Genomic DNA, 55,580 nt, shown 5'->3' on the forward strand with positions numbered 1-55,580 from the left:
CGCTGCGTGCAATAGCGGCCGGCCTTCAGCGTAAAGACGAAACCCCGCGGCGTCGCCTTGCGCCATTTGGCGAAGGTGGCCGGGGACTGTCTGCTGTAGAAAGTTCCGTTAACCTCGATCGCGGTCAACCGGGATGCAGCGTATTCGAGTTCGCGTGTCTTCGGCAGCCCGTCGGGATAGAACGTTCCGCGCCAGCGATCGTAGGTCCAGCCTCCGATCCCAACGCGAATATGGCCCGATCTCACTCGGAACCTCTCCACGGCTTTGCTTGCGTCCAGCCGCAGCCATTACGCAGGTCACCACCCAGTCGCAAGGTGACGACAAAGGGATACGAACGGTCCGACATCCCGTCGGAACACGTGCCCGGCGTCACGGCGAGTGTCAGAGGTTGTCCGCCGAGTTCCCCGGAGAAAGACAAGCCGCCGCGACCCGCGAAGCGAGATACCGGCACGACCGTGCCCTCGGCGTTCTCGGGTGTCGTGTAGGTCATCTTGCCGTCAGCAACTTCCCCGCCCCAGAAGGGCTCCGTTCCGGTAAACTTGATCGCTTCATCCGCTGCTATTGCATCGAAGGGCGTGTGATCGTCGCCATCCCCCGGCACGTCACCCCCGGCGCTGGGCTGGCAGGCACTCAACCCGAGCGCCAGGAGCCAAAGAATGGAAGAAAACGGCCAGCGGATCATGGCCTCGGGATACCGCCGGGATCGGCTACCGGCAAGACGGATCAGGCGCCAGCTGGAAGCGGGACGCACATGCAGCAAGGAGAACGAGAACGTCTGCAGAAATTAATTTTGCGCAGAAAAGTCACGATTACTCTATCAACCATCTGAACATAAATGATAAAAACATAATTGCAAATTACGCAACCGTACTTTTAAGTTTTGTAATTGCACTGCACCGCAGCAATCATACATGCTGCATTGCAACAACAACGAAGAGATGCCCTGGGGCAATCTTCCTGAATCCAGACAAAGGGACATTGCCATGTTCAAGACCATTCTCGCCGCCGGTGCCGCCACCCTCGTCGCAGTTCCTGCGGTTGCTCAGGCCAACGATGCCCGCGAGTTCTCGCACGAAGGTGTCAACTACACCTACACCACCGCGCAGAAGGGCGACGTCACCGTCATCGACGGCCGCACGTCTGCAGGCATCCCGTTCCGCCTGTACGTCAAGGGCGAGCGCGTGACCGGCACCTACAACAACCGCTCGGTGAAGTTCACCAAGGCCGACGTCGCGCACGATCTGGGTCACTGATCCGCTGCGAGAGCCGCGACCCGGGCACCTTCTCTCTCCCAACGCCCGGCCGCGCCTTACAGCGCTCGAGGGGCGTCATCCTTCCCGGATGACGCCCCTTTTCGCTTGAGCATTTTCGCCGTTCAGCGAACTCGCAACCTCGCACCGCACGAGCGCATATGGGCGCACGGGAAGCCTTGATGGCCGAAGACACGTTCGGCCCGGCCCATTCGCGAACAGACGGGTGCCGCGCCTCAGTGAACGCTCTGCAGCGCGGCCCTGCCTTCGACGAGACGGATCTGCAGGACATCGTCATCTTCCTCGATGCCGTGCTTTTCGCGAATTTCCGCCATGCGCTCGGCGATGGTATCATCGTCCGCGCCACTTTGAACGGGATAGCGGGCGAGCACCATGTCATCGAGCGTATCGACGACGCAGAAGTGGCTCTGGCGGCCGGCGCCGCCCAGCGCTTCGACATCGAAGCCTTCGGCAAGATCCCATCTACCGCCGTCGCGTGACCGGATTGGGCGCTGGCAATAGCGGCAGGTGCAATGAACGACCCCGTTCTCTTCGCGCCGGCGCCGCCCCTCGGGCACGTGACGGCGCAGATACCAGCACTGTGCCACGACTGCCGAAGGATTCATTTTGCTGAGCATGGCTCCACCTGTTTGCGCGAGTTCCCCTGGCGGTGCGATCATCGCCTTATCCGCCGCCTTCAGTCCTTAATACGGACATACCGCCCGGGACTTAAGCCAGCTGCTTCAGGAATTACGCGACAGCTTCACGCCAGCGTCGCGTAGATCTCCGCGACGATGACCCACTCGCCCAGCACCTCGCGCCACTTGGCCGCGTAATCGCCCGCGGCCAGCGCCTTGCCGGATCCGGCCTCCACCCCCTGCCAATGCCCCTGCTCGAGCGCCACCGGCTCGATCCGCGAAACGGCGATGCTGACAGGCGTGCGGGTGTAGATGGCGCGGGCCGGGCTGGAGAACTCGCGCCGCCAGGCCTTGATCTGCGCATTGCGGCCGGAAACGACCGCGCTGTCGCTGCCCGTCACCATCATCACGTCGCGCGCCAGGACCTGCGAGATGGCGGCGATGTCGCCTTCTGCAATGGCGCGGTTGAACGTGGCGCGGCGCCGGCGGATGGCGAGTTCCGCGCCGGAATCGGTGGTCTGGCTCATGCCCTCCCCCCCGAGGCGCCGACTGCGCGGCGCCAATGCCGACGACGGCGTTCCGGTTGGTCCGGGGCGAGACGGTAGGTAAGCAGATAGTGGTTCACGACCTCTCCTTGCCCTCTGCGGGGATAGGGACAGGCGGCTTATATCAATCGCCGGGCGTTTGTCCTCCCTTTCAGGCGCAGCCTTCCACGTATCCGAGCACCGGCATCGTGCCGACATGGATCAGGCTGACCCGCCCGTCGCGCCCGATCTCGAAGCGCAGCGCCGGTTCGCCGCTATCCGCACCGGGCGCGGTCAGGTACTTTGCAGGCGCTTCCTCGTAGGCATGCGGATCGGCGCGAAAGCCCGGAAAGGCGCGCTTCACCTCGGCCTCGCTGGTGCCGACGCCGATGCCCTCGGCAAGGACGACGTTCGAGCGCTCGCCCACCGTGATGCGGCGCACCTTGCCGGTCTCGACGATGGCATAGACGCCCGGGTAGTCGGGCGAGCTGACGATGCGGCAGAGGTCCGAAACCTGCGCGCCCCGCTCCGCCCAGGAGCCGCCCTTCGGCACCGGCTCGCCGATGCGCAGGTCGTCCAACCCGTCCAGCCCCAGCACCGGTGCCACAGCGACGGGCAGGACCATCGGCGGGGGCGCCGCCGCCACACCATCGTCGGGCGCGGCGGCGGAGACGGCGGCGGGCTGCGCCGATGGCGTCGCGGCATTCGCCGTCGGAGACGGTTCGGCCTTTGCCGTGGCCGCATTGGCCGACGGCGAAGGCTCGGACGAACAGCCGGCCAGGCATAGGGCCAGCGCGGTGGCTGTGATCACGTGCTGCATGGTCGGCCTGAAACGGCGAACACGGCCTGCAGGTTCCCGTCCGACCCGCCGATAGCCCTCAGGCCCCTTCGGCGGAGGCATGGTCCAGCAGGTCGTCGGTCACTTCCAGCAGCAGCAACGGCTCGTCCGCCCATTCGCAGATGGCATCGACGAAGGCCGCGCGCGTTTCCGGGTCGTCGTAGACCATCCTCGCATCGTAGGCCCGCTGCCACGTCTCGCGGTCGGGCCACTCGGCGACGCCGATGAAGCGTCGTTCGCGCGCGTCCCAGTGCAGGCGCGAGCCCAGTGAGCCGTATTTCTCGCGGATCAGCGCCGTTCCCCGGCGCCAGGCGGCGCGAAACTGGTCTTCCTTTCCCGGGTGGACCTTCCACCAATAGGCTGCGACGAACATGACTTCGTACCCCTCCCTCGGTTTGCGTCTCCTGCCTCCAACGCACCGGCAGCCGCCCCGGCTCCCGCCTCGTCGACAGCGGCGCGCCTGTGACACGCCGGTTGACACGGACGCGCGAAAAAGTGCGTGTCACCTTGCCCCTCCCCACTGGCCCCCGCGCGGATCGGGCGAGGCGCGGTCCATCTGCGCCAGCAGCCGCAGAAGCGCGGAATCGCTGGGCCGCAGCGAGCATCCGACATAGCGTCCGCCGCGCATCCGCACCCGGACCAGCCCCTCATGCGCCGCGGCCACCAGCGCCCAGCCTGTCAACTTCGGAAAGGCCGGAATGTCATCCCTGTCCGGCGCCATGACCGCAAAGTCCCACGCCGCGGCAAACCACGCCGCCCCTGCCCGCCACCGCAGCCGATAGACACTCTCGCGCGAAGCCCCGACCCGCGCCGCCGCTTCGGACACCGAGCCCGTCTGCGCCAGCCACCCGATGAACTCCCCCTGCCGCACGGCCGACCACCCGTCCCGCCGATGCCGCAAAGGCACCGGCACGAACGGCGGAATGCGCAAGTAAGCGGGCCAGCGGGCAGTAGGTCTCGGCATGGGCCAAGGCTATCGCGGCGGCGGGGTTGTAGGAAAACGGTTTGTCGGGAAGGGAGGGAAGAAGGGTGCGAGGGTTATTACCCTCGCGCTCCCCTTACTGTCGACGTTTCGCCTTGCAGCCACGTTGCGCACCCGACCGTCCCCTCCCGCAAGCGGGAGGGGAGTCTTTCGCAAGGAGGACTACCGTGGAATTGTCGATCTTGGCCTTCTTGAGGAAGGCGAACACAGGGGTGTTATAAGAATATAAAACCAGAGGTGAGAGGAGAATTGAGCCAGCGCGAATCATTTCTCCATCCCAACCCTTTCATTTTAATATTGTTTGTGAACATTATTGCCACTCACAGTCACTTCCGCAGAAAGTGTCGTTATGCCGCCTGAAATCATCGCCTTGATAGACAAGCCCCACCTGCTTGTAATGGTACTCGCGGTAGGAGCATTTTGTGGGATCGCTGTGGAGCGCAGTGTAAATTGGTGGGAAAGAAGGCAGCGCAAAACTAAATGGAAGAACCGTCGCCCGCAGCGTTTTGCCACGAGATCTTGGCGTGAGAAGGCGGTTACGCCATCCAAACGCACACCCGACCGCGCATTGAACGATGCCGCAGAACAGCTCCGATGCGTGATGGAAGCTAAATTCCTGTCACGCCCACTGCTTAATCACAGCGAACGCCGCCTGCTCGGTGTAATCGACGCAGCACTTGCAGACCATAGCCCCGGCTGGCGGGCGATGGGACAAGTAAGTCTCGGCGAAATCCTTTCCAGTCCCGACGAGCAAGCGTTCTTTGCAATCAACTCGAAGCGCGTTGACCTTCTTATCGTTGATGCCAACTGCAAGCCGCTTCACGCAATTGAGTTTCAGGGCAAAGGACATCACGCCAGCAACAACACTGCAGCCCGCGACGCGGTTAAGAAAGAAGCTCTGCGCAGGGCCGGCGTTGGTTATGTTGAAGTGGTAAGCGGGGACACACCTGCAGAAGTTCGCGACATGATCAGAAAATTGGCATCCCGAATTAAGACTGCATAGCTGGAAGCCTTCTTTCCGCATCAGGTCAACGGTCTGGCCCGAGGCGGGTCCTAGCCGGTCCTCTCATCAGCCAGATGCGTCCCGGCAGTGCCGCCAACAAAGCTAGCTCTGCCGGGATACGCGCAGTTAGTCCTCGGCCGGCAGGTAGAGTTCGTTGCCCTTGTCCTTGTAGACCTTGGACATCTCTTCCATGCCCTTCTCCGCCTCTGCGGCGGCTAGGAAGCCGGTGCTCGGCTGGTTCTGCTTGGCGGCGAAGTCGCGCACTTCCTGGCTGATCCGCATCGAGCAGAACTTGGGACCGCACATCGAGCAGAAGTGCGCGGTCTTGGCGCCTTCGGCGGGCAGCGTCTGGTCGTGGAATTCCTCTGCCGTGTCCGGATCGAGCGACAGGTTGAACTGGTCGCGCCAGCGGAACTCGAAGCGGGCCTTCGACAGGGCATCGTCGCGCACCTGCGCGGCGGGGTGGCCCTTGGCAAGGTCCGCCGCGTGGGCGGCCAGCTTGTACGTCACCACGCCGACCTTCACGTCGTCGCGGTCGGGCAGGCCGAGGTGTTCCTTGGGCGTGACGTAGCAGAGCATCGCCGTGCCGTACCAGCCGATCTGCGCGGCGCCGATGCCGCTGGTGATGTGGTCGTAGCCCGGCGCGATGTCGGTGGTGAGCGGCCCGAGGGTGTAGAACGGGGCTTCGCCGCAGCTTTCCAGTTGCTTTTCCATGTTCTCCTTGATCTTGTGCATCGGCACGTGGCCGGGGCCCTCGATCATCACCTGCACGTCCTGTTCCCAGGCCTTCTTGGTCAGCTCGCCCAGCGTGTAGAGCTCGGCGAACTGCGCCTCGTCGTTGGCGTCGTAAATCGAGCCGGGACGCAGGCCGTCACCCAGCGAGTAGGCGATGTCGTAGGCCTTCATGATCTCGGTGATGTCGTCGAAGTGCTCGTAGAGGAAGCTCTCCTTGTGGTGCGCGAGGCACCACTTGGCCATGATCGAGCCGCCGCGGCTGACGATGCCGGTCATGCGCTTGGCGGCGAGCGGCACGTAGGGCAGGCGCACGCCGGCGTGGATGGTGAAGTAGTCCACGCCCTGTTCGGCCTGCTCGATCAGGGTGTCGCGGAAGATGTCCCAGGTCAGGTCCTCGGCAATGCCGCCGACCTTTTCCAGCGCCTGATAGATCGGCACGGTACCGATCGGCACGGGGCTGTTGCGGATGATCCATTCGCGCGTGTCGTGGATGTTGCGCCCGGTGGAGAGGTCCATCACCGTGTCCGCGCCCCAGCGGATCGACCAGACCATCTTGTCGACTTCGCTGGCAACGTCCGAGGCAACGGCGGAGTTGCCGATGTTGGCGTTGACCTTCACGAGGAAGTTGCGGCCGATCGCCATCGGCTCGCTTTCCGGGTGGTTGACGTTGCTGGGGATGATCGCCCGGCCGCGGGCGACTTCATCGCGCACGAATTCGGGCGTCACGTAGTCGGGGATCGACGCGCCGAAGCTCTCGCCCGAGCGGTTGTACTCGGCAAGGCGCGCACGGCCCAGGTTCTCGCGCTCGGCGACGTATTCCATCTCCGGCGTGATGATGCCCTGCTTCGCATAGTGCATCTGCGAGAGGTTCTTGCCGGGCTTGGCGCGCAGCGGCCTGCGCAGCGCGGTCGGGAACGGGGGCACGCCGCCCGAACGGTCCGGGCCGAGCTGGCCGTTGTCTTCCGGCTTCACTTCGCGCGGATCGTATTCCTCCACATCGCCGCGGGCGAGCTGCCATTCGCGGCGCAGCGCGGGCAGGCCGGCCTGGATGTCGATCACCGCGTCTGGATCGGTGTAGGGGCCGGAAGTGTCGTAGACGCGCACCGGCGGCTCGCCGCTCGACGGCTCGAGATGGATCTCGCGCATCGCCACCTTGACCGCAGGGTTCGCCTGCGCCGGGACGTAGATCTTCTTCGATCCGCGGATGGGTCCGGTTGTAACGCCGATCTCGAGCTTGCTGTTGATGTCGGCCATATGCGCTTCTCTCCTGGGGGCGGATGGGGCGCGGATAGGCCGGGAGGCGGCGTCCACTCCCTCCGCCCGTGCTAACGGGTTCAGGTTCGACGGGTCTTGTGGAGCATACCCACAACTCTCAGCCGATGGCCGATTAACGACCTGCTGGCTCCCCGGGGAAGGCGCAATGATAGACGGCTGCGGGCATGGCGTCTAGGGGCCGGAGCCGATGCCGATGCTCTATCGCCTGGATGCTGCCGCTGCTGCGGTGGGCCGTGCCTTCGGCGCGCGCGTGGGGGACGATCCCTGGGCGGGCGGGCACGTGGCACCGGGGCAGTTCGCTCCGGTGATCACCGCCGGGCGCGAGTTCATCGCCGGGCCGCGACCGGCCGGACGCACGCTGGAAACGCGGATGATCCCGCGCCTGTGGGGCGTGCCGCCCCCGCCCTCGGTGCCCGATGCGCGGCCGGTGCTGACCGTGCGCAACCTCTCCAGCCCGTTCTGGATCGGCAACTTGCGCAACAGCGAATTCCGCTGCCTGATCCCTGCAACCGCCTTCATGGAATGGGGCAAGCCCTCACCCAAGGACGGCAAGCGCCGGCAGTGCTGGTACGCGTGCTCCGACCAGCCGGTCTTCGCGATGGCGGCGGTGTGGAAGGACAGCGAAGTCCCCGCCTTCGCGCTGCTAGCCTGCGAGGCCAATGCCGCGCTGCGGGCCGAGGGGCGCGACACGATGCCGGTGATCCTGCCCCCCGATGCGGCCATGCGCGACGTGTGGCTCTATGGCGGCTGGGACCGCGCGCAGGCGCTGGTGCAGCCCTATTCGAGTTCGCTGATGGCGGTGCGGCGAGTGCCGGAGGACTGATCCCCACCGTTCGTGTCGAGCGAAGTCGAGACACGCAAAACCAGGGCCAACGTGTCTCGACTTCGCTCGACACGAACGGAACCTTGGCGGGGCTTACAGATGCAAAATATGCATCAAAGCTGGTCAAACGGCCTTCGCCCTGCCAAAGCGCCCGCGAACAGGAGAGCGCATGATGGCTGACGACGAAGACTACGTGTACGACGAGGAAAGCGGCGAGTGGATGCCCGCTTCGGAACTGGCTGCCAAGCAAGCGGCCGCGAACACCGTCGAAGTGCGCGATTCGGTGGGCAATGTCCTTGCCGACGGCGACTCCGTCACGCTGATCAAGGACCTCACCGTCAAGGGCGCGGGCCAGACGCTCAAGCGCGGCACTGTCATCCCCGCGATCCGGCTGACCGGCGACGAGCAGGAAATCGACTGCAAATACCCCGGCATCAAGGGCCTGGTCCTGCGCGCGGAGTTCGTGCGCAAGCGTTGAGCACGGCTTTCGTCGCCCCCCGGCCTGTGGTGCTGGGCTCAGAAGTGCAGCAGGCCCACCGCGATCAGCGCCAGGCCGATGACGACCGAACACCAGCTCCACAGCTTGGACAGCGGCCCGAAGCGGCGCACCCAGAACGCCATGTAGACGTCCGAGAAGGCAATCACCATCAGCGCCTCGATGCACATCAGGCCGCCGACGACGCTCAGCGCACTCGAAAGCCAGTCGGGCGAAGCCCAAGGATTGGCGATATAGATCACCGCGCCCAGGAACAGTTCGAGCAGCCCGGTGGCGAGCTGCAGCGCGGGCGACGCCACGATTTCCTGGATCAGCGTGTGCCAATGTCCCGGCTTACGCAGTTCCCCGATCCCGGCGAAGAACGCAAAGAGCCCCAGAAAAAGCGCGGTCCACGCCGGTGCCAGCGACAGGTCGGGCATGTATTTTTCTCCATTCCCCCAAACAGGCCGGCAGGATGGACGCAGAGGCCGGCCGCGTAAAGGTGGATTGGTCAAATTGGGTTGCGTCCACAGCATCGCACCGCCATCTCCATCGCATGCCTCCCCCGCTCGATACCCTGCTCGGCGAAATCCGCGCCTGCCGCGTCTGCGCGCAGGACTTTGGCGAACTGGGCCACGAACCGCGCCCCTTCGTCGCCGCTTCGCGCGAGGCGCCTGTCCTGATCATCGGACAGGCGCCGGGCAGCAAGGTGCACGCCAGCGGCATCGGGTGGGACGACGACAGCGGCGACCGGCTGCGCGACTGGCTGGGGATCGACCGCGAGACATTCTACGATACCGCCAAGATCGCGCAGATGCCTTCCGGTTTCTGCTATCCGGGAAAGGGCAATGGTGGCGACCTGCCGCCCCGCCGCGAATGCGCGCCGCTGTGGCATGAGCGCCTGCTGGCCGAACTGCCCAGCATCGAACTGACGCTTCTGGTCGGCCAGTACGCGCAGAAGCGGTATCTTCCACGCGGCTTCGCGCCCAACCTCACCGAGGCCGTGCGCCGGTGGCGCGAGGCGCCGGACGGCCTGTTCCCCCTGCCCCACCCGGCATGGCGCAGCCGGCTGTGGATGGCGAAGCATCCCTGGTTCGAAGCGGAAGTCCTGCCGGCGCTGCGTGGATACGTGCAACAAGCCCTGCGATAACTTACTTTCCATTTTGGAAAATGATGACTTGCAAAACTGGAAAGTTAGGTCCATTGACTTTCCACATTGGAAAGACATGGAAGGTTACATGATGATCGATCGTAATGATGCTGCCGGAGCGCTGGGTGCCGTGCAAGATGCACGCGGCCGCCTCGCGTCAATTCAGGATTCGGCATGTCCCGCTTGGCGCCACATCGCCTTCGGTCTCGTGGAAGCCATTCTGGTGCTCGGATTTTCCGCGCATGGGCTGCTGACCTACATTCTCTATGCTTTGGCGCTCGCCATGGCCTTCGCGCTGATGCGGCGTGACAAACGCAGGACCGGCTTGCGCGTCAATGGTTGGCGGCGCGGGCGTACGTTGGTTCTTTCGATAGCCCTATGCGTAAGCATCATAGGTCTTGGCATCTGGGCGCGCATGGACTTCCAGCAGCCCTTTCCAACAACTTCCGGCCTTGTCGCTGCAGCAATAGCGCTGGCAATGGGCACCCTTGGTAGCGTCTGGTGGCAACGCATCTACCTAGCTGAATTGCGGGAGCAGGCCGGAGCATGAGCAGTACGGGAGCCGCTGGCCAGAAAGGGCTGGACATGATCCTGCACCCTCCAGCCCGATTGCAGATTGCTGCTGTGCTTGCAGCCGTTTCAGAAGCCGAATTTGCCAAACTGCGTGAAGTGACGGGCGTATCGGACTCGGTCCTCTCCAAGCACCTCGCAGCCTTGAGCGAACCCGGCTACATCAAGCTCCGCAAGGCACCGGCGAATGGCAGGCAACGCACCTGGGCCAGCCTCACCCGCAAGGGCCGCAAGGCCTTCACCGAACATGTGGCGGCTCTCAACCGGATCATGAGCACCGCCGGCCTGGCCGATACGGCCGATCAGAAGGTGTAGGCGGCGCCCACGCCGAGGGTCCACTGATCGGCATCGCCGCGCAGCGCGGTATAGGGCGTGTCCCGCCCGTCACCCAGCATGCGCGAGTAGTTGCCGATGGCGAAAAGCGCCACGCCGCCGTCGCGCAGGTCCCCGGAAAGGTCCCAGCCGACCAGCATGCCGGCGCTCACCCTGTCCCAGCCGCTCTCGGCCCGGTATTCGGGCAACCCGCTGGCCGCGCTCTGCGCCGGGGTCACCGAATAGTAATACCGCGCGTACTTGCCGTCGGCATGGTGGGCGCTGGCCGAAAGCGTCACCAGAATGGCCTTGCTGAGCGGCGTGACGTAGGACACCGAGGGCGACCACGTCATGCCCTTGTAGGCGCCGTTGATATCCCATTTCACGTCTGCCGATACGGTCAGGGAATCGTAGGGATTGAGCAGTTTGTAGGCCGTAACGCCGCCGTTCACGCCCAGTTCGATCGCGGGATCGAGCTTGCCCGCCGCCTTGACGACTTCGTCCTTGATCTGCCGATTGCGATTGAAGGATAGCCGCGCCACCGGACCGAAGGAAAAGCCGACCCGGGCGTCCTCGTCATCGGGGATCATGTCCAGCGCCACGCCCCCGGGGCGCGGCGTGATGACGATGCCGCGTACCTGCCCCTGAATCACCGGGAACGGGGAAAGCACATAGTCGTCCGAACCGTCGTAGCTCGGGTTATAGATGGCGCCCGCTCCCACCGTGATGCGATCGCGTGGCAGTTCTTCCTCATCGGGCCCGTCCTGCGCCGCCGCGGGCAGCGCCGCGAAAAGGGCGGAAGCCGAAATGGCGATGGGAAGCGATAAGCGATATCTGCGCATGGAATTTCCTTGTTGCCCGCCCCTCGCAACGCCCCGAATTGCATGGAGGTTGCAAGAATCGGGCGTCATCGGGCGCGGCGGCGGTCAGATCCCGCCGGTCTGGGCCTCGTCGGGAAGCGTCTCGTTGCCCTCTCCAAGCTGGCGCTGCATCAGGAAAACGTCGATCCATTGGCCGTGCTTCCACCCGGCACCGGACAGTGTGCCGACCGGGCGATATCCGGCTCGGGCGTGGAGGATCACCGAGGCCGGCTCGGAAGCGGCGATCACGGCAAAGGCCTGACGGTAGCCGCGTCGCTCGCAGGCATCGACCAGTTCGGTGAGCAACTTTCCGCCGATTCCCCGCTTCACGCAGTCGGATCGCACGTAGATCGTCGTCTCGACGCTGTAGCGGTAGCCGTTGCGCGGGCCGTAGCGATGCGCGAACCCGAAGGCGACCACCCGGCCGCTGCCGTCGCGGGTGACGAGAAACGGATATCCGGCCTCGGTCAGGTCGAGCATGCGCCGCCGGGTTTCAGCCTCATCCGGGGGTTCAGTTTCGAACGTAGCGGTGCTTTCCAGCACGTAATGTGCATAGATTTCCGCAATGGCCACGGCATCGCCGGGCGATGCATCGCACACGGTCAGATCTTCTGTCATCCGTGTGACAATGCCGCAAAGCAACTTTGAAGCCAAGTTGCAGCATTCGGCAGGTGTCCCTAAACGGAGCAACGATGCACGCGAATACCTGTGATCTCGCAATACTCGGTGGGGGCCTTAGCGGCGGGATCGTTGCGCTGGCACTGGCGGCCAGACGCCAGAACTTGCGCATCATGGTAATCGAGCGCGAAGACAGGCTTGGCGGCGATCATGTCTGGTCGTTCTTCGAAAGCGATATTCCAGCAGCGGGCCTGCCACTGCTCGAACCCGTGATCGCGGCGCGCTGGAACGGCTACTCGGTGCACTTTCCCGGTCACTCACGCAGCCTGGCGACGCCCTATTGCAGCGTGACCAGCGACCGGCTCGACGCGGCGGTGCGTGCCGCGCTGCCGCCTGACTGCGTGTTGAACGGTACGCAGGTCATCGAAGCAACCCCCACGTCGGTAACGCTTGGCGACGGGCGCACCATCGCAGCCGGGGGCGTGATCGACGCGCGCGGAATCACGGGCATGCCGCACATGGCCGGCGGCTGGCAGAAATTCATGGGACAAAGCCTGCGCCTGTCCGCGCCGCATGGACTGGAACGGCCCGTCGTCATGGATGCGCGGGTGGAACAGCTGGACGGGTACCGATTCGTCTATTGCCTGCCCTTCACGGAGACCGACATCTTCGTCGAAGACACCTATTATGCGGACAGCCCCGACCTCGACCGTCCAGTCCTGCGCCGCCGCATCGCCGATTACGCGGCGCAGCAGAGCTGGCAGGTCGAGGCTGTCTCCTACGAGGAAACCGGCGTGCTCCCGGTGATCGCGGCGGGCGATTTCAACGCATATTGGCAACAGGGCGCCGGTGGCCCGGCACGCGCCGGCGCGCGCGCCGCACTGGTGCATCCGCTCACGTCCTATTCGCTTCCCGATGCGGTAAGATTCGCACTGCATCTTACAAGTCTCGACAACCTCTCCGGCGCGGGCCTAGAAGGGGCCAGTCATGCATGGGCCGCAGATCACTGGCGCCGGGGGCGCTTCTACCGGATGTTGAGCCGCATGCTGTTCGGCGCGGCTGCGCCCGAGGCGCGCTGGCGCGTGCTGGAGCGATTCTACCGCCTCCCCGCCCCGCTGATAGAGCGATTCTACGCCGGGCGTTCGACCATTCCAGACCGGGTACGCATCCTTGCCGGCAAACCGCCGGTTCCGATCGGCTCGGCCATCGCGACATTGGCCGGAGGCGGACGGCCGCTTGCCGACCTCGGACTTGAGAAGGGCCACGAAGAATGAAGAAGGCCTGCGTCATTGGCGCCGGGTTCGGCGGCCTTTCCCTCGCCATCCGCCTGCAGAGCGCGGGTATCGCGACAACGCTGGTGGAGGCGCGCGACAAGGTCGGCGGACGCGCCTACGTGTGGGAGCGCGAAGGCTTCACCTTCGATGCGGGCCCCACGGTCGTCACCGATCCCGACTGCCTGCGCGAGCTTTGGGCGCTGACCGGCCAGGAGATGGCAAACGACGTCGAGCTGATGCCGGTCTCCCCGTTCTACAGGCTCAACTGGACCGATGGTACGGTGTTCGACTACTCGAACGACGAGCCCGCGCTGCGCCGGGAAATTGCGCGCGTCTCGCCCAACGATCTGGGCGGGTACGACGAGTTCCTGCGCTATTCCGCCGGGGTCTGGCAGGAGGGCTACGTCAAGCTTGGCCACGAGGCCTTCCTCGACTTCACCAGCATGATAAAGGCCGCCCCGGCCCTTGCCCGCTACCAGGCGTGGCGCTCGGTCTATTCGATGGTCTCGAGCTATGTGAAGGACGAACACCTGCGCGAAGCGCTCTCGTTCCACACGCTGCTGGTCGGCGGCAATCCAATGACCACCAGTGCGATCTACGCCCTGATCCACAAGCTCGAAAAGGACGGCGGCGTGTGGTGGACCAAGGGCGGCACCAACAAGCTGGCGCAGGGCATGACCAGGCTGTTCGAGCGGATCGGCGGCGAAGTGCGGCTCGGCGACAAGGTCGTGCGCATCGATACCCTGGGCGATCACGTCACCGAAGTCGAAACCGCGAGCGGCTGGAAGCATCGCTTCGACGCCATCGCCAGCAACGGCGACATCATGCACACTTACGCCGACCTGCTCGGCGATACCGCGCGCGGGCAGAAAATGGCGCACAAGCTGGCGCGCAAGCGCTATTCGCCCAGCCTGTTCGTGGTCCACTTCGGCCTGGAAGGTACCTGGCCCGGCATTCCGCACCACACCATCCTGTTCGGGCCGCGCTACAAGGGCCTGCTCGACGACATCTTCGAGCATGGGGTTCTGCCGCGCGACTTCTCGATCTACCTGCACCATCCCACCGTCACCGATCCCTCGATGGCGCCGCCGGGCAAGAGCACGTTCTATGCGCTGGTGCCGGTCGCCAACATGGGCAAACTGCCGATCGACTGGGATGAAGTCGGCCCCGAACTGGAACGCCGGGTGCTCGACGAAGTCAGCCGCCGGCTGATCCCCGACATCTACGACCGGATCGTCACCCGCTTCCACTATGCCCCGCCCGATTTCGAATCCGATCTCGGCGCCTATAAGGGCAATGCCTTCAGCCTCGAGCCGTTGCTGACGCAAAGCGCGTTCTTCCGCGGCCACAACCGCGACGACAATCTGAAGAACTTCTACCTGGTCGGCGCCGGCACCCATCCGGGCGCGGGCATTCCCGGCGTCGTCGGCAGCGCCAAGGCCACCGCCAGGCTGATGCTGGAGGACCTGCGGTGAGCAGGGTCATGCAGGCGCTGCGCCGCGACTGGGGCTGGACCGGGGTGGACTTCGCCGAGATCATCGCGGTGAGCCGGATGGGCCATTTGCTGCTGAGCGATACCGACGATGCGATCCACTACCTCGATCCCGAAACCCGCGAACTGATCCGGCTGGGCGGCGAGGAGCAGGCCGCACAGTACATGGCCGATCCCGAAGTCGCGCTGGTCTGGCGCGCCGAGGCGCTGGTGCAGGCCGCGCGCGACCGGCTCGGCGAGCCGGCCGAAGAGGAGGTCTACACCTTGACGCCCGACGCCCTGCTCGCGGGCGATTACGCGCACGAGAACCTCGTTCGCCAATCGCTGGCGGACCTCATTTCCTTTGCCGGGCAAGTCGCCTACCAGACCCGCGACCTCCCCGACGGCACCCCGATCAAACTGAAGGCCACGGACTGACCATGAAACGCCTCGCCGTCTACTGTGGCTCCGCCACGCCTGCCGATCCGCGCTACGTGGATCTCGCCCGCGAAGTCGGTACCACGCTGGCCCGGCAGGGCATCGGCATCGTCTATGGCGGCGGCAAGCTGGGGCTGATGGGCGCGGTGGCCGGATCGGCGATGCTGGCCGGCGGCGAAGTGATCGGTGTCATCCCGCAGGCGCTCGTCAATCGCGAGGTCGCCAACTACGACTGCGAACTCAGCATCGTTTCCGACATGCACGAGCGCAAGGCCGCCTTCACCCGGCTTTCCGACGGATTTCTTGTCCTTCCCGGCGGCGTCGGCACCATGGACGAGCTGTGGGAAGCGGTGAGCTGGGCGCAGCTCGGCTACCACAACAAGCCGGTCGGCATCCTCAATGCCTTCGGGTTCTACGACGGCCTGCTCGCCTTCAACCGGCACATGGCAGAAGTCGGCTTCGTCCGACCCGCACACCAAAGCATCATCATGGCCGAGGCGGAACTGGACCTGCTGCTGACCCGCATGGAAGCGCACGAACCGATCACGCCGATCACCAGCATGAATCCGGACACCCTGTAACCCCACGATGGCCGGCAGTCGCGCCCAGCTTGTGGAAGCCGCCCGCCGGTCGATCCGCCGCGGTTCGAAGAGCTTTGCCGCCGCCAGCCGCCTGTTCGACCGGACGACGCGCGAGCGCGTGTGGCTGCTCTATGCATGGTGCCGCGCCTGCGACGACATTGCCGACGAACAGGATCACGGCCACGCGGTCGCGCCGGGCCCTGTCGGCACCAGCATGGCGCCCGAGAACCGCCTCGCCACGATCCGCACGCTGACGGAACTGGCCATAGCCGGCGAGGATACCGGCTCTCCGGCCTTCGACGCACTGGCCCTGCTCATGCGCGAAGTGCCGGTGACGCGCGCTATGGTGGAAGACGTGATGGCCGGCTTCGCGCTCGATGCCGACGATTGGCGCCCGCGCGGCGAGGCCGACATGCTGCGCTACTGCTATCACGTTGCCGGCGCTGTCGGGGTCATGATGGCGGTGGTCATGGGCGTTTCCCCCGAGGACGAGGACACGCTGGACAGAGCCTGCGATCTCGGCATCGCCTTCCAGCTCGGCAATATCGTGCGCGACGTGTGGGAGGACGATGCCCGCGGTCGCTGTTACCTGCCGATCGAATGGCTGGTGGAAGCCGACATTCCGCCCGGCGAGATCACCAAGCCGCATTACCGCCATGCGCTGGTGCCGATGGTCGCCCGCGCCTGCGAACTGGCGCGCGAATATGAAGCCTCTGCCCGTGTCGGCGCCGCGCGTCTGGCCTTTCGCCAGCGCTGGGCCGTGCTTTCGGCGGCGAACATCTACGGCGGCATCGCCCGTGAAGTGGAACGGCTGGGCGCCCATGCCTGGGACCACCGGGTTCATACCGGCAAGATCGACAAGCTGCGGATGGTCGCGGCGGCTCTCGCCGAGGCCCGGCGCGAACCGGCGCCGGCGCCGCGTCCGACACTGTCCCGGCGCGAATTGAACGCGGCGGCCAGGATGGCCGGCACCCCGAAGGGAGCCTCAGCCGATCCGGCGCGTTGAGCAGCCGTATCCTCGCGGAGAACCACCCATGCTTTTCACCATCGCTGCCATCCTGCTCATTCTCTGGCTGCTCGGCTTCGTCGTCTTCAAGGTTACCGGCGCGCTGATCCATCTGCTGTTGATCATCGCTATCGTCGTCGGCCTCGTCCAGCTGTTCCGCGGCCGCCGAATGTAGCCTCTTCCCGCCCGCTCAATGCGCGGCGGGCGGCACGACGTTCTTGTAGAATCCGGGCGGATTGATGCGGCGGAACAACCGCCCCCGCTCTGAATAGAGAACGAGGACGAGCGCCGTCGCCCCGCATGCAAGCATGGCGCCCATGATCGGTCGGGCCGTACCGTCATAGGCCTGTCCAATCAGGGTGCCGAGCACCGCTCCGATCACGGTGCGCAGGAACGACATCACAGAGGACGCCGCCCCCGCCGTGCGTCCGAACGGCTGCAGCGAGATCGCCTGGAAATTGGCCCCGATGAAGCTCATCATGCACATGCTCGCGGTCATCAGCGGCACGAAGACCCAGAGACTTTCGCCGTGCAGCGCAACGCCCAGGTGCACGGCAGCAAGTACGATGTAGGTGATCAGCGCGGTGTGCGAGACACGCCGCGCCCCAAAGCGCTCCACGATCCGCGAATTGATGAAATTGGTGCTCGCCATCACCAGCGCCATGCCGCCGAAGACGGCCGGGAACAGCACACCAGCGCCGAAATGCTCGGCCACGAGCTGCTGGGCGCTGTTGATATATCCGAACAGCGCAGCCTGCACGAAAGCAGCTCCGAAGAAATAACCGAGTGAGGCGCGTTCGCGCAGCGCCATGCCCATGTTGCCCGCGATCACCCGGATCTCGATCGCCTGGCGGTACTCGGGCCGCAGGGTTTCGGGGAGCCGGGTCCAGACCCACACGAACACCAGCGCCCCCATCAGCGCCATGATCCCGAAGATCCAGCGCCAGCCGGCTACCAGCAGCACCGCCTGCCCCACCATCGGCGCAAGCATCGGCACGACCATGAAGGTCATCGCGATCATCGACTGCGTGCGCGCCATGCGGTCACCGTCGAACCGGTCGCGCAGGATCGCCATCGGCATGACCAGCATTGCCGAGGTGAACACGCCCACGACGCCGCGCACGATCAGCAGCAGTTCGAAACTGCCAGCGATGGCGCATACGAACGACAACACGACATAGGCCGAAACCGCCGTCAGCAATACCGGGCGCCGCCCGAAGCGGTCGGCGATGGCTCCGGGAAACAGCGAGGCCAGCCCCGAGCAGATCAGGAACACGCCTACAATCAGTTGCCGTTCATTGGGATCGGACACCCCGAGATCGCCCGAAATGCGGCCGAGGGCCGGCAGCATGACATCGATCGAAAGCGCCATGAGCGCCTGGATCGAGGCCATCATCGCCACGAACTCGACCTCCCGCATCGGAAAGTTCTCGGGCTGCTCGGCAGGGGATGTCGCATCGGGGGAATGCATGGTCGCGCGAATGCCGCAAGTGCGAAGCAAGCGCCAGTCATTTCGACGCCGGGCCGGGTGCCGTTTCTGCAATCGCCGTCTATATTGGCGCCATGCCGCCATCCGAAAGACAGGACGAGGAACAGGAAGCCGACGGCCTGCGAAAGGTCATCCATGTCGACATGGACGCCTTCTACGCCAGCGTCGAACAGCGCGACGATCCCGCTCTGCGCGGCAAGCCACTGGCGGTCGGTGGCTCGTCGGGGCGCGGCGTGGTGGCGGCGGCAAGCTACGAGGCGCGCGAATTCGGTGTGCGGTCGGCCATGCCCTCGTCGCGCGCCTTGCGGCTGTGCCCCGACCTGGTCTTTCGCAAGCCGCGTTTCGACGTCTACCGGGGCGTGAGCCAGCAGATCCGTGCGATCTTCCTCGACTACACGCCGCACGTCGAACCGCTCTCGCTCGACGAGGCCTACCTGGACGTTACCGCCGATCTCAAGGGGATCGGGTCGGCCACCCGCATCGCCGAGGAGATCCGCCGCCGCATCAAGGCGGAAACCGGCCTCACTGCCAGTGCCGGGGTCTCCTACAACAAGTTTCTCGCCAAGCTCGCCAGCGACCAGAACAAGCCCGACGGCCTTTGCGTGATCCGCCCGGGCGAAGGCGCCGCATTCGTCGCTTCGCTGCCGGTGCGCCGCTTCCATGGCGTCGGCCCGCGCGGAGCCGAGAAGATGGCACGCCTGGGCATCGAGACGGGCGCCGACCTCGCAGCGAAGGATCTCGCCTTTCTGCGCGCGCACTTCGGCAGCTTCGCCGAATACCTCTTTCGTGCCGCACGCGGCGTCGACCTGCGCCAGGTGCGAGCCGACCGGCCTCGCAAGTCCGTGGGTGGCGAACGCACCTTCTTCGATGACATCAAGGATCCCGACGCCCTGCGCGAGACCATGGATTCGATCATCGATATCGTCTGGGAACGCATCGAACGCGCCGAAGCGCGCGGGCGGACCGTAACGATGAAGCTGCGCTATGCCGACTTCAAGACGCTGACTCGCGCCCGCTCGCTTTCCCATTTCGTCGCCGACAAGGCGGAGTTCGCGCGCATCGGCCATGCCCTGCTCGAAGACCTGATGCCCCTGCCCCAGCCGATCCGGCTCATGGGCCTGACCCTATCGGCGCTGGAAAGGACGGGAGGCGAGGCTGCCGAGATCAAGGACGGGCAGCTTTCCTTGCTGTGAGCGCCCGGAGCTTAGTTCCCACGCGTACAGGAAAATCGCCAAAAACCTGAATACCGTCTTGCCTGCCGAAAATGCCGTGCTACCTCTCCGCAAAAATAATGGAGAGGGTCATGGCACGCTTAATCAAGCGGGCGTTACGCGCGATCGGTCGCCGACGCCAAATTCGATATCGCCTGGAACAGATCCGGATCACCGATTACGCCTCGAGCAGCGAGGCTTTCACCATAGCGCCCTACGACCGGTAGAGCGCCACCCATTCTCGCACGCCTGCGGCAATCGCCCCGGTCATCCGCTCCGGCAGCGCGTCGAGCGCGAAGAACCCGGCGTCCACGATTTCGCGCGCATCCGGCCGCGGCGGCCCGCTCGTGCGGCCAACGATCACGTGCACCTCATTGCGGGCGCCGTACAGGTTTTCGACAAGCATCGTCACTTCCTGCGCAGTCTCGAGCACGCAACCGGTTTCCTCGCGCAGTTCGCGCGCGGCTGCCGGCAGCGGCGCCTCGCCGGAACGCAGACCGCCGCCGGGCGGCATCCACTTCCCCGGCCCGTAGGAATGACGCACCAGCAAGACGTGGCCTTGCGGATCGATCGCCAGGACGCGAACGCCGCAAACGGTCGGGCGCCGCAGCTTCCAGAAGCATCGCCGGGCAAAGTGGGCGAGCCGGTACAGCGCCCGATGCAGCGGCGCGGGCAGCAGTTTCAGCAGAAACACGTCACCTTGTGCCGCGCCGCCTTGAGCAGGCGAGCGACCGGTAGATCGCTTTCGCCGCGCGCCGCCTGATCGAACACCGCGCGCTTTTCGGCACCGCGGATCACGAACATGATCTCGTCGCTGTCGGTCAGGGTGGGAATGGTGAGGCTGAGACGGTCGAAAGGCGCTTCGGGCGGCAGTGGATCGGGCGTGAGGCGGCGTACCGCGCGCGGGTCGTCAGGCTTGGGATCGGTGTTGGGAAAAAGCGAGGCGACGTGCCCGTCCCCGCCCATGCCGAGCCACGCGATGGCGAAATGCGGCGGCCTGGCATCCTCGCTCAGGGGCATGATGCGGGCCCCCGCGGGTTCCAGGCGCGTCCGGATCTTGCCGACGTTGCTGGCCGGGTGATCCTCCTCGACAATGCGGTCGTCCCCCGGCCAGACCGAGACCCGCTGCCACGGCAGATCTTCCTTCGCCAGCAGGTCGAAGATCGGGAACGGCGTCGAGCCGCCCGGCACGGTCACCGCAATTTCCGGGGCCTGTGCCAGCGCGGCGCGCAGACGCCCGGCAAACCACGCGGCGATCGCGTCGTCCCGGGCGTCTTCGATAATTTCGAGCCTGCCCATGGGGGAGGGTTTACCACTCCCCCGCCCCTCACGAAATGGCTCAGGCAAGAATTTCGCGCAGGAACCACGCGCGTTCCTCGGCCTGGTCGGTCCAGTCGTCGATGATGCCGTCGGTCGCGTTGTCGCCGGCCTCTCCCGCCAGTTCCTTCGTCGCCTTGAGCGTGGCGACATAGGCGGTATTGTCCTCGAACAGTTCCCTGACCATCGCCATGGCGTCGAGACCGGTGTCGTCCTGGTTCTTGATCGTCGTCCTGGCCGCAATCGAGCCGATCGAGGTCAAGGTCTTTCCGCCCAGCTTGCGCACCCGCTCGGCAATAACGTCGGTAAGCGCGAAGATTTCGGTGGCCTGCGCGTCGAACAGCAGGTGAAGGTCATGAAACTGCGGACCGCGCACGTGCCAGTGGAAGTTCTTGGTCTTCACGTAAAGCGCCAGGGTATCGGCCAGAAGACCGTTGAGGCTGTCTATCAGCGCGGCCTTGGAATTGTCCTTGGAAGTCATGGTGCGTTTTCCTCCGTGTGTGGTTGTGATCTATCTACACATAGGAAACGACGATTATAAGAACTGGTTCGATCGCTTATACCGATTACAGAATTCCGATTTCCGATAGGAAGATCGTCAGTGCCACCAGCGACAGCACGCCCCCCACGCCCCGCCGGGTCCACCGCGCAGCGGCCGTATCGAGCAGATGGGGCCAGCCCCACGCGAACGCCACGAGGACGCCGCCGCCCAGAATACCCGCCGCGCCCGACGCGAGCGGCGCGCCGAAACCCACCCCCATGCCGAACACGAGGAACCGTGCCGCGTCGGTAACCTGGTGCGCCAGCAGGACCAGCAGCAGCGCTCCCAGAGAATGCGTGGGTTCGCGCGGATTCCGGCGCGGGCGGAGGATCAGCGATTCCAGCCCGGCCAGGGCGAGCGCTATCGCGACAAAGATGGTGCGGGCCGGCGGCGGCAACTGCGCCAGCAGGGCAGTGGCCGCCCAGGTTGCAAAGACAGCCGTCGCACCGGCAGACGCCAGCGCCACGACGAGAATGCCCGGCCGCGGTCCCTGCCGCAGCGCCAGTCCGGCGACGGTCACCTGATCGCGCGCGCCGATCCCCGCCAGCAGGACGGCGATCAGCGTGAGGTAGAAGGCGGGCATCGCTCCGGCTCCCGGTCAGGCGCCCGCCGGCATCCTCAGCCGACCTTCTGGCAGGCGACGATGGCGGTGATCACATTGGCGGTATCGCCCGGATCGCGCACGCAGACGGTATCGAGCCCCATGGCCTTGGCGGGATAGTCGTTGCCGCCGGGGAAGATGGCGTCGCCGATGAACAGCATGTCGGCTTCGGCCACGCCGCTGTGTTCGGCCAGGCGCTTGAGGCCCCAGGCCTTGTCGACACCGGGCTGGGTCACGTCGACAGAAGTCGCTCCGCCCAGGTTGATCGAGACGCCGGGCAGGCGCTTGACGAGATCGGCCTGGATGACCTTGCGCTTGGCAAAGTCGGGATCCCACACCTCCTTGGCATGCAGGGGCGCCTGCTGTCCCAGCGCGGAGAACGTGATCTGGCTGCCGCGGTCCTCGATCCGCTCGCCCCAGGTCTCCTCGGGCGTAAATCCGGTCGCCTCCAGCGCGGCATCGAAGGCTTCGAGAATTTCGCGCTTCTGCTCGTCGGTGAACAATTCGGCATAGACGGGCGTCCACGCCCCTTCGCGGTGGACATAGAGCTTGGCCCCGCTGGTAGGCATCATCCACAGGCGCGAAAGGTCGGCATGCCCCGGCAGGCGGCTGGCGACCTGCTTGTCGAACTGCGGCCAGTCGCCGCCGGAAATCACCGCGACCTGCGCGACGGTGAGAAGCTGGGCCATGAGATCGGCCATCTCGTCGGTCAACGGCTGCTTGCTCAGCGCCAGGGTCCCGTCGAGATCGAACGCCACGATTTTCTTCATCAAAAGCCTTTCGCCATTCCTGCAGCGCCGCCGATAGCGCCCACCGATTGCGTCTTCAATTGCCCGGATGTCCCAAGGCCACACTGTTCGTTTTTGCCACCTAATTCGCAAATGCAAAATTTTTCACAAGATGCTGCGGATTTGGAGGCAAATCGGGAGAACGGTTTTACGGCGTCCCCTTGCGCCTTGCCGTTCCTTCGCCGCCCGCCCCCTTCGCAACTGCGGCAAAATCGGTTTTCAGGGGTGGCGTTTCGGCATTGAAGGTGCAAGATTGAACGCAATGACCGATACTACCGACAGCCTTCCCCGGGTGGAGGACAGTGCGCAGATGCCCGATCTTCCCCCACCGCCACCGCTGCGAATTTCACCGCAGACCGCCCTCTTCCTTGATTTCGACGGTACGCTCGTCGACATTGCCGATCACCCCGACGAGGTCGTGGTCGCCCGCTCGCTGCCCGGCCTGATCGAAGCGCTCTCGCGCCGCCTGGAAGGCAAGCTGGCTCTCGTCAGCGGGCGCTCGCTCGAGGCACTGGAGGCGATGCTGGGGCCGATAGACGTCGCCATGGCCGGATCCCATGGCGGCGAATTCCGGCCTGCGGGCGGCGGCGAGGTCCATCCGCTCGCCGATCCGCTGCCCGGCGCCGTGGTAGAGACGCTTTCCCGCTTTGCCGAAGCGAACGGCGGGCTGCTGGTGGAGCCCAAGCCCTTCAGTGTTGCAGTGCATTATCGACGGCACCCCGACGCCAAGGCCGGGCTCCTCGCATGCGCCGGACAGGTCGCCGAGGAGCGCGGTCTCAAGATGAAACACGGCAAGCAGGTCGTCGAACTCGTCATGCCCGGCTCCGACAAGGGCAGTGCGGTGTCGCGTTTCATGGACCTTGCGGAGTTTGCCGGCACCTCCCCGCTTTTCGTCGGCGACGACGTGACCGACGAGGACGCCTTCCGTGCCGTCTCCGATTTCGGCGGCACCGGCGTGCTGGTTGGCCCCATGCGCAAGACCGCCGCGAGCTGGCGGTTGCCCGACGTGGTGGCCGTCCACGACTGGCTGTCTCGCGCCCTCGCAGAAGATGTGCCGGAATGAGTTCGGCAGCCGACAAGCCAGCGCATCACAGCTCGCTGGAGCTGTGGCCGATCGGCAATTGCCAGGTCAGCGGCCTGATCGACGAGCGCGGTGCAATCGTGTGGGGCTGCGTACCGCGCGTCGATGGCGATCCCACCTTCTGCGCGCTGATGCGCGGGGACAAGGGGCAGGACGCGGGCACCTGGCGCTTCGAACTGGAAAACCAGGTCTCCACCCGCCAGCATTACCTGCGCAACACGCCGATCCTCGTCACCCGGCTGGAAGACGACAGCGGCGGCGCGGTGGACGTCTATGACTTCTGCCCGCGCTTCGAACGCATCGGCCGAACCTATCGCCCGGTCGCCTTTGCCCGCATCGTTCGCCCAGTCTCGGGCTCGCCGCGCATCCGCACCGTCCTCACGCCGATGAGCGGCTACGGATCGCAACTGGCCCACATCACCCACGGCTCCAATCACATCCGTTACCTCGTCGAACGCAATACCTTGCGCCTGACGACGGACGCACCGGTCGGCTACGTCCTCGACGAGCGCTATTTCCGCGTCGAGCGTGCCCTGCACTTCTTCCTCGGCCCCGACGAGCCCTTCAATGGCAATGTCGAGCACGAGCTGGAGACGATGCTTCAGCTCACCGGCAATTACTGGCGGCTGTGGGTGCGCGGGCTTGCCACTCCGCTCGACTGGCAGGAAGCGGTGATCCGGGCGGCGATCACCCTGAAGCTGTGCCAGCACGAGGAAACCGGCGCCATCGTCGCCGCGCTGACCACCTCCATCCCCGAAGCGCCTCATTCGCAGCGCAACTGGGACTACCGCTACTGCTGGATCCGCGACGCCTATTACACGGTGCAGGCGCTCAACCACCTCGGTGCGCTCGACGTACTGGAAAAGTACCTCGCATACCTGCGCAACATCGTCGACGATGCCGAGGGCGGCGCCATCCAGCCACTCTATGCGGTGAGCGGCGCCAAGGAAATCATCGAGTGGGAGGCCGGCGACCTAGCCGGCTATCGCGGCATGGGCCCGGTGCGCGTGGGCAATGCCGCCTACTACCAGGTGCAGAACGACTGCTACGGCCAGATCGTCCTGCCCTCGATCCAGGCCTTCTCCGACCTGCGCCTGTTGCGCGTGGCCAACATGGACGACTTTGCCAGTCTGGAGGAAGTGGGCGAGATGGCGTGGAAGACGCACGACCAGCCCGATGCCGGCCTGTGGGAACTCCGCACGCGCACGGCCGTCCATACCTATTCGAGCGTGATGAGTTGGGCAGCGTGCGACCGCCTCGCCAATGCCGCCGATCATCTGGGCCTCACCGACCGCGCCAGACTGTGGCGGGAGCGCGCCGATACGGTGCGCCGGAACATCGATGCCGGCGCCTGGCACGACGTCGAAGGCCCCAACCTCGACGATGGCGGCGCAGGCGGACACTACGTGGCCAGCTTCGGCGGCTCGCAGCTCGATGCCAGCCTGCTGCAGATGGTCGAGCTGCGCTATCTCCAGGCCGACGATCCCAAGTTCCAGGCTACCCTGAAGGCCGTGCAGAAGGCGCTGCGCCGCGGCGAGCACATGCTGCGCTATGCCAACGAGGACGATTTCGGCCTTCCCGAGACCGCCTTCAACATCTGTACCTTCTGGCTGATAGAAGCCCTGCACCGCAGCGGCGAGGACGAGGAAGCGCGGCGTCTGTTCGACGCCATGCTGGGCCACCGCACGAAATCGGGCCTCCTGTCTGAAGACATGGATTTCGAAACCGGCGAGCTCTGGGGGAACTTTCCCCAGACCTACTCGCTTGTCGGTATTATTAATTGTGCCGGGCAACTATCCCGGTCTTGGCGGGACTGGCGCTAGACTGCAGAACTGCAAGGGTCATCCCAAGGGGCAAGTCGATGAGCAGGCTGATTGTTATTTCCAACCGGGTTTCGGTGCCCAAGGCGGCCGGGGCCGCGGGTGCGCAGGGCGGCCTTGCCGTCGCGCTCAATTCGGCGCTGCGCGAACACCGCGGCATCTGGTTCGGCTGGTCCGGGCAGGAGACCGAGGAATTTACCGGCCACCTCGACATGCAGCGCAACAACGGAGTGACCACCGCGACGATCGACCTCGAACCGCAGGACATCGACGAATACTACAACGGCTATGCCAACCGCACCCTCTGGCCGCTGTTCCACTACCGCATCGACCTGACCGAATACGACCGCAATTTCGGCGAGGGGTACGAGCGGGTCAACGCGCGCTTCGCCGATTCCGTCCTGCCCCTGATCGAGCCCGACGATCTCGTCTGGGTGCACGACTATCACCTGCTGCCGCTCGGCTCGATGCTGCGACAGAAGGGCGTGAAGAACCGCATAGGCCTGTTTCTGCACACGCCCTGGCCGCCGGCACGGCTGCTGGTCTCGCTGCCCTTTCACGAACGCCTGGTCAGCTCGATGCTCGAATACGACGTCATCGGCTTCCAGACCGCGGAGTGGCTGGGAAGCTTCCTGCACTACGTCGACAAGGAGATGGGGCTCGACGTCAACGAGGACGGCTCGATCGATTACAACGGACGCAGGATCGTCGCCCGGGCCTTTCCGATCGGCGTCGACTACAAGGAGTTCGTCGAAGGCGGCCAGAGCGAAGAGGCCAAGGATGCCTACGATCACCTCAAGGCCAGCGTGCGCGGTCGCAAGGTGCTGATCGGTGTGGACCGGCTCGACTATTCCAAGGGTCTGGGAGAACGCTTCGAGAGCTTCAACCGCTTCCTCGCCGACAACCCCGACCAGGCCGCCAACGTCGTTCTGCTGCAGATCGCCCCGCCCTCTCGCGGCGACGTGGCCAGCTACCAGCAGATCCGCGAGGACCTGGAGCGCAAGACCGGCCACATCAACGGCGCCCATGCCGACGTCGCCTTCGTGCCGATCCGCTACGTCAACCGCGGCTATCCGCGCCGCCAGCTCGCCGGTTTCTACCGCGCCGCCGACATCGGGCTCGTCACTCCGCTGCGCGACGGCATGAATCTCGTCGCCAAGGAATATGTCGCCGCGCAGGATGCGGAAGATCCCGGCGTGCTCATCCTCTCGCAATTCGCGGGCGCGGCTTTGCAGCTGACCGACGCGTTGCAGGTCAATCCGCACTCGATCGAGCACGTCAGCGAAACCATCAAGCGCGCGCTGGAAATGCCGGTGGCCGAACGGCGCCGGCGCCACGAAAAACTGCTCGCCTCGGTCCGCGACGAGGACGTCGTGCACTGGCGCGACGAATTCGTGAAAACCCTTTTCGGCAAACAGGATGTCGAAGCCGGCGAAACCGCCGCCTGAATCGCGCAGCGCCGGACAAGGCGCGCCGGACAAGGCCCGCGCCCACGGCTTCGCCTCGCCGCGAAAGGGGCTCCGTTCACGCGACTAACGGCAAGAGTCATCGAAATGGCACTCGCCTGAAACCTTTCTGACCTCTACGCCCTTTACAGGAGTGGATGCCCGGCCAACGCCCGGCCCGTCGAACGCCCCAGGCGCCGACGGTGGACTGACAGGACAAAGGACCCGGAAAACCGGGGCGCGTGAAGTGCTTATGACGACGATTCTCTACGGCGAATGCATTGGCCCGCGCGAATCCACCATGGTAAGAATCTCAGGGCTGGCCGACCAGGGATGCGACCTCGAAACGGACCGCGTCGCAGCCGTGGCCGAAGGCGAGGTGTCCCTCTGGATCGGCGCAATCGGCCCGTTCACAGCCACAGCCAGACGCAAGGACGCCAGTCACCTGGCGCTGCGATTCAAGGAACCGCTGGATGAGCGGATTTTGGAGCATTTTGGTCAGTGACGGAGCCATTTGATATGCTCGCTTCGAGGCAGATCACTAATCCTCGCCACGAGCATGGCAACAATCGGCGACAAGGTTATGTTGGGACGGCAATTACTAACCGAGAGTCTTTTGTCTTGTATCCTCTTACAAAGCTCGGCTCCGCTTAATAGCTGTCTTATAAATATCCTCGATCATGCGCAGGTTCTGCTCTTTCGAGTATTGTTCCTCGAAAACACGCCGAACCGAACGACGCATTGCCGCAAGTGCATCCGGTCTCTCAAACATCTGACGAACTGTCTCGGCGAGTGAACCGGCATTACCAGGTAGACAATGCGCGCCGGTAACGCCGTGTTCCACGATCTCAGTCAACGAGCCAATACGTGAGGCCACCACCGGCAGGCCATTTGAAAATGCCTCCACTAGCGTCATCGGAAAACCTTCATACCAAATCGACGGGATGACGAGGATCGCCGCATTTCGCATTTCCTTAGCGACATGGTCTGCATCGATGCGTCCCAAAAAGTTGACATTCGCCGGAGCCCTCGCCTCGAGTTCCCTGCGCAAAGGGCCGTCTCCGGCAATAGTTAGGGGGATGTCTGGAAGAGACTTCCAGGCCTCAATTAAAACACCCACACCTTTTTCTTCAGAAATACGCCCAACATAAAGGGCACCCTTTCCTATTTCCGGAAGCGTTACACTCGGAGAATCGACAAAATTTGGTTTTAAAGCTATCTTTTCCAGAGGGATTCCACCTTCATAATATTTTTTTTGTGCAAATTTAGTCAGGGCAATAAACAGGTCCACATTACCAATTAGTAACCCACGGTCGATAGCACGACGTTGCATAGCCACAAGCGCCAAGCTGCCAATTCTTGAATTCCGATAACAGCCAAATCGCACGGCATTCACCCGGCTACCATGTAAACATAGTTCACAGATCCGCCCATCCCGTTCGAAAGTCGCCTTCGCGCAAAAAAGCCGGAAGTTGTGCAGCGTTTGGACAACCGGCACGCCCATTTCGTGTGCAGCTTGATGCACCGCGGGGGTCAGTAAAGGGAAGAAATTGTGAACGTGGACAATATCGGGGCGAAACCTGCTGAGCAGAGCTTTCATCCAAGCGTATCGTGCGGAACTGTGAGCGACGCAAAATGCTGTGCGCAACTTATCGCCGATTCCGTTGATATCACCGTTACTTACGGTCACCATCTCCACGTCGTGGCCGGCATTTCGTAACATCATCGCCTCATTCCCGACGACTGCGTCTTCTCCGCCTGCTTGTTGGTAGTAGTTATGAAGAATAATGATCCGCAAAGGTGGCCATCCATCATTTTGAAACTCGATTACAAACGGTTGCAACCGTCATTTGGCAAAAACGCGCCCTTCAAGCTCCGCAAGGCATCGGGAAAAATGACAAGCTGAGGACCTATGCCCCCACAATACTCTCTAGCACCTGCCAGCTTGGTCAAATAATCAGCTGACGATCAACGAGTAATCCCATCAAGGCTTCGGGCCCCTTCGCCAAAACGGAGAGGCACGTTTGACCGCCCCGCAAACCGTGTAGACACGGACCGCGATCCGGAAAATGTGAGCCAAAACTTAGGCCTCAAACCGCGCCGTGCAACAATATCACCACAAAGAATAGTCACTGCAGCAAAGATCAAGCCGACCGAATTGAAGCGCGTGGACATGACGGGCTCGACGAGCGCGCTCAGCAGAATGATGATCGTAGCAATGCCAAGGAAACGACGAGATCCTTTGAACTCCATTGAAAGACCGACGATCAAATCCAAAAGAAAGATCAGCAAGATCAATATCATGGCAGGCACACCAGCGGCCACTCCAAAATTGAGAAAATCGTTCTGTGCGTTGCGTGCGTACCACCAGGATTGGTTCACAAAGCCACCGATCTGGTTCGGCCCCTCAAGCCAACCGAAACCGAAATAAGGACGCATGGAAATCATTTTGGTCGAAGCAGCCCATACGACGTCCCGGTTATTGAGGCCGCCGCCCTGCCTGTTCGTCAGAAATGAGCTTATGTGGCTAGAAAAGTAATTCAGCAACGCCATTATGATAACGAGAAGGCACAGGGTGAACATCAGATATAGGAAAGGCAGCCATCGCCGGGGACATCTGCCCAACACCCCGTGAAATAGCGCAAGCGCACACGCCGCCATTCCCGATCGGCTCCCCGTCCAGATAACGATCGCGGTTAAAAACACGATTGGCAGAGATCTTCGTTTTAAATTTGGGTCTGCCATATACGCTGCCACTCCAAGAGCACAGAGCACGGAGAGTTTATTAGGGTGGATCATCGCGCCGCCAAGACGCAGAAAATCACCATCGAGAAACGCCAGCCGGAAATTGAACGGTGCCATTGTCAAAACGATGATTGAGGTAACGACCGGCAATAATTGACTAAAACGCAGCAGAGCAGCCAATCGCGCATCTATGCTGGAATTTTCACCTAATCTTAGAATCATCGCAGCAAGCGAAACCATGACGACCCATTCGGTTACCGAATAAATCTGTTTAAGCGACGCCACAGCGCCGTATTTAATGTCAAAAATTGAGATGTAAGCGAGTACATATAAAAAAAAGAGAGCAAACCATCCTAACCGAAAATTTGGCCGTTTTGGCAAGCCTTGTGTAATCAAAAGCAAAGCCAAACTGACGTCCAGCATAAATCGCGCGATATAGGTAGTGTGAAAGATGCCACGGGTCCGCTCGAAACCGGCAGAGTCGTTTGCTCCATAGCCTAATATCAAAGCAACTAAGACAATCGAAACCCAAAGTAAATTCCTACGCTGACGATGGTTGCCTTGTGATTTCGTCAGAACAGCCCCCCTCCTGTCAATCACGACGCGCCTCGCATTGCAATTGAATCAGTACTCCAAATATGTGAAGTAGAAAGATGCATGTAAATCCGATCATGAGCAACTTTATAGCAGCGCACAAAGTCCTCAGGCATAGTGATTTTGGTTGGGCCGTAGAATGCTCTTAGCAATGGTTGGCGCAGGAAGTCTGGTGTTCGATCCCTCAACCAGTATTTAAGTCCTGAGGTGTGCAGGACGTTGTTGAGAACCTTGAAGCGGGGCATGCGCGAAGCGTTCTCAACCCCGAGATTATTCGGCAGGTCGTCTATTCCCAAGAATGAAGATATATTCGCACTCACAGACACGAAATCGGAGGCAATATCGTCAAAGTCCAGTCTAAGAATTTGCTCTGAAGGGAACAAGGCTTCATAACGGCCGATGTTCATCTCGTACAACCCCGTGGTAATGTAGCGCTCTAAAAGTGGCGGTCTATTATTCAGAACAGACTCAACTTCCCTTTCGAGAGCCCTCTCAAAGTTCATGTCGGAAACACCGATACTTACATTCATTAGAAATTCGGACCACGCCCGCCTGACCGGATCGCGAGTAACCACCATAATCTTAGCATCTGGATGTGCCTTGTGGATCGCCGAAGGCGCATAAGGCGAATTAAGATAGGTAGTCGATGCGTCTAGCCGATACCGAAACTTGTCCGAAGCAGGTGCGTAGAGCCTGTGATAGAAATCTTCGTCGGCAACATAGGAGAATGCAATTGATTGATCCGACTTGGCATCAAGCACCTTGTCGAGATCGATAAGCATTCCCGCCGGGATGGCATCAATGATTCCTGCATCGCGCAGCTCTTTGCTGTAGTAATTTGGCTCCTTCACCTTAGGAACGAAGACAGCATCGCTCAGCCCAAGCCAAGAGGCCAGCGACGTGGTGCCGGCCTTCATAGCGCCTATCAAGAACAAGTTTGGAAGGCTACTCATACCCGAGATCGCTCGAGCGCCACAACTTTAGACTTCATACCCAAAATCCCGGAATGTCGGCATAAGGGTGGTGATTTTCTCGGCCCATCCCTGCGGCAATTCGCGCTTCCAACTATAAGGATCCGCCTTGCGGAATGTGAGGCTCGTAGAAAAGACAGAGCGATCGAGAATCGCCTCCAACAGACGGTCATCATATCTCAGCCCAAAATGGCCAAACAGACGGCCGATTTCCGCGATCCGTGCATCCCGTGTGCCTGCCACAAGCGTTTCGTACTTCGTGATGATTGTGCCAGGATGTGAGAGCCAACCCTTAAAGCGCAAAGCTGTATCTATATAGGTCGGATCCTCATTGGCCTGACGATAGGCCAGACAAAAATCGAGCGCATCCTCGAATTTGCCGCTCGGCACCATGTGATGATGTTCGTGATGCTCGTTCCGGATGATGTAATGTGCCTCAGACGCGAAGATCGCTCTCGGATCGCGGACGATCAGGACCGACTTCATGCCCTTCCCATCGAGTGCCCGCCCAATCCCGAGATCCCAAGGCAAGTGGCATAGCAAATATTGCCCCCCGCGCAACGAATTCGCCTGCCTTTCAAAGCCACCGTACCGGTCTAGGTTCTTGTGGAATAGCTTGCGAACCAATTTGCGGCGCACGTCGGGATGCAGACTAAAGATTCGCTCCAAGAGATGCGTACCACTCTTGGGAATCGAATTGAGCATAAAGGGTGCAGGTAACTCACGACTGTGAACAATATTGTGTGCAACCTGTCTTGGCGTCAGGCCGAAGCGCTCCAGATCCCATTGCAGTTTGCTAATAAAACTCATAATTTTCCCTTGCACATAAAAGTCGGCCCTTGCGCGTCCTTCTGATGCCAACTCAATTCTCGCCGCAACGACCACAACAATATCGCAGTACTCACCATAACCGCTAAAATACGTGCGAGTGGAACGGAGTAAATGCCGGTCGCCGGGACTAACACAACAATGAGGAAAGGAGAAAGTACGGCTCCTACCGCCGAACCGACCGTAATTGGCTTGCCTTTCTCCATCGCCTGAAGCCCGACTGTGCTCATGAAGTTGATTGATGCCGCAACGTTCGCAATGCAGAACAGAGCGAGTAAAATTCCAAGACCGTCTTCATGAAGCCCCATTGTTATTGATATTATAAAGTTGCGATACATAATGACTATAATGGTCAAAATTATAGAAAAGCCAACCATCGCCATAGCCATCTTAAGTAAATAATGCTTAAGTACCTCAGCGCCCCATTTGAACCATTTATGAGCTGCAGTGTTTGCCGCTATATTTTGCATACCGTTAATCGGCGTCTGGAGAACGTTGCTAATGTTCTGCATAGCGCGCAAAGCGCCGACCATAGCTTCGCTGAAGAAGAAACTTGCAAAGACAATGCAGCCAGGTCCCAGTAAGGTCTGGAAGACGATACCAGGCGTCAACCATTTGATGAGGGACCAGTGACGTGGCCAGATCGCGCGATTAAAAGGAGCATTCCAGCGCATCACACCATAGCGTCGAACACCGACCAAGCAGCCTGCTGCGCCCCCGAGAGCGAGCGTGTACAACCCAGTGCTTGGCGACAACCAATGATGCGCGCCAAGAGCAAGAACGCCAAGCACCGCCAACTGAACGAGATAGCGCACGACCTCCACGAGCATGGCCGACTGCCTGTCCTTCTGGTTAAAGCAATGGCGACGGTAGAACTCGGCCATGTTGCTCGTAAAGTTGGCCGCTGCAAGACCTGGAAACAGTGTCCACATCCAGTTCAGCTCTAGAATTGTTGCAGCTAGACAAGACCCTAACGCAATTAGCGAACTCGCTGCCAGAGAAAAGACCAGCGAGTTCGCAAGCAGAAAACCGCGATACGCATTTTGGCGAGCTCCGCTTAATTTCGGCCCCACTGTCGACATCGGGGTAAGCACCACGGAAAGCTGGAAATTGCGTACGACCATGATCAATAGAAAGGCGATCGAAAAACGCCCAAATTCTGTCAACCCCATCACGCGAACCATGACTACGGTAGTCAGAAAGTTCGCTCCGCTGGTTACCACCTGCGTGGCAAGTGCCCAGAACGGGTCGCGTGAGACAGCGGAGACGACACTCAGCCGCCTAGTCAAGCCAACGATGCCGCTCACTTATTTTGTAGGGACGCAATCCAATCCCTTGTCAAATATAGCCAAATGAAGCGGGGGCTTGTGCTGAGGTACCGCCTCCAAAGGCGGCCTGGCTCAGAGAGCAAGCGATGGAACCACTCCAGTCCAGCCGAATGCATCCAACCAGGAGAGGTCTTCACCTGACCGCTTATGAAATCGAATGCTGCCCCCACCCCGATCATCATCAACGGCAACCTGTCGGAATAACGGGCCATCCACCGCTCTTGCTTAGGACAACCTAACCCGACAAATAGCATCTTCGCGCCACTCTTTAGGATTGCTGCCAACATAGTCGCCTCTTCCTCTACGCTAAGTTCGCGAAACGGTGGCGAATAGGCATATACCACTTCCAGCCCAGGGCATTGGCGCCTTAGTTCTGCCACCATGCGCGCGAGCACCTTGTCGTCCTTTCCGCCGACTAGCGCGATCGGTAGGCCGCCCGCCGCAGCCCGGCGGCAAAGCGCCAACATCAGCTGGTCCCCGCGCAAAACAGGGACGGCGGAAAGGCGATACTTGCGCGCGACAAACTTCTGCAAAACAGTGCTGTCAGACATCACGAAGTCGGCTCCGTTAACGATCTCCCGGTGCTCCAACTCGTCATGGAACAGAATGCACTGGTGCACGTTGGGCACGCAAACGTAGCCTGATCGACCTAATATGGCCTTGTCGACGAATTGATCGACGAATTCATTTGGCGGCAATCGATCAATCGGCATTCCGAGGATTTGGAGTCGATTGGTCACCGTATTTGTCCCGGCCGTTCTAAGGTTTTCGTTTCAAGCATTCACGCAGCTCGCCCAACACGCCCCATTCCGTCAGTGGCCGCTGCCAAGCCCGCCTGATACAAGCGCTCGTGCACCTCTGTAAGAGGAATTCGAATACTATTGCCCAAACTCGGGATTGCGCTGTCGATGTGATACCCGATAGTCTGATGAACGCCGTTTTCGATAGACACAAGCGTGAATTTACCTCGATGCTTCCCATTCACCCCCCCGATCGACACCGCATCGAGTCCCTCTGGGGGGCCGAAATAGCCGACTTGGCAGAATAGGGTCGTGCCACGATCTTCAACGGTAAAAAGAGGTTTGCCGGCACACTGAACAGTGTCAAGTGCAGCTAGCCCATCCCGCGCCGCTTCCCGGGTCGGGAAAGCGAGCAAGAAATCCCGAGACATACGGGGATTTATAGACACATCTTTCAACCCCACTTCGGCGAAAAAACGTTCGAAATCTACGATCCTATATTGATAGTGCTCTCGTTCATTGGGCACTTGACTCAATCCCGTCGTGATAATTACTCGACTACCCGTTTCCAGAAACTGAGTAACGATGTCGTCATAAACGCCATAGACAAACAACAACGGATCAAGATCGTTTTCAGATGCACTCGAATACCACCGCGGGTTGCGTCGCCCTCCCTCATAGGCGACGCTGTCGTAAATATGGTGATGCTGGATGTGCGCACCGGCGTTGAGGAACAGAGAACCGTACTGTGTACCGTTGTCGATCATCAAGCTCAGGAAAACATCGGCAAGTAAGCTGTCGAGAAAAGCTGCCTTAGCCCATTTGTGTCGCAAAGCCGTTGGAAGAAGTCGCAGGTTGCGTACAAGAGAATTGCCGCGCAAGTAAGGCAAAGCCAGTGGCAATAGCTGCCGCCCTAATGTGAAAGATGAAAGGCCCGATGATGCATTCTCGTTCACGATACCGCGTATCAAAGTATAGAGTTTTCTTGCACGCGGACCTGCCGTTATTTCCGTGGCAGTCCAGGGATCGGGCATAAAGAAATCTGGACTATTACAAGCATTTACGGCGTTCATCGGTGAAAGCGCACCAACCTTTATTCCTTCGACCTCCAGCTTCTCCCAGATCTGAGGCTGCGCCTTATAAACGGCATCACCCAAGCGAAATATTTGATGCTCCTCATAGGCCTTGCCGTTGTAGACTGTTGGCCATTGAATCCAAGGCTCAAGAAAAGGATAATCGGCCTCCGACACTGTCTCAAACACTTGCTTTTCAGCTAGAAGCCTAGCAAACCCTTTAAGCTTTCCGCCTGCCACGAACTTACGGATATAGTGAAAATTAAGTTCGTTTAGCTCAAGAGAAATTACAGCCACCGGATCGCCCCTATAAACTTAAAACAAGCCCCGCCTGCAAAAGCGGCGGGCGCTTAACGATTAACAGCGTCTACCTAGCATCGCGCGAATGTACGGTTTACAACAAAAATTCCAAGTGCTTTCGCACCCAAACACCACGTGCAGTAAAGCTGCAATGAGCGAGATATACCCGAAAATCCACTCGCCTCAAAAAAGGCAAAAGCCAATTACAAAAAAATTTTGATTAGTTACCTCAATTGCATCAACAGACCTACTTCCGAACATATTTGAAATCTCTCATCGATTTTTTTATTAATTATTTAAATCAACCCGCCTAACACTGAATCTCAGCATTCGCAGTGACAATCCAGATCTTAAAATTACAGAATGCGATGAGACGATCCAATACTAACCACCTTCAAGTTTGGCTCAACCCTCGTCATGCCAATGCTCGGAAAACCATGTATATGTTTCCAACAACCCCTGATTTAGATCTATCGAGGGACGCCAACCGAGCGCCCGCAACCGGCTAGAATCCAACAATTTGCGAGACGCCCCATCAGGTTTAGCGAGATCATGGACGATCCGCCCGCCATAACCCGCAATTTGACAAATCATTTGAGTGAGTTCAAGAATAGAAACAACTGATCCACACCCAATATTAATTGGCTCTTCTCCTGAATAATTACTTAAAAGGAACACTAGAGCATCAGCCATATCATTGACATGGAGCAATTCGCGCAATGGCGCACCAGTTCCCCAGATGACTATCTCTGGTGAGTTCATCCGCTTCGCCTCATGCACCTTCCTGATAATTGCCGGAACCACATGGCTCGTTGCGGGAGCAAAACTATCGCCAGGCCCGTAAAGATTGGCGGGCACCGCGCTGATGAAATTGCTATCATATTGATGCCGATACGATTGACACATAACGATTCCAGCAATCTTAGCAATTGCATAGGGCACATGATCGCCGTCAATTGGCCCGGTCAGTATGGCGGCCTCGGATAGTGGCTGCGAGGCATGGAGAGGATATATCGCGGACGAAGCAATGTGAACAAGCTTTTCCACGCCAGCCTCATGCGCCGCGTGGATAACGTTGGCCGCAATCATCATGTTGAGATAGATGAATTCAGCCGGCTGATCTCGATTGGCCAAGATGCCACCCACTTTGGCAGCGCAATGGATGATACGATCGGGCCGGTTAACTCGCACCCATCTTTGCACTGCCACTTGGTCGACTAAGTCGAGATCGTCGCGAGGTGCAGTGACGATCTCCACAGGCTCACTGGCCAAACGACGCACCACCGCCGACCCGAGCATGCCACGATCACCTGTTACCCAAACGCGCATATGTTACCCGCGCCTTATATCCAAGATGAAAGTCCCGGCAACGCTCCCTGCATAGGATCTTTTGAGCAAGGGTTACGGCGAAGAACTTGGTCAGGCCGCATTGCGTCGCACCTGCCACTCGATCCACTCATAGGTCTTCTCAAGCCCTGAACGCAGCGTCTGCGAAGGCGCCCAACCGAGTTTCTCCTTTATAAGCGTGTTTTCCGAGTTGCGACCACGCACACCCGTGGGGCCAGGAATGTGGTTCTTCTCAATTTTCTTGCCCGATATGTCGGCCACAATGTCAACCAGTTGGTTAATCGTGACCATCTCCTCAGAGCCTATGTTTACTGGCACCTCGCAATCCGAGCGGATTAGACGCAGCGTGCCTTCAACACACTCGTCGACATAGAGGAATGACCGCGTCTGCAAACCGTCCCCCCAAATCTCAATGGCGTCTCCTGACTTCGCTCTCGCCACCTTACGACAGATCGCAGCGGGAGCCTTTTCCTTGCCGCCGTCCCACGTCCCTTCAGGTCCAAAGATGTTATGATAACGGGCTACGCGGTTCCTGAGACCATAATTGCGATTATAGGATAAAAACAGCCGTTCAGAAAATAGCTTCTCCCATCCGTATTCACTATCTGGAGCAGCGGGATAAGCCGACTCTTCCTTGCAATTCGGGTTATCCGGGTCTTCCTGATTGTAAGCAGGATACATGCAGGCGGAGGAAGAGTAGAACGTGCTCTTGATGTTGCGCTTGTGGGCAATGTCGGCGACGTTCAAATTGATAGTCGCCGAGTTGTGCATAATGTCGGCATCATGTTCGCCGGTGAAGATGTAACCAGCGCCTCCCATATCAGCAGCGAGCTGATATACTTCGTCAAAACCGCGATCAACAATAGAGCGACAGAAATCCTGTTCGCGGAGGTCGCCGATTACAAAGTCATCGGCGTGAGTTTCAGCATGCTCATGAAACTTAAGGTCTACACCTCGCACCCAAAAGCCTTCTTTCTTCAAGCGCTTTACGAGATGGCCACCGATAAACCCACCGGCACCGAGAACGAGAGCACTTTTCATAAATTAACATTCCTCAATTGATCACTGACCGCGGCATCTTCACTTGCGGTGCTTCCCTTGCGGCGACGGAGCTACGTAATTATGGTATGTTGCGCAAGGCCATATCCGCAGCGAAAATGCTGCAATTGCAATTGATCCGTTATGGCAGGACAGAATGCTCAGTTCGATGGATTTCGCCAAAGCTCTCCTCCATACCCGCGGCCTGCCGACGCGTTGGCTTTGCCGCCCCGTTTGTTTGTCGGCCATTAATTCCTCCGTAAATCACCAATCTGCTCCTACTTCATGCGCCCTTTCGGCGCAGCCAGCATCATACGATGCCGGGCGTAGGGGGCGTCCTCCACATCAATTCACTGCGACGAAAAACAACTCCCATGCTTAGTATTTTTTTAGCACCGACAACGATAGCCGCGATTGCACAGTGCCAAGGCATGCGCCCCGTACCTGCAATGCCAATGCCGAACCATCAATTGGAAAAAATAACGACCAATTATACCGCATCATCGACTGGAAGTTGTAACCATTCTAGAGACGTCCCTACTTGCGAACGGACCGTGCAGTTTGGAGCGGTCCCTCGGATATGTCACTTGGCTCCGTCGGCCTCCCATAACTGGCCCGAAAATGATGGAATTTCTATCATAAGGAGAAACGGGAGGCCCCATTACCATTCTGCGCAGCTCGGCATGACTATATCTGAAATGCCTACAGCGCTCGGATCATCGCCCAGCAATGAGAACCGGGCGGGGCTCGCAAATCGCAACAGCTTTGGCGTTGTTGGTTCCGGTCACCGCATCTCAGCACGCTTTTCCGGGCTGACCATCAACAATATCGACACGTTGACAGCTTGGCCCGAACTAAATCCGGCGGTGATCCGTTTGTGGGACACCCGTACACGCTGGATGAACATCGAACCAAGACAGGGAAGGTGGAACTTTGAACGCGTAGATACTTACACGAAACTCGCGCTGGATCATGGTGCGGACGTGATAATGACGCTGGGTCAGCCCCCAGCTTGGGCCGCAGGACAATCGCGTGCGCGATGCGCCTACGGTGTCGGCTGCACCCCTCCGAGCAATCTGGATTTTTGGCGAAACTACGTTCGAACGCTCGTTGAACACAGTCACGACTCAATACGATATTGGGAAATCTGGAACGAACCGGCGCAACGCGAGTTCTGGTCTGGTTCACCAGAAAAGATGGCTGCGCTAACGAATGCCGCATGCGAAGAAATCCGCTCTATAGACCCTAACGTTTCGATTATATCTCCCTCAATAACACTCGGCGGCATCGACTTCTTTCGCCATTATTTTCAAAGCGTAGACAAGTCGTGCATTGATATCGTATCAATTCACTATTATATCAATAACAATAATAATAAAGATGGCTTCGACAAGCCTAGCATTAGGTTTCTGAAGCGTGTGAAGGAGCTAATGCGGAAAGTGGGACTTTCTGACCGCCCCATTTGGAACACTGAATTCGGTGTTGCTTGTTCCGCGGGTAAGAACGGCTGCATGTCGCCCAGCACTGAGCAAATAGAGGCAGGCCGCCTAAGCCTCTTTCGCTACCTCTTTATTATGGCCGCCGAGAATGTGCAGAGCGCCTCGTATTACTTCTGGGAACGGCGCCCCCCAGCAACTCCCTTTGCTATGACGCGTGATCACAGGCTCCGCTTATCAAAAAACGCTGCGATCTACAAAAAAATTATGAACATGCTTCAAGAGGCTGTCATAACCCAAGCCTATGAAAAGAACGGCGTCTATGTGGTGTGCATTCAAAAAAGGACAAAGCGTTACGCAGCCATTTGGTCTGGCAGCAGCAACGCCTCCCTCTCTATCCCCGAAAAATGGAACTATCACTCTTACATCAATTTACTCGATGGAAATTCCTTAATTCCTTCACACTCCTCGCTAGAGATACCTGGAAATTCCCTCGTTATTGCTCAGAACTGAGAAACTTCGATTAAAACACAGGGATATATACGGTTCACTTCTGTTATGGGACATTTTTAGGCTGTGAACTCATAAATTCGGGTGATCGCACGTTGTGGAAGTAGTTCTGAGGCGGTAACTATGCTGTCACCACGGCTAGCCGTCGTCGGTTCGATTGGGTCGATCAAGTCTCGCAGATGACCGGAGACGTGATGTATCGCTTCGTTCGTCTCCTGCATCCCTCCAAGGGCGTCTGTGCGATCATAAAAGTAGCGCGCCCGGATCGTTAGCTCGTGGATGGCCTCGGCTAGCATCACCAGAAGCGTTGGTCGATCGGCGGTCATCAGTCGTTGCTGGAGATTATTCATGTCATCCATCCTGTTCCATCTTCCTTACCGGTTCAAAGTCTGATTCAGGCTTTCGATGAGCCGTTATGACCTGACTGACTTCGAGTGGCGCGTGATCGAGCCGCTGTTGCCAGACAAACCCCGAGGTATACCGCGCGTGGATGACCGACGCGTGTTGAACGGCATCTTCTGGGTGTTGCGTTCTGGTGCACCGTGGCGCGACTTGCCCGAGCGCTATGGCCCGCGCACCACCTGCTACAACCGCTTCGTGCGATGGCGGAAAGCGGGCGTCTGGGATCGGACGATGGATGCGTGTAGCGCGACAAACAGGATGAGGATTGCGCGTCAATCAGGATGAGAATGTGATTGTCGCGGCGCGTCATTCAGTGCCGATTTTAATTGTCGCTGGCAAGTACCTCGTTCTCATCCTGATTGTCGCGGATGATCTCGAGGACTTTCGGAGTGGTGTAGGCGGCAGGACGTCCAGCCCCGGTGCGGCGAGCCTGAGCCGTGCGCCGGCGATAACTTTCGACGTTCATCTCGAAGATCGTGGCGTGATGCACGAGCCTGTCGACCGCAGCGAGTGTCATTGCCGGGTCTGGGAAGACGCGGTTCCATTCGCCGAAGGGCTGGTTGGCGGTGATGAGCAGGGATCTGCGCTCGTATCGGGCACTGATCAGTTCGAAGAGGACGGAGGTCTCCGCCTGGTCGCGTGAGACGTAGGCGAAGTCGTCGAGAATGAGCAGATGATACTTGTCGAGCTTGGCGATGGCGGATTCCAGCGTCAGTTCGCGGCGAGCGACCTGCAGACGCTGGACGAGGTCGGAGGTGCGGGTGAACAGCGTTCGCCAGCCATTTTCCACCAATGCCAGGCCGATCGCCGCCGCCAGATGGCTTTTACCGCCGCCTGGCGGGCCGAACAGGATGAGGTTGGAACCCTGGTCGAGCCAGCCATCGCCGGCGCACAGGGCCATGACCTGGGCCTTGGAGATCATCGGCACAGCCTCGAAGGCGAAGCAGTCCAGCGTCTTACCCGCCGGCAGGTGGGCTTCGGCAAGATGACGCCCGATCCGGCGGCGATCGCGTTCGGCGAGTTCGTGTTCGGCGAGAGCTGCAAGGAAGCGGCTCGCGGGCCATCCTTCCTTGTCCGCCTGGGCCGCAAAATCCCCCCAGATATGTTTGATGGTTGGCAGGCGCAGTTCACCCAGCATCAGGCCCAGGCGCTGTGCGTCGATCATGGGAGCCGTGCTCATGCCGCTTCTCCCTGTTCGATCAACCCGTCGTAGATCGAGAGCGAGACCATCTCGACCACGACTTCGGGCAAAGTGGCGGGGTCGGGGCTGAAGCGGGCCCGTAGTGCCGACAGGCATGGGACCCTGCGGATCGCCAGGTCCTCCTCCAGGATATGGGCGAGTTCCGCCTCGCAGGCGCGCTCGTGGGCCATGGCCAGAAGCTCGACCATGATCCGGCAGGCCTCTTTCTCGCCCACAGCTTCCAGCAAGTGCTCGAACATGAGACGGTAAGGCGCGCGGGGGAACAGACTGTCACGATAGACCAATCCCCGCAGCGCCATCGGCTTGCGGCGCAGGGAATGAATGACATGGCGATAATCGACGACGTGGCCGTGCTTACCGTTCACACCGGCGCGGCCGCGCTGCAGGGTCATGAGCCTTGTGCCGCCGATGAAGACATCGAGACGGTCGTCGTAAAGGCGTACCCGCAGGCGATGCCCAATCAGGCGCGAGGGGACCGTGTAGAACACCTTGCGCAGGGTGAAGCCGCCCGAGGACGTCACCGTCACGAGGACTTCCTCGTAATCGGTAGTCCGCATGTTTGGGAGGGGTTGTAGCGCCTTGCGTTCGGCATCGATGCCGGGACCGTGGCGCCGGTTCCTTGCGGTCACGACTTCGTCGATGAAGCGGCGATAATCGGCAAGGTCGGTGAAGTCCGTGGTTCCGCGCAGCAACAGCGCGTCCTTCACTGCAGCCTTGATATGGCCGTGGGCGCTCTCGATCGCACCGTTCTCGTGGGCAATGCCTGTGTTGTTGCGCGTCGGCTCCATTCCATAATGGGCGCATAGGGCGTCATAGCGCCTGGTCAGATCGGCCTTCGCATCGGCGTCCAGATTGCGGAAGGCGGCCGACAGGCTGTCGGTGCGGTGGAGCCTGGGCGCTCCGCCGGCAGACCAGAGCGCATTCTGCAGCCCTTCGGCCAGGGCAACGAAACTCTCGCCGCCCAGAATGACATGCCCATGTTCGAAGCCCCCGCAAGGCAGGCGGAAGTGATAGAGCAAGTGATCTAGCGGCGCCCCGGCGACGGTAACCTCCAGATCGTTCATGCACGTAAAATCGGACATGCCGAGCCGGCCCGGCTCATGAACCTGCCTGAAGATGACTTCCCGATCCTGACCGTTCAGAGCGCGCCAGTCACGAATACGCCTCTCCAGGGTTCGTCGAGAGCCGAACTCGGTATCCGGGTACCGGCGGCGCAGTTCCTCGAAGATCGCGACAGGACGAAGACCGGGAGCGGCCTCCAGCATCGGCACGACGACTTCTTCGAAAATGCCCGATAGCGGATCAGGGCGCCGCCGGCCGCGCGGGGCCTGCCGCTGGGAAGGCAGGCGCGCATCCTGCAACACCCGATAGCCGGTCGCCGGGCTGAAACCGGCCTTGGCCGCCGCCAGGGCGACAGGATCGTTACGTCTGTGGGTCATGAAAAGTCTCACCTGATGATCGTTGATGTGTCGGCCCGCCACACGCCAGGTCCTCCTCCCCGGGAAAACCCAATGCATAGCGGCCACCACGACCATCACAGGCACCCTTCGAACGGCGCCTCCATGACGGCGACATCCAGATGATCGACAGTACTTCCGTTCGCGCCCACCAACAGGCCGCGACTGCAAAAAGGGGGATCGAGATCATTGTCTCGGTCGTTCCCGAGGCGGGCTCACGACCAAAATCCACGCGGTGTGTCGACGGGCAAGGCCTCCCGATCCGATTGAGCCTGACCGCTGGGCAAAGCCATGACGGCCAAGCTGCTGATGACCTGCTCGACCACGTAGGTGCCGGAACGATCGTGCTAGCGGACAAGGCATATGACGCCGATCGCATCCGTTCGTCGCTCCGCGCAAAGGGAGCGTTCGCGAATATACCACCCAAGGCCAACCGGCGGTCGAAACCCTACTTCAGCACTTGGCTCTACCGCGAGCGGAACCTGATCGAACGCTTCTTCTCCAAGCTGAAGCACTTCCGGCGGGTTGCCACCCGGTACGACAAGTTGGCCGAAAACTTCCTGGCCATGGTACAGCTCGCCTCGATGCGACTGTGGTTGCGCATTTATGAGTCTACGGCCTAGTAGCTAAGTGTGATCACGCGATGACGGAAAATTCTTCATTGTTAAGCTGCCAGTTCCAGGGGAGCAACTCGTCGATCCGGTTGACGGGATGCTCCGCGATGCGCGCCAGGACATCGGCCAGCCAGGCCTGCGGGTCGACGTCGTTGAGACGGGCTGTCTGGATCAGCGTGTAGAGCACGGCGGCACGCTGTCCGCCGCGATCAGAGCCGCAGAACAGCCATGCCTTGCGCCCAACGGGCACGCAGCGCAGCGCCCGCTCGGCCGCGTTGTTCGTGAGGCACGATCCGGCCATCTTCGAGGAAACGGGTGAAGGCGGCCCAACGGCGCAGCATGTAGTTGGACGCCTCGAAAAACCCGTGGTGTTTGAGGCTGTAGCGTGATTCACTGCCTTTGCGTCGCAGCGGAGGCGATGATGGCGGGGCAGCCGGGTTTCTTTGACCTTTCGGACCGATACGAGGCGCTGAGCGCGGCGGGTGATCCGCTTGAGCGCCTGGCGGCTGTCGTCGACTTTGAGGTTTTCCGCGGCCCGTTGGTAGCAGCACTGCGGCGTAGTGTCCGCGGCAAGGGCGGCAGGCCGCCGTTCGATCCGGTGCTGATGTTCAAGATCCTGGTTCTGCAGGCGCTCTACTCGCTCTCGGACGAGGCGACCGAGTTCCAGATCAAGGACCGGCTTTCGTTCCAGCGCTTCCTGGGGCTCGGGCTCGACGGTACAGTTCCCGACGCAACTACGGTCTGGCTGTTCCGCGAGAGGCTGGTCAAGGCGAAGGCGATCGACAGGATCTTCGCGCGCTTCGATGCCGCGCTGACCGACCGGGGCTATCTCGCCATGGGCGGCCAGATCATCGATGCGACGGTCGTGCCCGCGCCCAAGCAGAGGAACACCGAGGCCAAGAAGGCGGCGATCAAGGAGGGTCGCATCCCCGAGGCGTGGCAGGCGAAGCCCGCCAGGCTGCGCCAGAAGGATTGCGATGCGCGCTGGAGCGTCAAATACAGCAAGGCCAAGGTGAAGGAGGGCGCCGATCCCAAGGCGTTCAAGCCGGTCGACCTCGCCATCCCGATGTTCGGCTACAAGAACCACATCGGCATCGATCGCGCTCATGGCCTCATCCGCACCTGGGACGCGAGCGCGGCCAATGCCCACGACGGCGCCCGGCTGCCCGATGTAGTCAGCAGCAACAATACCGGTTCGGGCGTCTGGGCCGATACGGCCTACCGGTCGAAGAAGAACGAGGCGTTCCTCGAGCGTGGCATGTTCACCAGTCACATCCACCAGAAGAAGCCACCACGCCGGCCGATGCCTGAGCGGATCGCCAGGGCCAATGCGAAACGATCTGCAGTGCGCTCGGCGGTCGAGCATGTGTTCGCCGGACAGAAGCACCGCATGGGCCTCGTCGTGCGCACCATCGGCATCGCCCGCGCTCGCATCAAGATCGGCATGGCGAACCTGGCCTATAACTTCCAGCGGCTCGCCTGGCTCGAGGGGCGTACTGCGCCTGCTTGACCCGAAAGCCGGCCTATTGCAGCCGGTTCCGGCACCAAAATCAGCCGATCAAACCCGGAAATCACGGCGCATCGTCCACCCGCGCGCCTTCACGTCGACACCACGCAGAAATCCGACGGTTCTTCGAGGCGTCCAGTTTATCGCCTTGGCCAGATCGTGGCTGCGCGAGAGCTTCGCGAGCTGGGCGGTGAGCCAGGCGCCATCAGCGGCGCGCTGAGGTCCTGCCGGACGGCGAGGCGCTCTTCGGTCGCCGTGCCGTTGCTGCCACGCTCGATCTCGAACAGGGCATCGAGGCGCTGCACGGCTTCCAGCGCTATCGGATAGATCATGCCGGTGCGCTCGCCACGGCTCTTCCTGCGTGCGACAGCCTCGACGCCGCGCGTGCGCAAAGCAGCCCGCCTCGATCACGGGCGCAGGCTGACGGCCGGGCGCGTAGAGTTCCCGGCCTATCCGGCGCTCTGCGGGCACCACGAATACTGCGGGTTACGCGAGTCGATCCCTTCCAGTAGGCAGGACGATTGCGCGTTGGTCAGCGAGACGATCCCGTCCTTCGCCGATGGCCACACGAAGCGCCCCTTCTCGAGCCGCTTGGAATAGAGCGACATGCCGATGCCGTCGTGCCAGATGATCTTGATCAGCGAGCCTGTCCGTCCGCGAAACACGAACAGGTCGCCTCCGTGCGGGTCGCGCTTCAGGCCCTGTTGGACCTGCAAGGCAACCCTTGCATCCCTTTGCGCATGTCCGTGTGACCCATGGCGATACCCACCCGTGCGCCTGCTGGAATCACCGCAGCGCCTTCAAGGTCGCGTTGACCAGTGCGGCGGGCGCCCCGGCCGAAATGCGAATGAGCCGTCCTTCGCCCAGTTCGACGGTGATCACGGCACAGCAATCACAGCCGTCCACCTTCTCTTCCTTGGCGAGGACCGCCTGGGCAAAGGTTGCCTCCCCCATCGGAAGGGATGCCCCTTCGGCTTGTTCGCGCCGCAGATTGCGCCGCCAAGTGTAGATCAGGCTGGTCGATACGTCCCGCCGCCGGGCTACGTCCGCGACACATGCGCCCGGCGCGAAGGCCTCAGCCAGGATCTCGAACCGCTCCTCGTCCCGCCACCGACGTCGCCGCTCCGGCCCCGTCATCACCGTGATCTGCCCCATGCTACGCTCCTAAGCTCGCTCATACGCGCGCTCTTAAGACCGGTCCTTCACTCACCGGACAAGGCGGGGCTCACCGGATGGGTACCGCGTCGATTGACAATCACAATCTTTAAAAGCTCGTCGGGCCGACTCTGCCGTCTCAAAAACGATAGGAAAATGCTCTAATTGCTTCTGTTAGCAGCGAATCCTATTTTTGATTCGCAGCTTCCAAAATCCGCTACTACTCCCCGGCTGTTTTTATCGTAAGCTACTGCAATCAGAAATAGGCAACCACGATACTGAGGAAACCACACGCGAGGACCATTCCGGCTTCTTGTCAACTGGCAGACGCTTCCCGATCATAGTAGCGCCGTCCTCTTTGCAATTCAATCGGTCAGAAAATTGCTCTAATTTATACTAATAAGAATGCCGTCGCCGGTTCCTTTTGCTACTCGCAGCCTAAGTTCTTGGACCGCGCAACCCACGTTTGGAATTTTAAAGCTGACCGGCTGGTTGGAAACTTCAACGGTTACGTTTCCAATAGTCGTTCCAGGACTCGTACCTGCACATGAAAGCTGCGCTAAGATCGGACGCGATACACTGTCGAGTCTTTCGGCAGTAATCGCTAATGCATAGGTACCTGGAGCCAGGCCCAAGTATTTTCGTGCCAATAACTGACGCAACGGTTCGGTATTCGCGAACCCCAAGCTGACGCCCCGGGGGCTTGGCTGAAAGGTCGTTGTCAAACCAACCGCTGAAGGAAAATGCCAAGCGAACGGGGATTCTATCGCCGCAGATTCCCTACCGGGGTCCGAAAATGATACATCGTACTTTGACGAAATTTCGCCTGCGCCACATTGACTTTTCCAAAGCCGCTCCTCTAGTTGCAATAAGCCGCGAGCCAACAACTCATGCGCGAACGCGGAAATGACATCACATGGGAAACGGGCCCCTGCCCTGTTGGCACTTTCGACGATATGAACAAACGACTCAGGCGGTAAATTGTGCGCCGCCCAATGCAGAAAGCCCAACGCCCAACTGTCGCGGCCGACCAGCCGCTTAGCAAATTGGGTCTGCACCTCCGGATGGGCCAATAGCATCTCAGAAAATTCGCGAACGTCGGCGTCATCTGGCGAGGCTCGCCACAAAGCCGAAAGTCGATCGGCAGCGACATCCCATTGGTCGGCCTCTGATGCAGCAACAGCAACTGCTTTCTGTGCGAGGGGTTCGCGCCAGCCACGTTGCGCTGAAAATACCAAGGCCCGTGAACCAAGATCTTCATTCTTCGCTTGAATTTCAGCAAGCGCTAAAATTGTTAATGATTCTGCCGGAATGGGGTGTTTTTCCACCAAACGCCTGGCAACAACGACCGCCTGCCGCGACGAACCATGCCCAACCTTATTAACCGCCTCGCGAAACAGCGAAAAGTCGGCAAAGCGAGAGGGCACAAATTTTGCATATGCCGGAACGTCGTAGGCATGCCGGTCTAGTTGCGCCAGAGTGGCCAACACACCAATAATTGCCAGCAACAAAGCCCACACCCATCGAAGCACAACTGAACGTCCTGATTATGCCTCGACCTCGGGCCGCTCGGCACCATATGTATAGTAGTTGTATCCATAGTAGGAATAATCTCCACCCGCAGCGCGAGCATCAAACTTTGTAACCACAGCACCAAGCATCCTAGCGTCGACCATTCCGAGACGGCGAAGCGCAGACTTAACGGCTCCGCGATGAAAGCGAGAAGCATCGACAACAAAAAGCACACCATCGGTATGGCTGGCAATCGACGCTGTGTCTGAAAGCCCCAGCATTGGTGCTGAGTCGACGATGACGATATCGAAACGCTGTTGAGCTTGCGCAATTACCGAGGGAAAGCGGTCTCCTCCGAGAAGAAGCGACGGTTCAGGTGGAATTGGCAGTGCCGTCATGTAGGTGAGATTGTCGTAACTGGAATGATGCAAAACGTCGTCGAACTGAGCATCGCCAACCAGGAGTTCCGTCAAACCAGGTGCATTTTTCACAGGCATCCGCCGATGCAGTGTTGGACGGCGCAAGTCCCCGTCAATCAAGAGCACGGATTTACCTAAACGCGCGAGATCCATTGCTATCGCATGAGCGGTCGTAGTCTTCCCCTCTGATTCATTGGTGCTCGTCACTGCAAGTACCGTTGGAAAACCGTTGGGTGTTGAAAACCGAAGGTTGGCAACCAACGAGTGATAGGCTTCGGAAAGTGTCGACTTCGCGTCTTCCGCAGCTGACGACGCTTCTTCATCAGTTACGCGCGGAATAAGTCCGAGCAAGGAAAGCCCCAATTTTCTTTCGACGTCGTCTGGGGAGCGAATGGCGTCATCGAGATGTTCACGCACCAGTACGAAAGCTAAAGCGGAGACACCACCGAGCAAAACCGCAATTAGCAAATTGAGAATTAGATTAGGGGATGAAGGTTCACGAGGAATATCAGCCCTATCGACAAGCGTCACGTTGTTCGAGGTGGAGCCGGCAGAAGCGCTCAACTCGTTATACCGCTCAAGCAATGTATCATAGAGCGCCCTGTCCGTCTCTGCCACACGCTTCAGGACGGCATACCCCACTCCCCGCTCCTGTTCCCCCATTGCTTCATCGCGCAACTTGGCGACCTGTTCTTTAAGGGAATGCTCTCGTGCAAGCGCCGTTCTATAATCCAAGTATATGGAATTTTTGATGTTGCCGCCGATGGTAGCAATCCGGTTGTTGAGTTCGTTAATCTGCGCTTCCAAGACCCTAATGCTCGGGTAGCCCTCAAGATGCCGACTCCGTTCATTCGCAAGTTGCGCTTCTAAGGTTGCCTTTTTCTGAAGGATATCCTGAATAGCAAGATTTTGTATTACTTGCGGAATGGACAATACGGGCTGGTTGGCGATTGTATCCCAGCGATCTTGGGCTGCTAAACGCTCAGTCGTGGCGTCGGCCGCTGCCCCATTTACTTGAATAAGAGCGTTATTTGTTACCGATAGTGTTGTTTCTCTGTCCGCATTCTGGCCCTGCCCTGAAACTCGGATTAATCCTGCGGCTCGCGAATATTGGTTAAGTTCACGCTCTGAAGCCTCAACCTTCGAGCGCGCCTCTTCCAATTGACTGGATAGAAACTTACGCGCATACGCAGAGCTTTCAAATTTCCTTTTTAAATTTGATTCCAAGTAATTCTCAGCGTAAAGATTAGCAATATTTGCAGACATAACCGGATCGGTTGATCTAAACGTGATTTGAATAACGCGACTGTCAATTGGAAGATCGACGTGAAGGTTTTCTTGAAGAAGTTCGACCACAGTATCCAGCCTAAGATCTGCCAACGCGTTGGCATTCGAGACGCCTCCATCAAGGTCGTCCACCTGCGGCATCTCTTCGTCCATTGCATCGTAAAAGGACTGATTTTCGGAAAGCTTTGCACTCTGTGCAACACGCTTCGCCAGCGAACGGCTATTGAGGATATCAACCTGAGTATTCAGGAAACGCTCAGCATCCCATTGCTGACTGCTGTTGTCTTGAAGTTCACTACCTTCGATGATTGTATCCGCATTTTGCTCGACTAGCACCTGCGCCGTCGCCTCGTAGCGGGGAATAATGAGCAATGTCAAAATGAACCCGGCAACAAGCGCCCCAAGGACAATCAGCGCGATCCATTTGAGATTGCGACGCACTGCAGCGATGATCTGTTTGAGATCAATGCTTATAAATTGATCTTGTTCGTAGCTGGAAGCGTCGTAAACTTTTTCGTCGCCAGCCACCAATACAGCGTTCTTCAAAGTATTCCCCGCAATCTTATAGACGCCGCCAACCAAATACTTGGCGAGAGAGACTTAGTAGGTCGATAGTGTTCGGCGCAAAAATCATCAAACACCATGCGATCCACGCTAACTGCCATCTTCCGAGCACCCAAAGCCAACGAAAGCTGCCCTTAACATAACTTTTCCGGCTCAGCGCGAAAAAATGTATCTAAACGTTTACCCATGACACCCCTAAAATCTGGCGATTGTCATTTCGCCCTCCCTCTTCATCATCCCTTTCGCCGTGCGAGCCAAAAAGCCGACTAAGACAGCTCCCAAACATAGGATTGCCTGATTGCGCAGCGGATAATCAACGAAGGATTGGAGAACGACTGCGGCTACCCCCGACGCTGCGGCGAGCCCGTGCCAGCGCTGTTCTCCATTCCAGGTTCGTATGATGGACAGGACAAACCAAACTATCCACGCTAAGACCAGCATCAATCCAACGATCCCGCCCTCCTGCGCGATTTCGAGATAATCATTATGAGCGCGCCCAGCGTGGAAGGCCCATACATTCTCAAGCGCTTCGTCCACTTCAAATACCTCGGGAAATGATGCGATACCGCTCCCTATCGGCCAATACCGTTCCGCGGACGACACTGTATCCGTCCATATGGCCGGACGCACATCTTCAAGATTATCAAAACGCCCCAGCCCCTCCGAGAATCGCGAACTTCCCTGCAAAACAAAAATCGAAGCGGCACTTAGAACGCCAACCGATACTAGGATCAAGGCTTTCTTTTTCGCGGACATGTTCCGACGCGAGATTTCTCCGAGAGCTCCGGTCCCCGCCACCACGAATAGGACGCCCATGCTTGAACGAGACTGAGTCAAAACGACCGCAATAACTAGAAGCAAAGCGACAGATACTTGCACCCACCATTGAGACCATAAATCCGTGGTCGTAATCGTTCGCACTCGTAACTTTCCACCAATTGCAAACAACAAAGCTAGCGCGAGTACGTAGTAAAGTCCGGTACTGTTGTGATTGGCGAAAGGCCCATAGAGATAATCCGTGCGAACTCTTTCCCTCGGATAAAAAATCAAAGCTTTGTTGTCGGTCAACATCTGCAAGCCGCCGAGAAGAACCATAGCTACAGAAAACACCACCAACCCACGCAGAGCACGGCCCCATTCATGGCGCTTTAGATCCCACGAAAGGACAAACACCGCGAAGACGGGAATCAAGGAGAGAAAGGCTATGAAAGTGCGCGCTGGCGCCAAGGAGATCGGATACCACGCCCCTGAGCGGCCGATCAGCTCCAAACTCTCATTGAGCAATTCTCGCCCAGGAAAATGCCTCCAGACCGAAGCAGGAAGCGGGATGAGTTGAACCACAGGAAAAGCCAGCGTGAGACAACTCAGAATCACGAGGCCGCGCGGTGCGTTGCGCAAAAAATTCAGGACTTTGTCTGGATTGAGCGCCAACAACACCAACGCCGTAAGCTGGACAACCACATTGGCGACACCATAGGCAGATCCACCACCGCCAAAGAGCACCGCTACAGCAAGCAGCCCCAAAAGCTGCCACTCTGACTTGGACCAAGCCAGCTGACCAACACCGGCTGAATGCGGTCTAGACCGAACTGACCTCGCCAACACCGCACCCTGGAAAATGCAAAACCTAAAAACACCAAGAGGCCCGACAAACACCTAAGCCTGTCGGACCTCTCAATACCTGATCAAGAAATCAGCTGCCGCTCGAGCCGTTGTCGTCAGCAGCGATAATGATGCCGGCCGTCACAGCTGCCAGGGCCAGACCACCGATCAGGAGGCCCGAAGTGGCCTTCTGCTTCTTGGCGACTGCGGTCGAGCTACGAGCGCCGTCGGTGGCGATCGAAACGCCGGCCGCCGGAACCGAAGCCGCTGCCTTGGTGCCCGCCTGGGCAGCCACGGGAGCGAACACGAGACCAGCAGCAGCAACTGCCGGGAATACATTGCGAAGCTTCATGAATGGGTTCTCCTGTTGATTGCCCTACACTGGACGCCAGTGTCGACTAGGGCATATACTGCAACGCACAAGGCGATGCAAACCGAAAGATGCTGTTAAATCTATGTCACTCCACGCATTCGTTCGTTTGATCGTCCTGTCTGCACTGCTTGCCGCCCACCCCACGCCGGCCATTGCTGAAGCAGCCGCTCAGCCATGGCCGATCGCGATTCGAGAGCAGATCGACCAAATAGGCAATATAGAATATCGATTAAGGAAATCTTCCGGAAACCTGTGCCCCGACTCCGCCTTGGCGAGCGGAATTAAGATAGATTACATCGGAGCCTATTCAAAATCGGATCGCGATGCCGTGCGCCAGTTGACCGGGCTGGGTGATGCCCCGCAGGTCATTTCGGTGACACAGGGCAGCTCGGCCGAAGCTGCAGGCGTCCGCATCGGCGATGATATTCTCGCCATAAACGGCGTAGCTGTTTCGCAGCTTCGCACTGAAAGCGACGAGCCAACGCTTTTTGCCGACGAACTCGAGGAGCGGCTTGCGGCCACGCCTGCCGATCAGGACATCACTTTGAAACTGATCCGCGCCGGCAAACCGCTTTCACTGTCCTTTCGCGGAGAGCGTCTGTGCGCCTCGCGCTTTCTCCTCAAGACCGGAAAGGGCCTGACCGCGTACAGCGACGGCCGGAACGTAGCGCTCAGCGCCAAGTTGGTCGATTTTGCGCAAAATGCCGATGAACTGGCGGTTTTCGCGGCACATGAACTTGCTCACGTGATCGCCCGCGACGACGAGGCGTCCGGGTTGCGGCAACGCCGGGCCATGGAAGACCGCGCCGATGTTCTGGGCGCAGACCTCATGCGCTGCGCCGGATACGATGTCGAGCGTGGGTTGGCGATATGGCGCCGGTACAACAAGCGCGACTGGCTGCGCTGGCTGCGCTCCCCCAGTCACCGCAACGTGCCGGACCGGATACGAAATATCGAGGCCCATCTGGCGGCCGTACCAGAACAATGTCCGCCGGAAGTCCCGGCCTTGCCTGAATAGGTCGAGGCAGTCCCTTTGCAGTCGATAAACTCATCGCAATGGAGGAGACATGAACGCGGAAAATGCGGGCTGGTTTCTACACGCGATCACGCCAACGCCTGGTGCGATTATCAGATGCGGATTGGATGTCGCTTCCGCCACAGGTTCGGACAAAATGCCCTTGCGGCCTCATCATGGCTTTGCACCACGGCCAAAGCCCGATAGAACTCCGGACACTTCCGCTTTCGAATTTCGGCGCCATGTCCGTTCGTTGCATCACCCGTTCTTACCTTGTCACCGCACCCTTCTTTCAACCTAGTCATTTGGCCATGCTGCGGTTATGGCGGCGCGCTCAAGGCGATGGAGACGTTCGATAATGCTCAGTATGCGTAAAGGCTTCGGCCTGGCCACCTTGCTTGCAGGCATGACTGCAGTGGCGGGCTGCAGTTCGGTATCGCAGAACCCGGACATGCCAAGGGGCGCCGCCGCCTATGACGTCATTCCGGCAACCGTCGAGGCCCCAACCGCCTATACCATCGACCCCGCCGACACTCTTTCTGTCAACGTGTTCGGTGAGCCGGACCTGACGTTCGAGACGCTGCGCGTGGACGATGCCGGGTTTATCCAGTACCCCCTCGTCGGACAGATCAAGGCCGCCGGAACGACGCCGGCCGAGCTTTCGCTCCAGTTGGCCAATGTGCTTGGGCAAAAATACCTCGTCGACCCGCAAGTGACCGTTTCGGTCGTGGAAGCGGCACCGCGCTACGTATCGGTGGAAGGCGAGGTGAACAAACCGGGCGTTTACGAAGTCGATTATGACACGACCTTGTTGTCTGCTGTCGCACGCGCGGAGAGCCCGACGGATACGGCCAAGCTTAGCGAGGTGATCATCTTCAGGACGATCGACGGCCAACGCATGGCCGGTCGCTTCAATCTCAAGGATATTCGCGGGGGCATCAGCCCCGACCCTATCGTGAAGGATGGCGATGTCGTTATGGTAGGCTATTCGGGTCCACGCGCCTTCTGGCAGAGCTTCCTGAAGGCAGCGCCGGCCCTGAACGCGTTCTCGCTGATCGCCACGAGATAAGGCGCGCTGTGGCTGTTTCTCCCATGCCGGATCGCGAGGACGGATAATGACCAGCAAACCTCCCGTTCTCGTCACCGGCGGTGCCGGTTATATCGGCAGCCATGCGGTTCTTGCGCTTGCTGACGCCGGCTGGCCGGTCGCCGTGATCGACAACCTCAGCACCGGTTTTCGCTTCGCCATCCCCGATGGCGTCCCGCTTTACGAGGGTGATATCGAGGACGCGGAGCTGCTCGCACGCATCTTTGCGGAGCAGGGCACGCAGGCTGTCATGCATTTTGCGGGCTCGATCATCGTCCCGGAATCGGTGGAAAATCCGCTCAAATACTATCACAACAACACTGCCAAGAGCCGCGCGCTGATCGAGGCGGCGGTAACCGCGGGGATCGGGCACTTCATCTTCAGTTCGACGGCGGCGACCTACGGCGTCCCGGAAGTCTCGCCGGTAACCGAAGACAGCCCGAAGTCACCGATCAATCCCTACGGCATGTCCAAGCTCATGACCGAGATCATGCTGGGCGACGTGGCGAAAGCCCATCCGCTCAATTACTGCGCCCTGCGCTACTTCAACGTGGCTGGCGCGGATCCGCAAGCGCGGACCGGACAGTCGACCGCCGGAGCGACGCACCTGATCAAGGTCGCAGTCGAAGCAGCGCTGGGCAAGCGCAGCCATGTCGCCGTTTTCGGCACCGATTTCGACACGCCCGACGGCACGGGCGTACGCGATTACATTCACGTTTCGGACCTTGCGAATGCGCATGTCCTGGCGCTCGAGGCACTGATCGAGAATCCCGAGCAGTCGCTAACCATGAACTGTGGGTACGGCCGCGGTTTCTCGGTGCTCGAGGTGCTCGATGCCGTAGACCGCGTAACCAACCAGCAGATCGACCGGCGCATGGAAGGTCGGCGGGCAGGCGATCCGGCCTCGCTGATTTCCGACAACCAGCGGATCAAGGCCACCCTGCCCTGGGTGCCCCGCTACGCCGACCTGCCGACCATCGTCGAGCATGCACTGGCATGGGAACGCAAACTGACCGAAATCCGCGGAGAATGACGGACGCGTCATTTGCGGTCTGATTGCCCGGGTGCAGTCTCGCCGGGGCGTATCCGTTTTTCGGCTACCTTTGTCTTTGTCCGAGGCTGCAGGGCAGCCTGATTCTTCCTTGGCGACCGCGGGGGATCGACGCGGCGACGGCAATTGCCGTTGAACGGCCAGGGAGCGGCGCCTGTCGATAGCGACTGGTGCCGGACAGGTCGGTAAGCGCAGGGACCGCGCAACATCTAATCGAAAATCGGCCTTGCGCCGCGCAATTGGCACGGGCGTGTGATCCCTCCGAGGTGATCGTTTCCGCTTGCCCTCCTGAGCGGCAGCGGGAACGC

59 protein-coding genes and 3 pseudogenes (1 of these 62 running past the window's edge) are annotated in these 55,580 nt (G+C 60.1%); 25 read left to right on the forward strand and 37 right to left on the reverse strand.

The features are described from left to right. Together LK12_RS19040 and LK12_RS19045 are read right to left on the reverse strand one after the other, a co-directional pair. Positions 1-245, reverse strand: the beginning of a protein-coding gene (locus LK12_RS19040; RefSeq protein ID WP_039287625.1) for a DUF72 domain-containing protein. Its footprint begins 502 nt before the window's first position; the window shows 245 of its 747 coding nt (coding positions 1-245); it begins with the start codon at positions 243-245; the stop codon falls past the left edge of the window. Continuing rightward, complete coding sequence (locus tag LK12_RS19045) at positions 242-682, reverse strand: COG3650 family protein (RefSeq protein ID WP_039287627.1); 441 nt, start codon at positions 680-682, stop codon at positions 242-244. The genes LK12_RS19040 and LK12_RS19045 overlap by 4 nt, the downstream gene beginning before the upstream one ends. Positions 683-983: 301 nt before the next feature. On the opposite strand from LK12_RS19045, the gene LK12_RS19050 reads away from it, so the two are divergent. Then, positions 984-1,253, forward strand: coding sequence for a hypothetical protein (locus tag LK12_RS19050; RefSeq protein WP_039287877.1), 270 nt, complete (start codon positions 984-986; stop codon positions 1,251-1,253). Positions 1,254-1,486: 233 nt separating this feature from the next. Here LK12_RS19050 and LK12_RS24335 read toward each other — a convergent pair whose 3' ends face one another. From LK12_RS24335 to LK12_RS23980, 5 genes are all read right to left on the reverse strand, one after another. Then, on the reverse strand, positions 1,487-1,888 hold the full coding sequence (locus tag LK12_RS24335; protein ID WP_082010648.1) for a hypothetical protein: 402 nt from the start codon (positions 1,886-1,888) through the stop codon (positions 1,487-1,489). A gap of 125 nt (positions 1,889-2,013) precedes the next feature. Beyond that, entirely contained in the window at positions 2,014-2,415 is a 402-nt protein-coding gene (locus LK12_RS19060; protein ID WP_039287633.1) for a DUF4440 domain-containing protein, read from the reverse strand. A 169-nt stretch (positions 2,416-2,584) separates the two neighbouring features. Next, on the reverse strand, positions 2,585-3,232 hold the full coding sequence (locus tag LK12_RS19065; RefSeq protein WP_039287637.1) for a hypothetical protein: 648 nt from the start codon (positions 3,230-3,232) through the stop codon (positions 2,585-2,587). Positions 3,233-3,290: 58 nt separating this feature from the next. After that, on the reverse strand, positions 3,291-3,623 hold the full coding sequence (locus LK12_RS19070) for an antibiotic biosynthesis monooxygenase family protein (protein ID WP_039287640.1): 333 nt from the start codon (positions 3,621-3,623) through the stop codon (positions 3,291-3,293). A 129-nt stretch (positions 3,624-3,752) separates the two neighbouring features. Beyond that, positions 3,753-4,214 carry a hypothetical protein gene (locus LK12_RS23980; protein WP_156135560.1) on the reverse strand — a complete coding sequence of 154 codons (462 nt, stop codon included), beginning with the start codon at positions 4,212-4,214 and terminating at the stop codon, positions 3,753-3,755. 367 nt (positions 4,215-4,581) lie between these two features. On the opposite strand from LK12_RS23980, the gene LK12_RS24340 reads away from it, so the two are divergent. After that, the gene (locus LK12_RS24340) at positions 4,582-5,235 is read left to right on the forward strand and encodes a DUF2726 domain-containing protein (protein WP_082010649.1); all 654 of its coding nucleotides are present in this window, start codon (positions 4,582-4,584) and stop codon (positions 5,233-5,235) included. Positions 5,236-5,361: 126 nt separating this feature from the next. On the opposite strand, the gene thiC is transcribed toward LK12_RS24340, so the two are convergent. Then, a complete protein-coding gene (gene thiC / locus LK12_RS19085) occupies positions 5,362-7,224 on the reverse strand; it encodes a phosphomethylpyrimidine synthase ThiC (protein ID WP_039287646.1) in 1,863 nt (620 codons plus the stop codon). A 214-nt stretch (positions 7,225-7,438) separates the two neighbouring features. Between thiC and LK12_RS19090 the strand changes: the two genes are divergently transcribed. Both LK12_RS19090 and LK12_RS19095 read left to right on the forward strand, forming a co-directional pair. Further along, complete coding sequence (locus tag LK12_RS19090; protein ID WP_082010658.1) at positions 7,439-8,068, forward strand: SOS response-associated peptidase family protein; 630 nt, start codon at positions 7,439-7,441, stop codon at positions 8,066-8,068. A gap of 169 nt (positions 8,069-8,237) precedes the next feature. After that, positions 8,238-8,546, forward strand: coding sequence for an alkylphosphonate utilization protein (locus tag LK12_RS19095; RefSeq protein ID WP_231568418.1), 309 nt, complete (start codon positions 8,238-8,240; stop codon positions 8,544-8,546). A 38-nt stretch (positions 8,547-8,584) separates the two neighbouring features. Here LK12_RS19095 and LK12_RS19100 read toward each other — a convergent pair whose 3' ends face one another. Next, on the reverse strand, positions 8,585-8,983 hold the full coding sequence (locus LK12_RS19100) for a hypothetical protein (RefSeq protein WP_039287651.1): 399 nt from the start codon (positions 8,981-8,983) through the stop codon (positions 8,585-8,587). A 116-nt stretch (positions 8,984-9,099) separates the two neighbouring features. Here LK12_RS19100 and LK12_RS19105 point away from each other — a divergent pair, with 116 nt between their 5' ends. From LK12_RS19105 to LK12_RS19115, 3 genes are read left to right on the forward strand one after another with little or no spacing between them, the layout of a single operon-like run. Beyond that, positions 9,100-9,693, forward strand: a complete 594-nt coding sequence (locus LK12_RS19105; protein WP_039287886.1) for a uracil-DNA glycosylase family protein — start codon at positions 9,100-9,102, stop codon at positions 9,691-9,693. Next, on the forward strand, positions 9,665-10,243 hold the full coding sequence (locus tag LK12_RS19110) for a hypothetical protein (protein ID WP_231568419.1): 579 nt from the start codon (positions 9,665-9,667) through the stop codon (positions 10,241-10,243). The genes LK12_RS19105 and LK12_RS19110 overlap by 29 nt, the downstream gene beginning before the upstream one ends. Beyond that, on the forward strand, positions 10,240-10,578 hold the full coding sequence (locus tag LK12_RS19115; protein ID WP_052223611.1) for a transcriptional regulator: 339 nt from the start codon (positions 10,240-10,242) through the stop codon (positions 10,576-10,578). Before LK12_RS19110 ends, LK12_RS19115 begins: the two co-directional genes overlap by 4 nt. Here LK12_RS19115 and LK12_RS19120 read toward each other — a convergent pair. Continuing rightward, positions 10,566-11,417, reverse strand: a complete 852-nt coding sequence (locus LK12_RS19120; RefSeq protein WP_039287656.1) for a MipA/OmpV family protein — start codon at positions 11,415-11,417, stop codon at positions 10,566-10,568. The two genes, LK12_RS19115 and LK12_RS19120, sit on opposite strands and share 13 nt — an antisense overlap. A gap of 84 nt (positions 11,418-11,501) precedes the next feature. Further along, a complete protein-coding gene (locus LK12_RS19125; RefSeq protein WP_039287662.1) occupies positions 11,502-12,053 on the reverse strand; it encodes a GNAT family N-acetyltransferase in 552 nt (183 codons plus the stop codon). Between the two features lie 74 nt (positions 12,054-12,127). Between LK12_RS19125 and crtY the strand changes: the two genes are divergently transcribed. The 6 genes from crtY to LK12_RS24725 are packed head-to-tail and all read left to right on the forward strand — an operon-like array spanning position 12,128 to position 16,998. Next, the gene (crtY, locus tag LK12_RS19130; RefSeq protein WP_039287664.1) at positions 12,128-13,327 is read left to right on the forward strand and encodes a lycopene beta-cyclase CrtY; all 1,200 of its coding nucleotides are present in this window, start codon (positions 12,128-12,130) and stop codon (positions 13,325-13,327) included. Next, complete coding sequence (locus LK12_RS19135) at positions 13,324-14,802, forward strand: phytoene desaturase (RefSeq protein ID WP_039287666.1); 1,479 nt, start codon at positions 13,324-13,326, stop codon at positions 14,800-14,802. The genes crtY and LK12_RS19135 overlap by 4 nt, the downstream gene beginning before the upstream one ends. Next, a complete protein-coding gene (locus LK12_RS19140) occupies positions 14,799-15,236 on the forward strand; it encodes a T6SS immunity protein Tdi1 domain-containing protein (protein ID WP_039287667.1) in 438 nt (145 codons plus the stop codon). Before LK12_RS19135 ends, LK12_RS19140 begins: the two co-directional genes overlap by 4 nt. Before the next feature lie 2 nt (positions 15,237-15,238). Continuing rightward, positions 15,239-15,817: an LOG family protein gene (locus tag LK12_RS19145; protein ID WP_039287668.1), complete on the forward strand. Its 579-nt coding sequence runs from the start codon at positions 15,239-15,241 to the stop codon at positions 15,815-15,817. A 7-nt stretch (positions 15,818-15,824) separates the two neighbouring features. Then, positions 15,825-16,823 carry a phytoene/squalene synthase family protein gene (locus LK12_RS19150; protein WP_039287669.1) on the forward strand — a complete coding sequence of 333 codons (999 nt, stop codon included), beginning with the start codon at positions 15,825-15,827 and terminating at the stop codon, positions 16,821-16,823. 28 nt (positions 16,824-16,851) lie between these two features. Beyond that, on the forward strand, positions 16,852-16,998 hold the full coding sequence (locus LK12_RS24725) for a lmo0937 family membrane protein (RefSeq protein WP_156135562.1): 147 nt from the start codon (positions 16,852-16,854) through the stop codon (positions 16,996-16,998). Between the two features lie 15 nt (positions 16,999-17,013). Here LK12_RS24725 and LK12_RS19155 read toward each other — a convergent pair whose 3' ends face one another. Continuing rightward, positions 17,014-18,294: a multidrug effflux MFS transporter gene (locus LK12_RS19155; protein ID WP_039287670.1), complete on the reverse strand. Its 1,281-nt coding sequence runs from the start codon at positions 18,292-18,294 to the stop codon at positions 17,014-17,016. Positions 18,295-18,386: 92 nt separating this feature from the next. On the opposite strand from LK12_RS19155, the gene dinB reads away from it, so the two are divergent. Then, complete coding sequence (dinB, locus tag LK12_RS19160; protein ID WP_039287891.1) at positions 18,387-19,505, forward strand: DNA polymerase IV; 1,119 nt, start codon at positions 18,387-18,389, stop codon at positions 19,503-19,505. Between the two features lie 232 nt (positions 19,506-19,737). On the opposite strand, the gene LK12_RS19165 is transcribed toward dinB, so the two are convergent. The 5 genes from LK12_RS19165 to LK12_RS19185 all read right to left on the reverse strand — a co-directional run bounded on the left by LK12_RS19165 (position 19,738) and on the right by LK12_RS19185 (position 22,752). After that, on the reverse strand, positions 19,738-20,217 hold the full coding sequence (locus LK12_RS19165; protein WP_039287671.1) for an NUDIX domain-containing protein: 480 nt from the start codon (positions 20,215-20,217) through the stop codon (positions 19,738-19,740). Then, positions 20,205-20,822, reverse strand: coding sequence for a 6-phosphogluconolactonase (locus LK12_RS19170; protein ID WP_039287672.1), 618 nt, complete (start codon positions 20,820-20,822; stop codon positions 20,205-20,207). Before LK12_RS19170 ends, LK12_RS19165 begins: the two co-directional genes overlap by 13 nt. Positions 20,823-20,862: 40 nt before the next feature. After that, entirely contained in the window at positions 20,863-21,321 is a 459-nt protein-coding gene (locus tag LK12_RS19175) for a Dps family protein (RefSeq protein ID WP_039287673.1), read from the reverse strand. Positions 21,322-21,406: 85 nt separating this feature from the next. Next, positions 21,407-21,964 carry a hypothetical protein gene (locus LK12_RS19180; RefSeq protein ID WP_039287674.1) on the reverse strand — a complete coding sequence of 186 codons (558 nt, stop codon included), beginning with the start codon at positions 21,962-21,964 and terminating at the stop codon, positions 21,407-21,409. Positions 21,965-21,999: 35 nt separating this feature from the next. Beyond that, positions 22,000-22,752 (reverse strand): HAD-IIB family hydrolase, encoded by a 753-nt coding sequence (locus LK12_RS19185; protein ID WP_039287675.1) that lies wholly within the window; start codon positions 22,750-22,752, stop codon positions 22,000-22,002. Positions 22,753-23,032: 280 nt separating this feature from the next. Here LK12_RS19185 and otsB point away from each other — a divergent pair, with 280 nt between their 5' ends. The 4 genes from otsB (at position 23,033) to LK12_RS19205 (ending at position 27,621) form a co-directional block, all read left to right on the forward strand. After that, a complete protein-coding gene (gene otsB, locus LK12_RS19190) occupies positions 23,033-23,833 on the forward strand; it encodes a trehalose-phosphatase (protein ID WP_052223612.1) in 801 nt (266 codons plus the stop codon). After that, positions 23,830-25,674, forward strand: coding sequence for a glycoside hydrolase family 15 protein (locus LK12_RS19195; protein WP_039287676.1), 1,845 nt, complete (start codon positions 23,830-23,832; stop codon positions 25,672-25,674). Before otsB ends, LK12_RS19195 begins: the two co-directional genes overlap by 4 nt. A 38-nt stretch (positions 25,675-25,712) precedes the next feature. Further along, positions 25,713-27,119, forward strand: a complete 1,407-nt coding sequence (gene otsA, locus LK12_RS19200) for an alpha,alpha-trehalose-phosphate synthase (UDP-forming) (RefSeq protein ID WP_039287678.1) — start codon at positions 25,713-25,715, stop codon at positions 27,117-27,119. Positions 27,120-27,369: 250 nt separating this feature from the next. Beyond that, positions 27,370-27,621: a hypothetical protein gene (locus LK12_RS19205; RefSeq protein ID WP_039287680.1), complete on the forward strand. Its 252-nt coding sequence runs from the start codon at positions 27,370-27,372 to the stop codon at positions 27,619-27,621. A 126-nt stretch (positions 27,622-27,747) separates the two neighbouring features. Here the strand turns inward: LK12_RS19205 and LK12_RS19210 are convergent, their stop codons facing one another. The 9 genes from LK12_RS19210 to LK12_RS19250 all read right to left on the reverse strand — a co-directional run bounded on the left by LK12_RS19210 (position 27,748) and on the right by LK12_RS19250 (position 38,083). Further along, entirely contained in the window at positions 27,748-28,959 is a 1,212-nt protein-coding gene (locus LK12_RS19210) for a glycosyltransferase (protein WP_156135563.1), read from the reverse strand. A gap of 125 nt (positions 28,960-29,084) precedes the next feature. Beyond that, positions 29,085-30,461, reverse strand: a complete 1,377-nt coding sequence (locus LK12_RS19215; RefSeq protein ID WP_156135564.1) for an O-antigen ligase family protein — start codon at positions 30,459-30,461, stop codon at positions 29,085-29,087. Next, positions 30,458-31,408, reverse strand: coding sequence for a sulfotransferase (locus LK12_RS19220; RefSeq protein WP_039287687.1), 951 nt, complete (start codon positions 31,406-31,408; stop codon positions 30,458-30,460). Before LK12_RS19220 ends, LK12_RS19215 begins: the two co-directional genes overlap by 4 nt. A gap of 27 nt (positions 31,409-31,435) precedes the next feature. Further along, positions 31,436-32,236: a sulfotransferase domain-containing protein gene (locus tag LK12_RS19225; RefSeq protein WP_039287688.1), complete on the reverse strand. Its 801-nt coding sequence runs from the start codon at positions 32,234-32,236 to the stop codon at positions 31,436-31,438. Further along, entirely contained in the window at positions 32,233-33,561 is a 1,329-nt protein-coding gene (locus LK12_RS19230) for a lipopolysaccharide biosynthesis protein (protein ID WP_039287694.1), read from the reverse strand. The genes LK12_RS19225 and LK12_RS19230 overlap by 4 nt, the downstream gene beginning before the upstream one ends. Beyond that, complete coding sequence (locus LK12_RS19235; protein WP_039287698.1) at positions 33,558-34,322, reverse strand: WecB/TagA/CpsF family glycosyltransferase; 765 nt, start codon at positions 34,320-34,322, stop codon at positions 33,558-33,560. The genes LK12_RS19230 and LK12_RS19235 overlap by 4 nt, the downstream gene beginning before the upstream one ends. A gap of 41 nt (positions 34,323-34,363) precedes the next feature. Further along, positions 34,364-35,692: a hypothetical protein gene (locus LK12_RS19240; RefSeq protein ID WP_052223613.1), complete on the reverse strand. Its 1,329-nt coding sequence runs from the start codon at positions 35,690-35,692 to the stop codon at positions 34,364-34,366. A 408-nt stretch (positions 35,693-36,100) separates the two neighbouring features. Then, a complete protein-coding gene (locus LK12_RS19245; protein ID WP_039287699.1) occupies positions 36,101-37,024 on the reverse strand; it encodes a GDP-L-fucose synthase family protein in 924 nt (307 codons plus the stop codon). 90 nt (positions 37,025-37,114) lie between these two features. Continuing rightward, positions 37,115-38,083, reverse strand: coding sequence for an NAD-dependent epimerase/dehydratase family protein (locus LK12_RS19250; RefSeq protein WP_039287702.1), 969 nt, complete (start codon positions 38,081-38,083; stop codon positions 37,115-37,117). A 680-nt stretch (positions 38,084-38,763) separates the two neighbouring features. Between LK12_RS19250 and LK12_RS24345 the strand changes: the two genes are divergently transcribed. Continuing rightward, positions 38,764-40,029 (forward strand): GH39 family glycosyl hydrolase, encoded by a 1,266-nt coding sequence (locus tag LK12_RS24345; RefSeq protein WP_197063604.1) that lies wholly within the window; start codon positions 38,764-38,766, stop codon positions 40,027-40,029. Positions 40,030-40,085: 56 nt separating this feature from the next. Here the strand turns inward: LK12_RS24345 and LK12_RS19260 are convergent, their stop codons facing one another. Continuing rightward, positions 40,086-40,376: a hypothetical protein gene (locus LK12_RS19260; RefSeq protein WP_156135565.1), complete on the reverse strand. Its 291-nt coding sequence runs from the start codon at positions 40,374-40,376 to the stop codon at positions 40,086-40,088. Between the two features lie 55 nt (positions 40,377-40,431). Here LK12_RS19260 and LK12_RS24350 point away from each other — a divergent pair. Next, a pseudogene (locus LK12_RS24350) lies at positions 40,432-40,677 on the forward strand (IS5 family transposase); the annotation flags it as partial. A 73-nt stretch (positions 40,678-40,750) separates the two neighbouring features. On the opposite strand, the gene istB reads toward LK12_RS24350, so the two are convergent. Together istB and istA are read right to left on the reverse strand one after the other, a co-directional pair. Then, positions 40,751-41,608 (reverse strand): IS21-like element helper ATPase IstB, encoded by an 858-nt coding sequence (gene istB, locus LK12_RS19265; protein ID WP_039287712.1) that lies wholly within the window; start codon positions 41,606-41,608, stop codon positions 40,751-40,753. Further along, on the reverse strand, positions 41,605-43,110 hold the full coding sequence (istA, locus tag LK12_RS19270; protein ID WP_039287717.1) for an IS21 family transposase: 1,506 nt from the start codon (positions 43,108-43,110) through the stop codon (positions 41,605-41,607). The genes istB and istA overlap by 4 nt, the downstream gene beginning before the upstream one ends. A gap of 98 nt (positions 43,111-43,208) precedes the next feature. Between istA and LK12_RS24355 the strand changes: the two genes are divergently transcribed. Continuing rightward, positions 43,209-43,709 carry an IS5 family transposase gene (locus tag LK12_RS24355; protein WP_231568421.1) on the forward strand — a complete coding sequence of 167 codons (501 nt, stop codon included), beginning with the start codon at positions 43,209-43,211 and terminating at the stop codon, positions 43,707-43,709. Between the two features lie 13 nt (positions 43,710-43,722). On the opposite strand, the pseudogene LK12_RS19280 reads toward LK12_RS24355, so the two are convergent. Continuing rightward, positions 43,723-44,056, reverse strand: a pseudogene (locus LK12_RS19280) (transposase domain-containing protein); the annotation flags it as partial. Between the two features lie 65 nt (positions 44,057-44,121). Here LK12_RS19280 and LK12_RS19285 point away from each other — a divergent pair. After that, the gene (locus LK12_RS19285) at positions 44,122-45,210 is read left to right on the forward strand and encodes an IS5 family transposase (protein ID WP_039287723.1); all 1,089 of its coding nucleotides are present in this window, start codon (positions 44,122-44,124) and stop codon (positions 45,208-45,210) included. 93 nt (positions 45,211-45,303) lie between these two features. On the opposite strand, the pseudogene LK12_RS19290 reads toward LK12_RS19285, so the two are convergent. From LK12_RS19290 to LK12_RS19320, 7 genes and pseudogenes are all read right to left on the reverse strand, one after another. Then, positions 45,304-45,651 (reverse strand): annotated as a pseudogene (locus LK12_RS19290) (IS66 family transposase); the annotation flags it as partial. 5 nt (positions 45,652-45,656) lie between these two features. Beyond that, positions 45,657-45,923, reverse strand: coding sequence for an IS66 family insertion sequence element accessory protein TnpB (gene tnpB, locus LK12_RS19295; protein WP_407938174.1), 267 nt, complete (start codon positions 45,921-45,923; stop codon positions 45,657-45,659). Positions 45,924-45,993: 70 nt separating this feature from the next. Beyond that, the gene (gene tnpA / locus LK12_RS19300; protein WP_039287731.1) at positions 45,994-46,362 is read right to left on the reverse strand and encodes an IS66-like element accessory protein TnpA; all 369 of its coding nucleotides are present in this window, start codon (positions 46,360-46,362) and stop codon (positions 45,994-45,996) included. A 386-nt stretch (positions 46,363-46,748) separates the two neighbouring features. After that, on the reverse strand, positions 46,749-47,873 hold the full coding sequence (locus LK12_RS24730; RefSeq protein WP_156135566.1) for a hypothetical protein: 1,125 nt from the start codon (positions 47,871-47,873) through the stop codon (positions 46,749-46,751). A gap of 36 nt (positions 47,874-47,909) precedes the next feature. After that, positions 47,910-50,126 carry a GumC family protein gene (locus tag LK12_RS19305; protein ID WP_052223615.1) on the reverse strand — a complete coding sequence of 739 codons (2,217 nt, stop codon included), beginning with the start codon at positions 50,124-50,126 and terminating at the stop codon, positions 47,910-47,912. A gap of 213 nt (positions 50,127-50,339) precedes the next feature. After that, entirely contained in the window at positions 50,340-51,668 is a 1,329-nt protein-coding gene (locus LK12_RS19310; protein WP_156135567.1) for an O-antigen ligase family protein, read from the reverse strand. A 169-nt stretch (positions 51,669-51,837) separates the two neighbouring features. Beyond that, on the reverse strand, positions 51,838-52,098 hold the full coding sequence (locus tag LK12_RS19320; protein ID WP_039287739.1) for a hypothetical protein: 261 nt from the start codon (positions 52,096-52,098) through the stop codon (positions 51,838-51,840). Positions 52,099-52,117: 19 nt separating this feature from the next. Between LK12_RS19320 and LK12_RS19325 the strand changes: the two genes are divergently transcribed. From LK12_RS19325 to galE, 3 genes are all read left to right on the forward strand, one after another. Beyond that, positions 52,118-53,137, forward strand: a complete 1,020-nt coding sequence (locus LK12_RS19325; RefSeq protein ID WP_156135568.1) for a PDZ domain-containing protein — start codon at positions 52,118-52,120, stop codon at positions 53,135-53,137. A 355-nt stretch (positions 53,138-53,492) separates the two neighbouring features. Further along, on the forward strand, positions 53,493-54,203 hold the full coding sequence (locus LK12_RS19330) for a polysaccharide biosynthesis/export family protein (RefSeq protein WP_231568422.1): 711 nt from the start codon (positions 53,493-53,495) through the stop codon (positions 54,201-54,203). 46 nt (positions 54,204-54,249) lie between these two features. Continuing rightward, on the forward strand, positions 54,250-55,254 hold the full coding sequence (galE, locus tag LK12_RS19335) for a UDP-glucose 4-epimerase GalE (RefSeq protein WP_039287743.1): 1,005 nt from the start codon (positions 54,250-54,252) through the stop codon (positions 55,252-55,254). Positions 55,255-55,580: the final 326 nt, after the last annotated feature.

It is taken from the genome of Novosphingobium malaysiense (assembly GCF_000802225.1).
GTDB classification, from domain to species: Bacteria; Pseudomonadota; Alphaproteobacteria; order Sphingomonadales; family Sphingomonadaceae; genus Novosphingobium; species Novosphingobium malaysiense.

What these genes read in the sequence shown, in the direction of transcription:
- LK12_RS19045 (WP_039287627.1), bottom strand. Translation starts at nt 682, where the DNA reads ATGATCCGCTGGCCGTTTTCTTCCATTCTTTGGCTCCTGGCGCTCGGG.
- LK12_RS19050 (WP_039287877.1), top strand. Translation starts at nt 984, where the DNA reads ATGTTCAAGACCATTCTCGCCGCCGGTGCCGCCACCCTCGTCGCAGTT.
- LK12_RS24335 (WP_082010648.1), bottom strand. Translation starts at nt 1,888, where the DNA reads ATGCTCAGCAAAATGAATCCTTCGGCAGTCGTGGCACAGTGCTGGTAT.
- LK12_RS19060 (WP_039287633.1), bottom strand. Translation starts at nt 2,415, where the DNA reads ATGAGCCAGACCACCGATTCCGGCGCGGAACTCGCCATCCGCCGGCGC.
- LK12_RS19065 (WP_039287637.1), bottom strand. Translation starts at nt 3,232, where the DNA reads ATGCAGCACGTGATCACAGCCACCGCGCTGGCCCTATGCCTGGCCGGC.
- LK12_RS19070 (WP_039287640.1), bottom strand. Translation starts at nt 3,623, where the DNA reads ATGTTCGTCGCAGCCTATTGGTGGAAGGTCCACCCGGGAAAGGAAGAC.
- LK12_RS23980 (WP_156135560.1), bottom strand. Translation starts at nt 4,214, where the DNA reads ATGCCGAGACCTACTGCCCGCTGGCCCGCTTACTTGCGCATTCCGCCG.
- LK12_RS24340 (WP_082010649.1), top strand. Translation starts at nt 4,582, where the DNA reads ATGCCGCCTGAAATCATCGCCTTGATAGACAAGCCCCACCTGCTTGTA.
- thiC (WP_039287646.1), bottom strand. Translation starts at nt 7,224, where the DNA reads ATGGCCGACATCAACAGCAAGCTCGAGATCGGCGTTACAACCGGACCC.
- LK12_RS19090 (WP_082010658.1), top strand. Translation starts at nt 7,439, where the DNA reads ATGCTCTATCGCCTGGATGCTGCCGCTGCTGCGGTGGGCCGTGCCTTC.
- LK12_RS19095 (WP_231568418.1), top strand. Translation starts at nt 8,238, where the DNA reads ATGATGGCTGACGACGAAGACTACGTGTACGACGAGGAAAGCGGCGAG.
- LK12_RS19100 (WP_039287651.1), bottom strand. Translation starts at nt 8,983, where the DNA reads ATGCCCGACCTGTCGCTGGCACCGGCGTGGACCGCGCTTTTTCTGGGG.
- LK12_RS19105 (WP_039287886.1), top strand. Translation starts at nt 9,100, where the DNA reads ATGCCTCCCCCGCTCGATACCCTGCTCGGCGAAATCCGCGCCTGCCGC.
- LK12_RS19115 (WP_052223611.1), top strand. Translation starts at nt 10,240, where the DNA reads ATGAGCAGTACGGGAGCCGCTGGCCAGAAAGGGCTGGACATGATCCTG.
- LK12_RS19120 (WP_039287656.1), bottom strand. Translation starts at nt 11,417, where the DNA reads ATGCGCAGATATCGCTTATCGCTTCCCATCGCCATTTCGGCTTCCGCC.
- LK12_RS19125 (WP_039287662.1), bottom strand. Translation starts at nt 12,053, where the DNA reads ATGACAGAAGATCTGACCGTGTGCGATGCATCGCCCGGCGATGCCGTG.
- crtY (WP_039287664.1), top strand. Translation starts at nt 12,128, where the DNA reads ATGCACGCGAATACCTGTGATCTCGCAATACTCGGTGGGGGCCTTAGC.
- LK12_RS19135 (WP_039287666.1), top strand. Translation starts at nt 13,324, where the DNA reads ATGAAGAAGGCCTGCGTCATTGGCGCCGGGTTCGGCGGCCTTTCCCTC.
- LK12_RS19145 (WP_039287668.1), top strand. Translation starts at nt 15,239, where the DNA reads ATGAAACGCCTCGCCGTCTACTGTGGCTCCGCCACGCCTGCCGATCCG.
- LK12_RS19150 (WP_039287669.1), top strand. Translation starts at nt 15,825, where the DNA reads ATGGCCGGCAGTCGCGCCCAGCTTGTGGAAGCCGCCCGCCGGTCGATC.
- LK12_RS24725 (WP_156135562.1), top strand. Translation starts at nt 16,852, where the DNA reads ATGCTTTTCACCATCGCTGCCATCCTGCTCATTCTCTGGCTGCTCGGC.
- LK12_RS19155 (WP_039287670.1), bottom strand. Translation starts at nt 18,294, where the DNA reads ATGCATTCCCCCGATGCGACATCCCCTGCCGAGCAGCCCGAGAACTTT.
- dinB (WP_039287891.1), top strand. Translation starts at nt 18,387, where the DNA reads ATGCCGCCATCCGAAAGACAGGACGAGGAACAGGAAGCCGACGGCCTG.
- LK12_RS19170 (WP_039287672.1), bottom strand. Translation starts at nt 20,822, where the DNA reads ATGGGCAGGCTCGAAATTATCGAAGACGCCCGGGACGACGCGATCGCC.
- LK12_RS19175 (WP_039287673.1), bottom strand. Translation starts at nt 21,321, where the DNA reads ATGACTTCCAAGGACAATTCCAAGGCCGCGCTGATAGACAGCCTCAAC.
- LK12_RS19180 (WP_039287674.1), bottom strand. Translation starts at nt 21,964, where the DNA reads ATGCCCGCCTTCTACCTCACGCTGATCGCCGTCCTGCTGGCGGGGATC.
- LK12_RS19185 (WP_039287675.1), bottom strand. Translation starts at nt 22,752, where the DNA reads ATGAAGAAAATCGTGGCGTTCGATCTCGACGGGACCCTGGCGCTGAGC.
- otsB (WP_052223612.1), top strand. Translation starts at nt 23,033, where the DNA reads ATGACCGATACTACCGACAGCCTTCCCCGGGTGGAGGACAGTGCGCAG.
- LK12_RS19195 (WP_039287676.1), top strand. Translation starts at nt 23,830, where the DNA reads ATGAGTTCGGCAGCCGACAAGCCAGCGCATCACAGCTCGCTGGAGCTG.
- otsA (WP_039287678.1), top strand. Translation starts at nt 25,713, where the DNA reads ATGAGCAGGCTGATTGTTATTTCCAACCGGGTTTCGGTGCCCAAGGCG.
- LK12_RS19205 (WP_039287680.1), top strand. Translation starts at nt 27,370, where the DNA reads ATGACGACGATTCTCTACGGCGAATGCATTGGCCCGCGCGAATCCACC.
- LK12_RS19220 (WP_039287687.1), bottom strand. Translation starts at nt 31,408, where the DNA reads ATGAGTAGCCTTCCAAACTTGTTCTTGATAGGCGCTATGAAGGCCGGC.
- LK12_RS19225 (WP_039287688.1), bottom strand. Translation starts at nt 32,236, where the DNA reads ATGAGTTTTATTAGCAAACTGCAATGGGATCTGGAGCGCTTCGGCCTG.
- LK12_RS19245 (WP_039287699.1), bottom strand. Translation starts at nt 37,024, where the DNA reads ATGCGCGTTTGGGTAACAGGTGATCGTGGCATGCTCGGGTCGGCGGTG.
- LK12_RS19250 (WP_039287702.1), bottom strand. Translation starts at nt 38,083, where the DNA reads ATGAAAAGTGCTCTCGTTCTCGGTGCCGGTGGGTTTATCGGTGGCCAT.
- LK12_RS24345 (WP_197063604.1), top strand. Translation starts at nt 38,764, where the DNA reads ATGACTATATCTGAAATGCCTACAGCGCTCGGATCATCGCCCAGCAAT.
- LK12_RS19260 (WP_156135565.1), bottom strand. Translation starts at nt 40,376, where the DNA reads ATGAATAATCTCCAGCAACGACTGATGACCGCCGATCGACCAACGCTT.
- istB (WP_039287712.1), bottom strand. Translation starts at nt 41,608, where the DNA reads ATGAGCACGGCTCCCATGATCGACGCACAGCGCCTGGGCCTGATGCTG.
- LK12_RS24355 (WP_231568421.1), top strand. Translation starts at nt 43,209, where the DNA reads ATGATCGACAGTACTTCCGTTCGCGCCCACCAACAGGCCGCGACTGCA.
- LK12_RS19285 (WP_039287723.1), top strand. Translation starts at nt 44,122, where the DNA reads ATGGCGGGGCAGCCGGGTTTCTTTGACCTTTCGGACCGATACGAGGCG.
- tnpA (WP_039287731.1), bottom strand. Translation starts at nt 46,362, where the DNA reads ATGGGGCAGATCACGGTGATGACGGGGCCGGAGCGGCGACGTCGGTGG.
- LK12_RS19320 (WP_039287739.1), bottom strand. Translation starts at nt 52,098, where the DNA reads ATGAAGCTTCGCAATGTATTCCCGGCAGTTGCTGCTGCTGGTCTCGTG.
- LK12_RS19330 (WP_231568422.1), top strand. Translation starts at nt 53,493, where the DNA reads ATGCTCAGTATGCGTAAAGGCTTCGGCCTGGCCACCTTGCTTGCAGGC.
- galE (WP_039287743.1), top strand. Translation starts at nt 54,250, where the DNA reads ATGACCAGCAAACCTCCCGTTCTCGTCACCGGCGGTGCCGGTTATATC.